Annotated in this window: 48 protein-coding genes and 1 pseudogene; 18 read left to right on the plus strand and 31 right to left on the minus strand. The window is 40.3% G+C overall.

All coding sequences use genetic code 11. The features are described 5' to 3' along the window. Positions 1 to 1034, minus strand: a 1034-nt coding sequence (locus tag DOT_RS12845; RefSeq protein ID WP_009619264.1) for an aldehyde ferredoxin oxidoreductase N-terminal domain-containing protein, incomplete at its 3' end; no start/stop codon positions are given. A 408-nt stretch (positions 1035 to 1442) separates the two neighbouring features. On the opposite strand from DOT_RS12845, the gene DOT_RS12850 reads away from it, so the two are divergent. Continuing rightward, on the plus strand, positions 1443 to 3314 hold the full coding sequence (locus tag DOT_RS12850; protein ID WP_009619266.1) for a sigma-54-dependent Fis family transcriptional regulator: 1872 nt from the start codon (positions 1443 to 1445) through the stop codon (positions 3312 to 3314). Positions 3315 to 3557: 243 nt separating this feature from the next. Here DOT_RS12850 and nuoB read toward each other — a convergent pair whose 3' ends face one another. The 8 genes and pseudogenes from nuoB to DOT_RS32700 form a co-directional block, all read right to left on the minus strand. After that, positions 3558 to 4058: an NADH-quinone oxidoreductase subunit NuoB gene (gene nuoB, locus DOT_RS12860; protein ID WP_009619270.1), complete on the minus strand. Its 501-nt coding sequence runs from the start codon at positions 4056 to 4058 to the stop codon at positions 3558 to 3560. Between the two features lie 20 nt (positions 4059 to 4078). Next, positions 4079 to 5665 carry an NADH-quinone oxidoreductase subunit C gene (locus DOT_RS12865; RefSeq protein ID WP_009619272.1) on the minus strand — a complete coding sequence of 529 codons (1587 nt, stop codon included), beginning with the start codon at positions 5663 to 5665 and terminating at the stop codon, positions 4079 to 4081. 1 nt (position 5666) lies between these two features. Beyond that, positions 5667 to 7121: a proton-conducting transporter membrane subunit gene (locus DOT_RS12870; protein WP_009619274.1), complete on the minus strand. Its 1455-nt coding sequence runs from the start codon at positions 7119 to 7121 to the stop codon at positions 5667 to 5669. A gap of 6 nt (positions 7122 to 7127) precedes the next feature. Then, positions 7128 to 7784 carry a hydrogenase gene (locus DOT_RS12875; RefSeq protein ID WP_009619275.1) on the minus strand — a complete coding sequence of 219 codons (657 nt, stop codon included), beginning with the start codon at positions 7782 to 7784 and terminating at the stop codon, positions 7128 to 7130. Further along, a complete protein-coding gene (locus DOT_RS12880) occupies positions 7785 to 8753 on the minus strand; it encodes an NADH-quinone oxidoreductase subunit H (protein ID WP_009619286.1) in 969 nt (322 codons plus the stop codon). A gap of 11 nt (positions 8754 to 8764) precedes the next feature. Next, the gene (locus DOT_RS12885) at positions 8765 to 10699 is read right to left on the minus strand and encodes a proton-conducting transporter membrane subunit (RefSeq protein ID WP_009619291.1); all 1935 of its coding nucleotides are present in this window, start codon (positions 10697 to 10699) and stop codon (positions 8765 to 8767) included. A gap of 1438 nt (positions 10700 to 12137) precedes the next feature. Next, complete coding sequence (locus DOT_RS12895; RefSeq protein WP_009619295.1) at positions 12138 to 12338, minus strand: hypothetical protein; 201 nt, start codon at positions 12336 to 12338, stop codon at positions 12138 to 12140. Positions 12339 to 12589: 251 nt separating this feature from the next. Next, positions 12590 to 12781: pseudogene (locus tag DOT_RS32700) on the minus strand (DUF2935 domain-containing protein); the annotation flags it as partial. A gap of 230 nt (positions 12782 to 13011) precedes the next feature. Here DOT_RS32700 and DOT_RS12900 point away from each other — a divergent pair. The 3 genes from DOT_RS12900 (at position 13012) to DOT_RS12910 (ending at position 15156) form a co-directional block, all read left to right on the plus strand. Beyond that, positions 13012 to 14007, plus strand: a complete 996-nt coding sequence (locus DOT_RS12900; RefSeq protein ID WP_139024204.1) for a plastocyanin/azurin family copper-binding protein — start codon at positions 13012 to 13014, stop codon at positions 14005 to 14007. A 128-nt stretch (positions 14008 to 14135) separates the two neighbouring features. Continuing rightward, on the plus strand, positions 14136 to 14528 hold the full coding sequence (locus DOT_RS12905; RefSeq protein ID WP_009619302.1) for a hypothetical protein: 393 nt from the start codon (positions 14136 to 14138) through the stop codon (positions 14526 to 14528). Between the two features lie 19 nt (positions 14529 to 14547). Further along, on the plus strand, positions 14548 to 15156 hold the full coding sequence (locus DOT_RS12910; RefSeq protein WP_009619304.1) for a hypothetical protein: 609 nt from the start codon (positions 14548 to 14550) through the stop codon (positions 15154 to 15156). Between the two features lie 285 nt (positions 15157 to 15441). On the opposite strand, the gene DOT_RS12915 is transcribed toward DOT_RS12910, so the two are convergent. Both DOT_RS12915 and DOT_RS12920 read right to left on the minus strand, forming a co-directional pair. After that, complete coding sequence (locus DOT_RS12915) at positions 15442 to 15834, minus strand: hypothetical protein (RefSeq protein WP_009619306.1); 393 nt, start codon at positions 15832 to 15834, stop codon at positions 15442 to 15444. Positions 15835 to 15930: 96 nt separating this feature from the next. Continuing rightward, positions 15931 to 16887, minus strand: coding sequence for a HAMP domain-containing sensor histidine kinase (locus tag DOT_RS12920; protein WP_157998452.1), 957 nt, complete (start codon positions 16885 to 16887; stop codon positions 15931 to 15933). Between DOT_RS12920 and DOT_RS30460 the strand changes: the two genes are divergently transcribed. Then, positions 16888 to 17265 carry a hypothetical protein gene (locus DOT_RS30460; protein WP_157998453.1) on the plus strand — a complete coding sequence of 126 codons (378 nt, stop codon included), beginning with the start codon at positions 16888 to 16890 and terminating at the stop codon, positions 17263 to 17265. 194 nt (positions 17266 to 17459) lie between these two features. On the opposite strand, the gene DOT_RS12925 is transcribed toward DOT_RS30460, so the two are convergent. From DOT_RS12925 to DOT_RS12935, 3 genes are all read right to left on the minus strand, one after another. Then, complete coding sequence (locus DOT_RS12925; RefSeq protein WP_009619310.1) at positions 17460 to 17708, minus strand: hypothetical protein; 249 nt, start codon at positions 17706 to 17708, stop codon at positions 17460 to 17462. Positions 17709 to 17848: 140 nt separating this feature from the next. Continuing rightward, complete coding sequence (locus DOT_RS12930; protein WP_009619312.1) at positions 17849 to 18145, minus strand: hypothetical protein; 297 nt, start codon at positions 18143 to 18145, stop codon at positions 17849 to 17851. 100 nt (positions 18146 to 18245) lie between these two features. Beyond that, entirely contained in the window at positions 18246 to 18434 is a 189-nt protein-coding gene (locus DOT_RS12935; RefSeq protein ID WP_009619314.1) for a helix-turn-helix transcriptional regulator, read from the minus strand. A 466-nt stretch (positions 18435 to 18900) separates the two neighbouring features. Here DOT_RS12935 and DOT_RS12945 point away from each other — a divergent pair, with 466 nt between their 5' ends. The 12 genes from DOT_RS12945 (at position 18901) to DOT_RS13000 (ending at position 27157) form a co-directional block, all read left to right on the plus strand. Further along, complete coding sequence (locus DOT_RS12945; RefSeq protein WP_009619316.1) at positions 18901 to 19092, plus strand: helix-turn-helix transcriptional regulator; 192 nt, start codon at positions 18901 to 18903, stop codon at positions 19090 to 19092. Between the two features lie 133 nt (positions 19093 to 19225). Further along, entirely contained in the window at positions 19226 to 19459 is a 234-nt protein-coding gene (locus DOT_RS12950) for a hypothetical protein (RefSeq protein ID WP_009619317.1), read from the plus strand. Further along, positions 19450 to 20601, plus strand: coding sequence for an FtsK/SpoIIIE domain-containing protein (locus tag DOT_RS12955; RefSeq protein WP_009619319.1), 1152 nt, complete (start codon positions 19450 to 19452; stop codon positions 20599 to 20601). The genes DOT_RS12950 and DOT_RS12955 overlap by 10 nt, the downstream gene beginning before the upstream one ends. A gap of 13 nt (positions 20602 to 20614) precedes the next feature. Beyond that, positions 20615 to 21241, plus strand: a complete 627-nt coding sequence (locus tag DOT_RS12960) for a replication-relaxation family protein (RefSeq protein ID WP_242833830.1) — start codon at positions 20615 to 20617, stop codon at positions 21239 to 21241. Further along, positions 21207 to 21443: a hypothetical protein gene (locus DOT_RS12965; RefSeq protein WP_009619323.1), complete on the plus strand. Its 237-nt coding sequence runs from the start codon at positions 21207 to 21209 to the stop codon at positions 21441 to 21443. Before DOT_RS12960 ends, DOT_RS12965 begins: the two co-directional genes overlap by 35 nt. Before the next feature lie 2 nt (positions 21444 to 21445). Continuing rightward, on the plus strand, positions 21446 to 21739 hold the full coding sequence (locus DOT_RS12970) for a hypothetical protein (protein WP_009619325.1): 294 nt from the start codon (positions 21446 to 21448) through the stop codon (positions 21737 to 21739). Between the two features lie 278 nt (positions 21740 to 22017). Beyond that, positions 22018 to 22545, plus strand: a complete 528-nt coding sequence (locus tag DOT_RS12975; RefSeq protein ID WP_009619328.1) for a hypothetical protein — start codon at positions 22018 to 22020, stop codon at positions 22543 to 22545. A gap of 178 nt (positions 22546 to 22723) precedes the next feature. Next, complete coding sequence (locus DOT_RS12980; RefSeq protein ID WP_009619329.1) at positions 22724 to 23923, plus strand: MBL fold metallo-hydrolase; 1200 nt, start codon at positions 22724 to 22726, stop codon at positions 23921 to 23923. Between the two features lie 54 nt (positions 23924 to 23977). Beyond that, positions 23978 to 24190 carry a DUF3006 domain-containing protein gene (locus DOT_RS12985; RefSeq protein ID WP_009619330.1) on the plus strand — a complete coding sequence of 71 codons (213 nt, stop codon included), beginning with the start codon at positions 23978 to 23980 and terminating at the stop codon, positions 24188 to 24190. Between the two features lie 51 nt (positions 24191 to 24241). Then, entirely contained in the window at positions 24242 to 24430 is a 189-nt protein-coding gene (locus DOT_RS12990; protein WP_009619331.1) for a hypothetical protein, read from the plus strand. A 138-nt stretch (positions 24431 to 24568) separates the two neighbouring features. Further along, positions 24569 to 25348 carry a hypothetical protein gene (locus DOT_RS12995; RefSeq protein ID WP_009619333.1) on the plus strand — a complete coding sequence of 260 codons (780 nt, stop codon included), beginning with the start codon at positions 24569 to 24571 and terminating at the stop codon, positions 25346 to 25348. Between the two features lie 162 nt (positions 25349 to 25510). Then, complete coding sequence (locus DOT_RS13000) at positions 25511 to 27157, plus strand: hypothetical protein (RefSeq protein ID WP_009619335.1); 1647 nt, start codon at positions 25511 to 25513, stop codon at positions 27155 to 27157. A gap of 290 nt (positions 27158 to 27447) precedes the next feature. On the opposite strand, the gene DOT_RS32380 is transcribed toward DOT_RS13000, so the two are convergent. From DOT_RS32380 to DOT_RS13040, 12 genes are all read right to left on the minus strand, one after another. Further along, positions 27448 to 27813 (minus strand): DNA adenine methylase, encoded by a 366-nt coding sequence (locus DOT_RS32380; protein WP_282433463.1) that lies wholly within the window; start codon positions 27811 to 27813, stop codon positions 27448 to 27450. Further along, positions 27810 to 28250 carry a DNA adenine methylase gene (locus tag DOT_RS32385; protein ID WP_009619339.1) on the minus strand — a complete coding sequence of 147 codons (441 nt, stop codon included), beginning with the start codon at positions 28248 to 28250 and terminating at the stop codon, positions 27810 to 27812. The genes DOT_RS32380 and DOT_RS32385 overlap by 4 nt, the downstream gene beginning before the upstream one ends. A gap of 102 nt (positions 28251 to 28352) precedes the next feature. Beyond that, positions 28353 to 29045, minus strand: coding sequence for a hypothetical protein (locus DOT_RS13010; protein WP_009619341.1), 693 nt, complete (start codon positions 29043 to 29045; stop codon positions 28353 to 28355). Positions 29046 to 29186: 141 nt separating this feature from the next. After that, positions 29187 to 29351 carry a helix-turn-helix transcriptional regulator gene (locus tag DOT_RS28660; RefSeq protein ID WP_009619343.1) on the minus strand — a complete coding sequence of 55 codons (165 nt, stop codon included), beginning with the start codon at positions 29349 to 29351 and terminating at the stop codon, positions 29187 to 29189. 468 nt (positions 29352 to 29819) lie between these two features. After that, on the minus strand, positions 29820 to 30581 hold the full coding sequence (locus DOT_RS13015) for a hypothetical protein (protein WP_009619345.1): 762 nt from the start codon (positions 30579 to 30581) through the stop codon (positions 29820 to 29822). A 134-nt stretch (positions 30582 to 30715) separates the two neighbouring features. Continuing rightward, positions 30716 to 31393 (minus strand): hypothetical protein, encoded by a 678-nt coding sequence (locus DOT_RS13020; protein WP_009619346.1) that lies wholly within the window; start codon positions 31391 to 31393, stop codon positions 30716 to 30718. A 15-nt stretch (positions 31394 to 31408) separates the two neighbouring features. Further along, positions 31409 to 31747 (minus strand): response regulator, encoded by a 339-nt coding sequence (locus DOT_RS13025; protein ID WP_157998454.1) that lies wholly within the window; start codon positions 31745 to 31747, stop codon positions 31409 to 31411. After that, positions 31716 to 32804, minus strand: coding sequence for a hypothetical protein (locus tag DOT_RS13030; RefSeq protein WP_040412128.1), 1089 nt, complete (start codon positions 32802 to 32804; stop codon positions 31716 to 31718). The genes DOT_RS13025 and DOT_RS13030 overlap by 32 nt, the downstream gene beginning before the upstream one ends. 259 nt (positions 32805 to 33063) lie before the next feature. Next, a complete protein-coding gene (locus DOT_RS13035) occupies positions 33064 to 33726 on the minus strand; it encodes a hypothetical protein (RefSeq protein WP_009619352.1) in 663 nt (220 codons plus the stop codon). Positions 33727 to 33754: 28 nt separating this feature from the next. Next, positions 33755 to 33904 (minus strand): hypothetical protein, encoded by a 150-nt coding sequence (locus tag DOT_RS30465; RefSeq protein ID WP_157998455.1) that lies wholly within the window; start codon positions 33902 to 33904, stop codon positions 33755 to 33757. Further along, entirely contained in the window at positions 33882 to 34010 is a 129-nt protein-coding gene (locus tag DOT_RS28670) for a helix-turn-helix transcriptional regulator (RefSeq protein WP_083824096.1), read from the minus strand. The genes DOT_RS30465 and DOT_RS28670 overlap by 23 nt, the downstream gene beginning before the upstream one ends. Positions 34011 to 34291: 281 nt before the next feature. Then, positions 34292 to 35320, minus strand: coding sequence for a hypothetical protein (locus DOT_RS13040; RefSeq protein WP_009619356.1), 1029 nt, complete (start codon positions 35318 to 35320; stop codon positions 34292 to 34294). 417 nt (positions 35321 to 35737) lie between these two features. Between DOT_RS13040 and DOT_RS13045 the strand changes: the two genes are divergently transcribed. Continuing rightward, the gene (locus DOT_RS13045; protein ID WP_040412130.1) at positions 35738 to 37090 is read left to right on the plus strand and encodes a transposase; all 1353 of its coding nucleotides are present in this window, start codon (positions 35738 to 35740) and stop codon (positions 37088 to 37090) included. A gap of 70 nt (positions 37091 to 37160) precedes the next feature. Here DOT_RS13045 and DOT_RS13050 read toward each other — a convergent pair whose 3' ends face one another. The 5 genes from DOT_RS13050 to DOT_RS13070 form a co-directional block, all read right to left on the minus strand. Beyond that, complete coding sequence (locus DOT_RS13050; protein WP_083824094.1) at positions 37161 to 37736, minus strand: phage holin, LLH family; 576 nt, start codon at positions 37734 to 37736, stop codon at positions 37161 to 37163. Between the two features lie 109 nt (positions 37737 to 37845). Beyond that, a complete protein-coding gene (locus DOT_RS13055) occupies positions 37846 to 39378 on the minus strand; it encodes a S8 family serine peptidase (RefSeq protein WP_009619362.1) in 1533 nt (510 codons plus the stop codon). Between the two features lie 16 nt (positions 39379 to 39394). Then, positions 39395 to 39802, minus strand: coding sequence for a phage holin family protein (locus DOT_RS13060; protein ID WP_040412132.1), 408 nt, complete (start codon positions 39800 to 39802; stop codon positions 39395 to 39397). A 333-nt stretch (positions 39803 to 40135) separates the two neighbouring features. Further along, entirely contained in the window at positions 40136 to 40393 is a 258-nt protein-coding gene (locus tag DOT_RS13065) for a hypothetical protein (RefSeq protein ID WP_009619367.1), read from the minus strand. A gap of 3 nt (positions 40394 to 40396) precedes the next feature. Beyond that, the gene (locus DOT_RS13070; protein ID WP_009619368.1) at positions 40397 to 41044 is read right to left on the minus strand and encodes a hypothetical protein; all 648 of its coding nucleotides are present in this window, start codon (positions 41042 to 41044) and stop codon (positions 40397 to 40399) included. Positions 41045 to 41222: the final 178 nt, after the last annotated feature.

The following is a 41222-nucleotide window of genomic DNA, read 5'->3' on the forward strand; positions in this document are numbered from 1 at the left end:
GAAATTGAATCCATCCCTAATTTATTGCATAAATCATTGGCAGCATGAATTGCGTCATAATCATGGATACCACAGTCGGAACCAAAGCACCATACTGCTTCATACTCAGGACCAGCGCCTTCGCCGCCTTCCCATTTGTTATGGCGACCACAAGCGATTGGACAGCGATAGCAGGCATCTTTCTTGATCAAATGGTTTGCGGTCATAGTTTCACCGCTGATCTCATCTGCATCAGGATCATATGCTTCCTGGAAGTTCTTGACCGGATATATGCCGCTTTCATTAATAATATTAACCAGAATTGCTGTACCGTAACCTGGAAGTCCTTGACCTGTTACACCATTTTCCTTGATTTTACCTAAAGCAGCGCTTAAGACCTTTTTCATTTCATCCGGATTGGCGTTTTCGACTTTTCCTGTGCCACGAACAATGATCGCTTTTAGATTCTTTGATCCCATAACGGCACCAACTCCACTACGCCCAGCAGCTCGATAAAGGTCATTCATGACAGCTGCCATCAGTGAGAGATTTTCACCTGCCGGACCAATGGTTAAGACTTTAGCTTTATCATCCCCAAACTCAAGTTTTAAGGCCTCAGTAGTAGCATAAACATCCTTACCCCAAACGTTGGCCGCGTCTTTAATTTCGACCTGGTCGTCATTAATAGCAATATACACAGGTTTAGCTGCTTTGCCTTCTAAGATGACCATATCATAACCTGCAAACTTAAGCTGTGCTCCCCAATATCCCCCGGAATTTGAGGAAGAGGTAGCTCCATTTAGAGGTGATTTTGTCACAACCATAAATCGACCTGACGTTGGAGCATTTGTTCCCGTAAGCGCTCCTGTAGCAATATACATTTTGTTTTCTGGAGAAAGTGCATCGACATCTGCTGCTACCTCATCAAAAAACATTTTACCCGCAAGCCCACGCCCGCTTAAATATTTCTTTGCAAGCTCCATGTTTAAAGGCTCAGTACTTATTTTACCTTCTGTAAGATTGATACGTAATACTTTTCCGGTATATCCGCCCATGAATCTTCCTCCTAGTTTCTATTTTATTCCGATCAAAGCCTTCCGGGACTTAAACTCAGTCCCGCTCTCCCTAAAGCGGTCTTGTTTAGTTAAATAGCAATTATCGTGCCAATTATTTAAAATCTAAAACAAAATTGAATTGCTCAATTTGTCTGAAATTACCAAATTAAAACAAATTAAAACAAATTAAAACAAACAACACAATGGACTTTAGATCGAACAGTTTAACTATTCAACTTGACTTCTGTTCCACATTTGAGCGTTTTGTCTTTTAAATATGTCCCATTATGAAACACTTTCCAACCAATTAATTTTTGCCGACGGTTGTTTGATTGAAACAGGTATGATATTCTTGTCAATAATAGGACAATTATTTTCTATGCTTAGAGAGGAGAGGAGAAGAGTTATATGAGCAACCATTGGAAGCGTTTTATAAATGGAGAAAGCGTCGAATCAGAAGTAACTCCTACTATCTATCGCTCCTGGCAAAGAAGTCTTGAGTATCAAGTAGACCATACGCTAGTTTCTAATCGGGACATTCTGTCAACTCCTCTTCTCAGCGAGCGCCGAGATGCTCAAGAATCCCTGATCCGAGCGGGTGAACCTGTTTTGCCTTACATTTTCAGCTTGCTGGGAAGCACCAATTATACCATTTTGTTAGGTGACAATGATGGTTACATCATCGAAGCCATTGGGGATGCCCCCTTTATGAGCAAAGCTCAAAAAGTACATTTAAGCGCTGGTGCCGATTGGCGGGAAGAAGTTCGTGGAACCAATGCCATCGGAACAGCCCTGCGTGACAATGCCCCCATTTCTGTCTTCGGTTGGGAGCACTTTGTCCAAGATAATCACTTTTTAGCATGCTGGGCTGCTCCAATTCAAAACAGCCAGGGTGCTCCGATTGGCGTTTTGGATATTAGCGGCGAAGCCAGTCCAGACCGTCAAAAAATCTTATCTATCGCTATGATGGGCGCAAATATGATTGAGAAAAATTTGCGTCTTTTCGAGTTAGAAAGTCAGTTAAAGTTTTACAAAGAAGGATTTGAGTTAGCCTCTAGACTTTTACGCCAAGGCTTTCTCGCCATTGATCGTGACGGTATCATAACCAACATTAACCCTCTGGGAGCTGCACTGCTTGGACGTAGTCCAGAAAGCATCATTGGTCATCTTGCCACGGACATCTTTAGTTCGCCAAAAGGGTGGATGTTAAGTGGTCAATCTCTCGATCTCCGTATTAAAGATCCGGCAGGAAAAGCAATTTCCTCTCATTTGACACGCGTAGTTAATGATGCCGGCCAGTCACTCGGTGCTGTAGGAACGGTTCAAGTTACTGAGGAAACCCCCTTGACCAGTACCCTCTGGATCGGACACAGCGCGCCCACGCAACGAACTCTTGAACGAGCTTCGAAAGTTGCTGCAACTCACTCTTCAGTACTCATTCACGGTGAGAGTGGAACCGGTAAGGAAATCATTGCTCGAACTATCCATCAACTTAGTCCTCGGTGCAAAGGGCCATTTGTGGCGTTGAACTGTGCTTCATTGTCTTCTACTCTGGTTGAAAGTGAGCTATTTGGTTATGTAGAGGGAGCTTTCACTGGAGCACGCCGTGGTGGCAAACCAGGGAAATTCGAATTAGCCGATAAAGGAACTATTTTTCTAGACGAAATTGGTGACATGCCTTTAAATGTTCAAATTGCGCTCCTGCGAGTAATCCAGGAAAAGGAGGTTTCGCGCGTAGGTGATACCAAGGCCATTAAAGTTGACGTTCGGGTCCTTGCAGCCTCGCACAAAGATCTCTCGGTTCTTGTTGCTTCGGAGAAATTCCGTTTAGATTTATTTTATCGCCTGAAAGTTGTCACCTTGGAATTACCTCCACTGCGTGAACGTACTGAAGATATTCAAGATTTAGTTCCCTATTTTATCCGCAAAGCATGTGCATCTATTGGCATTCCGACATTAGGTATTCAACCAGAGGTTTATGCTCATTTACTAGCCCATCCCTGGCCCGGAAATGTACGAGAACTTGAAAACTGTATTGAAAGCATGGTGGCGTTATCAGATGGCCCCGTTATAACTGTAGCTGACTTGCCTGATGAATTTAGGCAACCCGACACAAAAACCGAACTTGAACCTCAACCCTTACTAGACCAACAGACCAAACATGCAATCCTCTATGCACTCACCCAAACTAAAGGAAAAATTGCACCAGCTGCCAAGCTTCTGGGTATTGGCCGAAACACCCTCTACCGCAAGATTAAAGAACTAGATATAAAGCTATAGCTAGGTAGCTTGGTTACTCATGCCTGGTTTCTTCTCCTGATAATATAAATAAGGTCTAAACGTTAAAAAAGAGCCCTTAGGCTCTTTTTCATATTTATACCCAAAATCTTTCATCAACCATAGTTCATACATGCGACGGAACAGAATGTTCCTAGTGTCGAATGCCCCAACGATGCTTAGCATCAGGCCAGCGCAACCCGAAGGTTTTCGTGTCAAGAGAATAGCAAAGACAAGTGTGTATGGCTAAGACACCGACTTCCTCCCCATAAACTCCAGTAAAGCTTTGATCATATCATCGGGTTTTGGTGGGCAACCCGGGACCTTAATATCTACAGGTAATACTTTTCCTATACCGCCTGCACTAGCATACGCACCTTTAAATACCCCACCATCGATTGCACAATCTCCTACTGCCATGACCCACTTTGGCTTGGCCATCGCTTCATAGGTTTCATGGGCAGCATTCACCAACTGGGTGGAGCCCGGCCCAGTACACATTAATAGATCCGCATGACGAGGGGAAGCCACAAAGTCAATACCGAAATGCTGATGGTCATAAAGGGAATTGCCTAAAGCAGTCATTTCCCAATCACATCCATTGCAGGAACCACAATCAAGGTGCCGAATCTGCAGGGACTTTCTAAAATTCGATGGTAAATCGGACGACTTGTGAGGTATTAGAGAATCTTCATGTTTCTCCGTGAGACTTCCCATTTTCAACTTCCGGAGCAGAATACTCCACATGTGTTATCTCCCCTTTTCGGCTAGCGGTCGCAACAACTATAGCATAATTCAAAACTCTTATTGATTAAAGGAAAATCTGGTACAATATTGCCCGGTACGGTAAGAGGTACGGCAGGCCAGTTAGCATAACTTGCAGATCGAATGCGGCAACGGTAGATTTTACCCTTGTCATCCAACATAAGCCAAATAACATCCGTTCCACGCGGGGACTCAACGCAACCCCAAGCTCCCTGCCATGGTATCAGTTTATTGGAAAAAGTGTTCATTATATAGCTTGAGCGCCCTGCTTCCTGCATCCCTTTACGCAGTAACGTCTCCAGGAACCTGAAACTCTCTCTTGTTTCCTTAACCCGTACCATTAATCTAGCCCAAACATCTCCATTATGTTCGACAACTGATTTCACCATAAGTTCGGGATACAGAAGGTGACTATGAAGTTCGCGCCAATCATAAGCCACACCTGAAGCTCGAGCGGCTGGCCCCGTAACTCCTAGATCAATAGCGCTTTCCGTCTTTAAAACTCCGGTTGTCACAGCCCTCTGCCTGAAGCCGTCATGTTCCAGTAACAGAGGTATCCAATCTTCAAAATCGTTTGCTAGTTCCATCAGGCGGTTCAAAATTTCTTGACTATCCTTTGGCCCTGGAACAGACTTAATTCCCCCCGGAACAACCATCCCCCGTAAAAAGCGATGACCGAAAAATTCTAAATTTAGACGTTGAAGGTTTTCCTTTGATTGTGAGCCGTTGGCATTACCTAAGGCAAAACCAACTCCGGCACACATATTACCTATATCTCCAATATGGTTATATACTCGTTCTAATTCTGCCAGAATCGTTCGCCATAACAAGACCTGGCGAGGAAGTTCGATGTTCGCAAGTTTTTCAATAGCTTCACAATAGGCAAGGCCATGGCTCACGGCACATACTCCACAAACCCGTTCAATTATGAGCAACCCTTCTTCTAAGCTTTTTCCTTCAAGGAGCTTCTCAATTCCTTTATGAGTATAGAAGAGTTGGGCCTCAAGATGCAAAACAGGTTCTCCAATAACATAAAAACGGAAATGCCCAGGCTCAATTATTCCCGCATGAATCGGACCAACTGGAACCTGAAAGATTCCCTCCCCATGCATTTCTGGGAACACTAAAGGACCTCGTTTAAAGGATTTGTATTCTTTTCCTGTTTTGTAATCCTTGCGCAGGGGATGAAAGTTTTTAGGCCACCCCGGGTGCAAAACTAAAGTCCGTGGATCAGGATGTCCAACAGCTCGCAGACCAAAAAGATCTTGGGCTTCTCGTTCTGACCAATTCAGTGCTGGCAAGATTAAGGACAACGAAGGAAACTCATCTTTAATTCCCTTCGCAACTAAAGTGAGTGTAAAATCCTTGTCTGGAAAATGGAGAATCAAGTAAAGACAGAAGTCATTTCCTAATTGGCGTTCATCATTGACAACATGGGTTAACCAAATCGGACGCGGCTTCATTTCTAAACAGTAAGCCAAAATATCGGGAAGATCTTGAGAATCCATTGCCACGATACCCTCTTGATTATCCCATTTAATAATCTCTATACCGGTATAAATCTGTAAGTAATCCCGTAAGCCTAGCATCCTATACTCCTCCCAATATCACTTTGACGACTTGATTTAGGGCCTGATTAAGGCTTTGGGGAATGAACAAGCCTAAGAAGAGAACTACCAAAAGAGGAATCGCTAGGGCCAGTGTACTAACACTCTCTCCCGCTTGATAACGTCCACTTGGTTTACCATAAAACATCTGGAGAAAATGAAATAGAAACCCTGCAAAGATCAGTGTCAGAAATAGAATGGTTAGAAAGCCGAGTATTGGATGATCGGTTTTATACAGACCTGATAAGATGCTTAACTCTGAACGGAACGTTCCAAACGGAGGGGTTCCTGTGATTCCTAATAGTCCTAAAACCATTACAATCCCCGTGAAAGGCCATACTTTAAAGATTCCACGAATCCTAGGAATTTGTCTTGTGCCCGTTTTTTGTACCAAACTTCCAATAATGACAAATAGGTTTGCCTTTGTTAGGGCATGAAGCAGGAGATGTAACGATGCCCCCCAGACTGCTTCCTGAGTTCCGAGACCAAAACCTAAAGCTAAGATTCCCATGTGTTCTACACTTGAATAGGCCAATAATCGTTTTACATCTTTCTGCATTAAGATAAATCCTACCATCAGTGCCAACGATAAAAGACCAAAACCTATCAGTATTTTACCTATGAAATCGGGACCCAACTCCGTGAGACGAGCTATAGTGTACCAACGCAAAATAGCATAAAGCGCACAATTGAGCAAAACTGCGGATAACAGGGCACTAACTGGAGAAGGCGCCTGACTATGAGCATCAGGAAGCCAAGAATGCATGGGGGCGAAACCGACTTTAGTCCCATAACCAACGACCGTAAACAGGACACCTAGGCGGAATAAATTAGGGTCTAACTGTGATGCTATTTTGGGGAGCATACGCCAATCCAAAGCTGTCAAACTTTGACCTAAATGAGGTGCGGCCGCCGCAAAAAGCAACATTGTTCCCAACAAAGCAAAACTAATGCCTACTGTGCATAAAATCACATATTTCCAAGCTGCTTCAACTGCCTTCTTGTTGCGATAGAACCCAACCAAGAGAGTCGTGGCTAAGGTTGTCCCCTCAATCCCTACCCAAAGAACGCCCAGATTAGGTGTGCTAACAACTAGAAGCATCGTTGCGATAAAGATCCATATCCAGAAATAATACCACTTCAAACTGGTTCTGGGAAGTTTCTTCTCATGGACTTCTTTCTCCATATACCCTAGAGAAAAGAGGATTACATAAACAGCAATAATAATAATTACGCTAAGAAGTAAGGCACTCAAGGCATCCCAATATAAAATGCCCGACCCGTACCCATAGGACCCCTGCAATAACGTTTGTCTAATGGTCCAGCCACCACTCAACGTTAACAAAACAAGGGCTAAGCTGTTTAAAAGTTTCAAATAAGTAACCTTTGCCGAAATCAGCATTCCAACCGCCGCGATTACAGCTACTCCAATAAACATCGCATACTATCCTTTCAATGACCTCATGTGATCAACATTCAGCGAATCATAATTTTCCAGCATTTGTTTAGATAAAATCACTATAATAACAATCCCGACAAGGATATCGAACATGCTCCCCATTTCCACTAACAAAGGCATCCCTTGGGTCAGAAAAAATCCAGCGAGGAATATTCCATTGTCAATAAGCAAAATTCCCACTACTTGTACTATAGCGACCTTACGAATCATCATCAGTAGAAGGCCAAAGAAGATTAATGCTATGGCAACGGCTAAGCCGTTACGAAAACCTGCTTGGGGAAGTGCCATTAAGGGTTTCGTCACATCATAGGCGATAATCGTTAAAGCTCCGGCGACAACTAACGATGTAGCGCGCTTTAAATATATTTCACCCACCCATGCGGTCTTTGACTCTCTCAATACACGTCGTAAAAGTATAGGGATGATCCCGGCCTTACCAATTAACAATAACACACCAACGAAGATGACCTCAGGTTCATCGTGGTATACCCCTTGAGCTAAAATAAGGAGCGAAACAGCAATAGTTTGCACTGTCCACCAATTCAAGGCCTTCTGGACCCGGTTACTGTACACAATACTCAATCCACTAGTTAAAAGCACAAGGAGTACTAAGTTGAGCCAATTTTCAGAAATTCCCGCCACTTAAATCTGCCCCCTTATAATCCAGAGTGATACTAAGGCCAATATGGCAGAAGCTGTGCTCGTTGCCAAAAAATGTGGAGCTCGGAAAAGCCGCCTTTTAACAAAAAGACTCTCCGCAGTGGCAAAGAAGAATCCTAAAACAGCAACTTTGACTCCCGCGAAACCCAAAGCCCAGAGTATTCCTAAAAAACCATCACCACCTGTGATCAACCCGCTAGGCCATATAATCTGAGTCAATAAAATAAGCAGCAAGAGTTGTTTGACCTGCTCAGAAAAATTCAACAGCGCCAGTGAAGGTCCAGTGTATTCCAGCAACATGCCTTCATGAATCATGGTTAATTCCAAATGAGTATCTGGATTGTCCATTGGGATTCGTCCCATCTCCGCAACGCTAACCATTCCCAAGGTTATTAAGGCTAATATGCGTGGGATGAAAATGGGTGATACGTTCAGCAAGCTGGCCGCCATCCCTTGTAGGGATGTTGTCTCAGTTATAAACGCTAAGACGATTAGCCCTAAAAGCAAAGCAGGCTCAGTCATTAATCCCACAAAAAGCTCTCTACTCGATCCCATCCCCCCGAACGTTCCTGCTCCTTCTAACCCCGCAAGTGTCAAAAACAAGCGTACAAGACCAAGACTTGCCCCGAATAAAAACAGATCCCCCCATCCGCTTAATGGCGCCCAGCCCCAAGCATTGGGAATAACGAGTGCGGCCATTAATGTGGCAGCAAAAGCAACTCGAGGCGTCAAAAGAAAGATCCAGGAGGCATGTTCCGAGATTAATTCCTCCTTCTTCATCATTTTCCTTAAGTCACGGTATGGTTGAAGGATTGAAGGACCCTGTCGCATTTGCCAAAACGCTTTACTTTTTTTAATAAAACCTTGAAGAAGTGGTGCGACAACTAAAATCAAGGCTAAATGTCCAAGTCCCATCAACAGACGGGTTAAAACAGCATATAGTTCGTCCATCTCTTCTCCTCCTAACGTCCTATAATTAAAACGACGATGACCGTGATCAATAGGTAGCCTAAATAAAGATGAATGCTCCCCTCTTGCAGTTTACGGATTTGGGTTGCCAACCAAACTAGTCCACGTATTAAAGGTCGATATAAGAAATCCTCAAAAACTTCCTTAATTCTCCCTTCGTACCTCAAAGAACGCAGACTGTAACGGGTTCCACCGAAATCACCCTCCACATGCCGTCGCGAACCTAACACTTTAGCAAAAAGGACTCGAATGGGATTTGTTAATCCTCCAGCAGTATATTGCATACTTGGAGTCAATGGAGCACCACAATTCCAAGTTGCCGTAACTCTACGAAGGCCTCGTTTACTAAGGAGAACTACGATCACCGTCAGAAAAATTAGCAGGACTAGATAGCTTGAGGACAGGTTAAGCGGTGTCCCAAGGGCTAACCGTATGCGTTCAACATCACTGGTTCTCAAAACCGAAAGCGGCAAGTTCAACAAGGCTAAGGTAGCTGAAGGCCAAAGCACACTTAAAACCGCTAACCCGCAAATTAATAATGGAGCAAGGACCTGAACAAAGTGTGCTTCTGTAGCCCTTTCTGTCACTGAGGAACGGGCTTGTCCAAGGAAAGAGACTCCAAACCATTTCACAAACGTGGCAATAGATAATCCTCCAACCAAGGCCAGAACACCAATAGCTAATGGCAAGACAACTTTACTCCAGCCATTTGTAAGGTTCAGGGTATTCGTCCACAAGGATTGGAAAAGGATCAATTCTCCCCAGAACCCACCGAGCGGGGGTAACGCTGTGATACCTAATATTCCTATAAGGGCTCCAAGAGCTGTTTTGGGCATCCGCTTGAGCAACCCACCTAAACGCTCCAAGTTCCGAGTATGCGTTGCCTGAATGATATTTCCGGCTTCCATAAAAAGTAACGACTTTAAAAGCATATGTTGCAAAGTATGCCAAAAGAAAGCGACAAGGGCTAAATCCATGGCCCAATCATTATTCCAGGATCTTGCCAGAAAAGCGCTTCCTAATGCAATTCCCAGAATACCTACATTTTCTATCGTGGAAAAAGCAAGTAATTTCTTAAGATCTGACTGAACTGAGGCAGAGAGTATCCCTACGAAGGCAGATAGTGCTCCGACCAGCAAAAATAGCCATCCCCACCAGACAGGTCCAGGTCCTAGCGTTAACCAGACTAATCTTAAAAAGAGATAGAGAGCAACTTTAACCATGACTCCTGACATTAGTGAAGATACAGGACTTGGTGCAGCCGAATGGGCATGAGGTAACCAAATATGAAAGGGAACAAAACCTGCTTTTGTACCTAAACCAATGAAGAACGCAAGAAAAACTAAATTAAGTTGGATTGTGGTAAGTGTGGGAGCCCCACTCGCCCATACCTCAAAAGCAAAACTGCCAGTCTTCGTATATAAAAACAAGGTCGCGGCAGTAAGGAAGACCGTTGCAACATGAGTCATTACCAGATATATGTAAGCAGACCTTCGGTTTTGATGATCTTCGTTTTCATACAGAACTAAAAAGAATGAGAAAAGGGACATCATTTCCCATGTCAGCAAAAAGGAAAAGCCGTCATCCGCAAGCAATACGCCAAACATGCTACCAAGAAACAAAAACCAATTTACATAAAAAGGCCAAAGACTTTTCTTCTTTTCTTCATATTCCTTTAAGTATCCTAGTGCGTATAGGGATGAGAAACCTTGACCCAAGAGCAGAATGAAAAGGAAGAACATCGTCAGTCCATCTACTTTCCAAGAGAGCCAACGCTCCGCTCCTTCTCCTGTAAAGAACTTCAATCCTGTTTGAACCCAATCCCCACTTCGGGACGTCACAAAACCCCAGACCAGTCCTGCTCCAGCCAATACGATACATAAGCTCATTAATAATTGACGAACGGATTGGCTCTCCTTATTTGCCATTAATGCTTACCCCCTGATTACCTATTATGAATTAATGTCATCTAGTCCTTCCATCCACTCAAATAAACGAACGGATGGCCATTTAATCATAAGCAATAACACCCTAAATATCAAATAGCAAGAAGCCTCTTTTTGTTCACTAATCAGCAAATATCGCCATAATTCAGAGTATTTCTACCAGAAATCCATGTCGTTGCAATTTCTATATAAAATACAATATACATTTTTGTTACCATAAAAAAATGATATTACTAAATAATTAACGTATATATCACCAAGGTTATCACCTGTAAGTATTACAGAACCGCCTCTGCGGACAAGATATTGTAATAAACACAGTCTTCAATACCATGTATCCACTCATAAATTCCCTCTTCTATAAAAATTATTGATAAAAACTTTGATAATATGTTTCTTTACTTTAACTTTATTTGATTTGTTTTTCCTAATTGAACACGAAGTCAGTGACTAGTTTCCTTCAGATTTAAGTAAGTACTTTCCTGACAATCACTCAGGTAATAAGCACTATTTCCAAGAACATCCAACAGACATGCTGAATAGAATACATTAAGAACCCGCCCAATCTTATAATTATCAAAAGCGAAGGGGTGAAGTAAATGATTATAGCATCATTGGTAGTTATTATTATTTTATTGTTAATCATCGTTTGGGAACTATGGGAATTACTCCAGAAACCCGTTCACCCACCTATCCCACCACCAAAGCCACCAAGACCATGCCTGTAGTAGCCTTTGACGGTTTTAGCCTAGGTAATTTACCTAGGCTAAAATAATTCCTGAACAAAATATTTTAAGAATATGATAGTTATACTTATTCACTGCACCTAATGCAAGATGGAACAACTTTCATTAGGCGTTATCATACCATATATTGGTATAGGAGATCAAAGTACTAACGAAAGGAGTGAAGGTGCAATGCATCTTTTTGATCATATACGCTGCTACCCTTATCCGATATATGTTTACTATTATCCTATCTCTCCATGTTATTGTCTCTACTATCGCCAACAGAAAGAGGTAATCCACGAACAGCAACAGGTTCCAATGTACAATGGTCACGAACACGGAAAAGGCTAAACTACTCGACGTCTCTGAAAAAGAGGCGTCTTTATTTTTCAAGGATAGCGAAAAAGCCCCCCTCTCAGAATGCTCTTAAAAACACTGAACTAAGTTTGATTTCTAGGCCACTGCAGAACTATCATTACAATTTTACCCAGCACTATGAAACTATACCTTTATCCCCTGCAGCCTGTAACACTGGTCTATTATCACTCATAATCTAACCCCAAGGAAGTGAATGAAATTGTTATTACGTTGTCCCAACTGCCAAAATAAATCGCCTAGAACAAGTATTCCACGCATTAACGATTAGAGTTTTGGCATGATATTTTGTTCAATGAAAAAGAGCCTTTCGGCTCTTAATCTACATATTGTTTCAATAGACATTTTTCACTGCCCATTTTATCACAGTATTTGAAAATTTTTCTGCCAACAATAACTTCGACGTAACATTCACTACACTTATATACAGTTTTTAAAATAATATCCTTATCCTTTTCGTCTCTGATCTCTTTCCAAACTTCAATTAGGACGTCTTTATCTAATAGTTCGCAATGCATCTTTATCCCTCCCTTCTACCTCATCACTTCGGTAAAAGGAAAGACTTTCCTGCATTTTAAATTGTGTCATCCTGGCATATCCTGTCGAATCATCTAATCTTCTATTGCAATCGAGCTAAATTATAACACACTAATTCGGTCCCTCATGAGATTTGTATCTATGTAATGTTTCTCATCCTTATTTATCTTGGATTCTTGGACGCAATATTCTGAGCTACTTTTGCAATGCTTTCAAAAGCAATTCGAATTCTTTAACAACAACCAGAAATTCTTTCGGCAATTTCCTTTGATAGGCTATCATCTATAAAGGTGGTAGCGGGGTCACAGGAAGGGCTTTCAACATCGGAAACAGTGGAAAGTTTTATTAAATAATAGCACTCTTCCCGTAACATATGATCTGGTATTAATGGGTCAATGATTAGACGGTTTTGTTCACGTAGTCCACTAGAAGACCAAAGTTCTGTAAGACAACTATAAGAAGAAAAAAACCTTCCTTGACAGAGAACAGTTCATCGCTGTCATGGAGTTTTTCGTGTGTGAAGATTTCTTTAAGAAATTCATAAGAAATTCACAACTCATTCACAGCAAAATCGTATTGATTTTTTATAATTTGAGACATAAAACAAGGTTGGAGTTAAACATATTCTAAAGTTAATCTTAGGGAGGAATCATGATGAACAAGAAAAATTGGATTGTAGGGCTCTCTATAGCTAGCGTGATTGCGCTTTCAGGTACAGTAATCGCCATGAACACTGGGGCAGTTGTCACCCAATCAGTCGGACAAACTCCTGGTATATCACTCGCCGTTTATAAAACTTCCAATCCAGAAACAACAGCTACTACGAACGGAAATAGCACAGCTAATAATAGTCCGACAACGAATATACAATCTGCAAATACATCCCCGTCTTCAGCCGACAATAATTCAAGTGACGTCACTACTCCAGGTTCTTATGGATATGGTGGAGGCTATGGCATGATGGGCGGCTATGGTGCTAATGGATACGGCGGAGGTTACGGTATGATGGGCAGTTACGGTGCTAACGGATACAGCGGAGGCTACGGTATGATGGGTGGCTATGGTGCTAATGGATACAGCGGAGGTTACGGTATGATGGGCGGCTATGGTGCTAATGGATACAGCGGAGGTTACGGTATGATGGGCGGCTATGGCTACGGCAATAGCAGTAGTTATAACCAAAATATTAAAGATGATAATAGTGCGGCAAAGGATATGGAGGCCTCCTTAACCAACGCCACAATCGACAAAAGTGCGAATACGATAACCTACACCGGCACAGATGTAAACATTGTTATGTATGGCGGGCCAGAAGAAGCTGATGGTAAATTCGTTATCGGCGGCTTAATAAACCCAACCTTAAAAATCCCTCAAGGAGCTAAAGTAACTATGGAGCTAATCAATGAGGATACCGGAATGCCTCATGGAGTCGAGTTAACAACCGCTCCCCCTCCATATTATTATATGGCGATGATGCAGGGAGGGGTTTACCCGGGCAGCTTTCTCCCAACAATTCCTGAAGCTTCAACTAATCAATATCCGTCTGCCCAGGTTTCGTTTACGACAAGTGATAGTGGTCAATTTTACTATATATGCCAATACCCAGGTCATGCTGCAAAAGGTATGTACGGGAAAATTATTATCGGTTAAAGAAAACTTTCTCTATCCCTTTTACTTTTAACACTTATGTTTGCTACAAATACTCTGGCAGCCTCAAGTGGACTATAACAAGACGCTGGACCTTACCATGTGATTATGCAGACCAGCCAGTAAACCTTATGGCCAATCAAGCAGCAACTTTCACTGTTATCATTAAAGACAAAGCTACCGGTAAACCGGTTACTGGGGCGGAAGTAATGATGAGCCCGGCAACGATGAGCAATAGAGGCAACATGGATAGCTCTGATAATAGCAACAGTATGGTCGGCATGGATATGTCCTCCAGCATAGATAAACAAGGTGCATCAGCTATGCTGGAACAATCTTCAATGGGTTCAATGGCTATGGATCCTGGCACATATATGATGGAAGGTATGTTTAACCAACCTGGACAATGGAATTATAGACTTAAGCGCGCTCGCGAAATCGAGTGCGCAAATCGGTTACAGATCATCATGTCAAATAATTTAAATAAAATTGCTGTTTTAGGGGATTATATGTATATCTCCTAATTTTTCAGGAGGACGTGCCATGCATGACACAAAGAAAAGCCAAATATTAAAAACCGTTATTATTGTAGCCTTGCTCGCCGCATGTTTAATTGGGGCCGGGGCCTATGGATTCTTTTACAATAATAATGGTGGTTCAACACCCCTTTCATCGACATCCAGCAACAGTGACTATACCAATGCTAAGAACCGTGTTGATACTCTTACGCAACAACTGAAATCAAGCCCCAATGATATCGGTTTGCAGCAGGATTTGGGAGATGCTTATTATGATTTAGGAACCGCAGCCCGAAAAAATGCTCCGAACGAAGCTAAAGAGGATTATAGTCAGGCAGTAAAAAATTATCAAGTTGTTCTCAAGAATAAACAAGACCTCAATGTCATAACGGATATGGCAACAGCTGCCTATTATAGCGACCAATTTGATATAGCGGAACAAAGTTACCAAAAGGCCTTAAGTATAAATCCAAATTTCACCCCCGCTTTGAATAATTATGGCGTATTTCTGTATGAGTATAAAAAGGACAACGCTTTAGCCATCCGGATGTGGCAAACTGCCCTGAACCAAGATCCCAATGGACCCAACTCTGCTCAACTTAAGGACCTGATTAAACAAGCTCAGAATCAATAAAATCTATTTGTAAGTCATCAACATTGAGAACCGAAGGCTTAAACCTATAATTTCTAAAAAACATAAAAAAGGGAACTAAGTGCAATACTTCAGTTCCCTTTTGCGTATTCTGTGATCTTATTTACCTTCCCATTCTTCCCTTAGAACCCATCATTGTTCTGACTCTAATCGCATGTTTCTGTTTATAAGTAATTATATATTAGGCCTTTTGGGTAATATTGATGAAAACATAGATATTGAATTGTAAAGGGTAGGAATATCTTGAAATGGAAAATGGTTTAAAGATTAATGATCAAAACAAAATGGGCTACCTTCAAATGAAGACAACCTCGCTCGCCCATTGTCGGATTTCATGATGATGGTTATACCTCCATCTGTTTCATTTATAGTCTCCTGGTTAGGTGCATTGGAATTAACATTGTCAGATTTCGTAATAATGGATATACCTTCATCTGTTTCATTCGCTTGCAGCTCACCTACGGCAGGTGTCGTCGAACCTTCAGAAGTATTTGTTTGCTCAGTTAAAATTTCTCCCGATGCCTTCTTGGTTTCAGCGCTCTTCCTCTGGTCTTCTGATATTACTTTAGATACGGGAATCGTTGTATTTTTAGCGCAAGCCACAGAGCCGAAAATGCTTAACGCCAAGGTAACACTAATTAGGAAAATCCATTTCTTCATAGTCCACCCCCTCTTCTAAAACTATAGCATTATCTTCAAGTTGGTTAGCTGGTTGGTTGATCCGGTAAATATAATATAATCTTAAGTTTTAAATTTCTAATGGATCAAATGTAAACGATTTGTAAAAGTTTCATTTTTTCGTTCCCTGTAATCTGAAACAGGAAGAGTGAATATAACCGAAGTACCCTTTCCTTCTGTACTTTCAGCCCATATGCTACCTCCATTCAATTCAACCAAATTCTTTGCAATCGATAATCCCAGCCCCGTACTTTTACCTTCGTTGTTCCGAGCTCTGTCTGAGCGATAAAACTTTTCAAAAATGTGAGGCAAATCTTCCTCAGCTATACCAATACCGTTATCACAAACAACTAATCGAACATTATAGATATCGTGTTCCGATTCAACAGAAATTTGACCCTCTTCCGTTGAATATTTGATAGCATTGCTAATGATATTAATCAACACTTGTTTTAAAGCAGATGGATCAGCTGTAACATAAAGCTGTGAGGTGACTTGATTTATCATTGATAGTTGCTTGTTTATAGCTAGATTGCTAAACTCAATCAAAACACCTTCAACCAGAGTGAATAAATGTAATCGTTCCTTATGCAGTTCTATTCCGCCGGACTGAAGCTTTGCCAAATCTAGAAAATCAGAAGTTAAACAAATCAGACGATTTGTTTCTTCCTGAATCAGAAGCATATACTCACGATGATTTTCAGGTTCAATTATTCCGTCGATAATTCCCTGAACAAATCCATTAATCGAGGTCAATGGCGTTCTGAGTTCATGGGAAACATCGGCAATTAACTCTCGTCTCATTTCTTCTGTTTTTTCTATCTTATCTTTCATATCCTTAAATGACTTGGAAAGCCTTCCAATTTCATCTTTGGATTCAGTTACCATGTGATCGACCATTTCGCCGGCTGCAATTTTTCGAGCTGTCGCATCCATTTCTTTGATTGGATTAGAGATTCTCCTGGAGTTTAAATAGATAAAAGGTATACTAACGATGATCATGGCAACGGCAACGCTCCAGATAATCAGATTCATATGGGCAATATTGTGATTGATGTTGCTGATGGGGCAGAGAAGGAGGATCGCCCCTTCTATTTTTTTGTTGATAGAAGGAATAAAATCGTTGCGCATCGTCCGAACTCTAGGCAGGGATTTGGAGAGGTCTTCCTTTGTAAATCCCTGCTGAATATCGCTACTACAGGTAATACCTACGCTCATGTCATGCCGGAAGTAAAGGTAGCAGCGGGCATAAACATAAACGGTCTACTAAAAAAGAATAAAAAAGTATCCTCCCAAAAAGAGAGGATACTAAGCGAAAAGCTAACTACAAAACGGTTGCATTATTTCACGGTTTTGCCTTATTTCAGTAAGGCTGAAACCCGCATGAATACTGGTCGGAGCGACACGATTTGAACGTGCGACCTCTACCACCCCAAGGTAGCGTGTTTCTCTTTTCGCAACTTTTATGAACCTCTATAAAACACCAATTTTTAATACCCTTAATCCAATGGAAATTTGTTTCGATAATTCAACTTTTAAAGTATATTTTAAAAGCTTAAAATATAGGAAAAACAAGTGGTAGGTATTTTGGTAGGTATCGATCAGAACTAATCCTCGTGATTTTTGCCTTCCTCTAGACCGATATTATAAGCACTTTCTAAACCGAAGCCTTCGATTAAATATATTAGTTTCTCGTAATTTAAAAATAATGCGCAATCAAGACCAAGGTGTTCCATTATTTTGCGCCCTAATTTTCTGATCTCTAATTCATACTCTTTTTGCTTCGGGCTATTATTGATATCATCGTAAACTCGATTAAAAATTCTTTCTGCTTCATTTTCAGACCTATCGTTCATTAAATCTTCCCTTTCCCACTTGCCGAAGAAGGGTAAAATTGGATATAATCAAGGTGCAAAATCATTCTTCTGTGGAAGTGTGTTTTTTTGTGAAGGAAGTTCGCGAACTCTGGGCAGGGTCGAGCGGGCTTCCTTATTTCTTATCCTCTTCGTTTTACTGGTTTCTTTTCAATGGCTGACTTTTGCCGCTCGGGCTTTTTGATTTGCTCAACCGCCATCCCATCTTCCCCGGCCAAAACTAAAAACTTTTCGCCATTGAGTTGAAATATCTCCCCTGGATTTAACCCCGACTCATCCAGGCCGGCCACCATACTGATCTTTCTTCGTTGCCACGTTTGGCCCTCATCATCACTGACCTTAACCTCGGTTTTGGCATCTTCGGGATTAGAGAATTCATTATCGAACGTTTCTTCCTTTGGTTTTAGATTTGTTCCCATTATTACCCCTCCAGCAGAACATTTGTTTGCCCATCCATAATAGCTATGATAGGACTCTATTCAGATTTTGGCAAGGAGTAATTTGTCGATAACTAATTAATTATTTCAATAGATCTTTCACGCCGACACCTAACGCATTCGCAATCATGGCCACTGTTTTTACCTTAGGTCGCTGATCTCCCTCCTCAATAGCCGAGATATATCCCTTACTTAACCTGGCCGCTTTGGCTAGGTCATTTTGTGTCCATCCCCTCTCCTTGCGAAGCTGCACAATCCTTTTGCCTATCATTCTGTCATTCCCTTGATGCTACCTATAAGTCTATACTTAAAGCCATGTCGAATTCAGTCATAAAAACTCCCGTAAAAAGTACATAGTTTACGATAAATATATTAATAAATCGACAAACAATTGATATGTTATCGCATATATTAGTGGTTACCGTCTACTTTTCAGAGGAAATGTTCCCTGATTGCCGAAAGTAGACTTCGGTGATGAGAGTGTATCAGAGCAAAAATAGACTTGAAGACGTAATGCACAAAAGAGGCATGACACAAAGGGAACTGTCTCAATTAACTGGCATCCCTCAATGCGACATAAGCAAAATAATTAATGATAGAAAAGCCATCTATCTTACTACCGCTCAAAAGATCGCAAAAGCCCTTGGAAGTAAGGTAGATTACATATGGCCTTATTATTGAGATAAAAGAAGGGTTTTTTAAATGCTATATGGAATAAATTGCCTTGTGGTGATAATATGAATCGTTTACGCGAAGCAATGAAAGAGAGAGGAATAACCCAGAAAGAGCTTCAAGAACTGACTGGTATCCGTCAAAATGTAATAAGCCGAATCATAAATGAAAAAGTGAAAACAAGTATTTCCCTTGAAACAGCTAGGAAGTTCTCAAAAGCCTTAAATAAGCCCATCGAATATCTCTTCCCTGAATAATCAGGGAATTTTTTTATATGGAAATAGTCCTTGTGAGTAATATTATACCTTGCAAGGCATATATCTTTAACAGGTAATTTGTGACACAAGCAAACCACATACAGACCCCACTTGAGACACAGGAGGTGCACAAATGAGTGACATATTAGTCCTAAGGGCAAGGCTCCGCAAGCGTGACAAAGATATCCAGCAAGCCGTAAGCAATCTCAAGCTAGAAGAAGGTGAAATGGCTGACATGGTTAGGGATGGATTCAGGAAGGTTTTAATTGAAATGGGTGCATTGGGAAAGCCGGTAGCTCCCATCACCCCCAATGCAGCAAGGCTTGTTGCTCGAGAGCTGATGCTCAATCTTAGGGAATGGCGCTGATAACTGTGGCAAAGCAACAAAACGTCATCGAAGAAGTCCGTGACCAACTCAAATACCTATTCCTCCATCGAAAAGGAAACGATGTCCACGCAGCCATCCAAGACGTGATAAATGCCCTCTATAGCAAAGACGAAATGAAACCGCTCATCAAGCAAAAGTCAAAGCAAGGTGATGTCTGGAAATTCTTATTAACCCTTCCTCCTGGTACTGGATTCTCAGAGTTCAAAAAGAAAACCCCCTTGTTCGCTGATGCTACCGGCGGATCCGTCGTTATCGAAAAGCGCGGAAAAATTGTTAGCATGGAGGTCATGGCTGAAGAACTAAAGAAAAACTACCCATTCAGCTTATTTGATCCAGAGAAATACGACGATATGTATCTGCCCCTGCCGTTGGGGATGTCGGCAAAGGGTTTAATCGTCAGAGATTTAACGGAATATCCTCACTTCTTCACGGGTGGAGAAACAAACTTCGGCAAGTCCAACGAGCTTCATGTATTCGCGAATTCCATCCTACTTTATCGCCCTGACACTTTTATGATCATAATAGATCCAAAGAGTACGGAGTTTGCTTACCTCGAAGGAAGGGCCCTAGTAGTGGATGAAATGAAAGATGTCGGGCAACTCCTAGAGAAGCTCAACGAAGAGCTAGATAAGCGTAAAAAGATGCTTAAAGCCGCCAATTGTGTGAAGATCCAGAAGTATTTAGCGAAGGGTTACGAGATGGAGTTTATCGTACTGATCGTTGATGAGTGGGCAGATCTCCCGGAGGATGTACAAGATGACTTATGGAGATTGTTGCGTATGGGTAGATTCATTGGGATCCATGTCATAGCAGCCACCCAAAGACCATCAAGCAAGACGTTTGAGAAGTTCGGGGACATGAAGGCTATGTTTTATGGCCGGTTAAGCTTCGTTGTTGCCGATGTGATTAATAGTCGCATGATAATTGACTCTGATGAAGCTGCCTATCTCCCTGCCATTAAAGGCAGGGCAATCTATAAGTGTGGCCTCGAGACTATTGAAATGCAAACCTTATTCCTAGATCCTGAAGATGCGGTAAAGCTGTATAAAGGAAAAGCGTCATGTAAGGTGGTGAATCCCATTGCAATTAACGAACCACGCAAAATGCTCCCACCGAGATAAAGAGCTGTTTAGATTGTTGGAATCACAAGGGGCCCTTGATACAGATCAGATCCAGCTCTTACTCTTTAAGGATAACGTCCTCCACACTACCAGGAGAAGGCTCAAAAAGCTTGTTGATGTCAAAAAGATAAAGCGTGATCGCATTTCTATTAACGAGCCATACTTCTACTACCTCGACAAAAAGCCTGGGCAAATAGAGCATGTTTTAGGAGTTTCGTGGATTTACACGTGGGTATGCACATCACTATCAAATACAATGCAGCTACACAGTTTTGAACGTGAAGTGGTCCACAAAACTCTTCGCCCAGATGCACTTATATGCGTTAAAAGTCTATGGTCAAACTCATTTTCCTTTTTCTATGGAGAATTTAATATTGTAGAGAGTGGCCACGACTTTGCCGAGAAAGTAAAACGATATAATGATTTCTACAGTTCGGGTGAATACTTGAAAATGTGGTGGGTACCACTAGCTCAGAGATTCCCTATTATCAGGGTTGTTACTACCGGAAGGATTGACTCTCTCTTAAAAAAGATTACAAAAGAAAATGTTAATAACCTTGAATTCCAAGTATTTAGCCTAGAACAAGTTAAGGAGGAATGCTTACATGGGAGCAGCAGCAGTTGCGGCCTTCGGGCCTAGTTCCCCCGGGTTTGTGATCATTGTTCTGGTGATGTTAGGCGTCGGATCATGGTTGGCTGAAATGATTACAAGTTCTGTAGGTAAGGGACAGATTTCAGCTATGATCAGAACCGGTTCACTCATTGCGGCTATAATCTCTGTAGTCACTGTGGCGTGGAAGCTCTTAAGCCTATTTTTTAACTTTACCCAAGGAAAGCTATAACCATGGGCAAATGGGTAGCAGATCTAATGCTTATCGGCATTGTTGGTTTTGTAGGTTATGTACTATGTATAGCAGTCGAGAGGAAGACGATTGGGCAGTTGATAATCCTTGTATGTATTCTTTTGGCGGCCAATAAGACTATTGTTGATTTAAAGCCTGTTATCGATAAGCTGTATGAAGCAAAGCAAGAATTTGATGATATTCAAGAGTTTAAAGATCAGATTGGTAATTCACCTATTTTAAATTGGGCACCAGGGACAGGATTAATTAAGGATCAACAGGAGTGGGCTAAGTGAAAATTTTAATAATCTCTCCCATCCCCACTCCTTGTCCCTCGGACTCCCTTAATCCTCTCCCCCTTACCCTCTCTTTCCGAAAATTTTTCCTTGATTTTAGCTAGATTTAGCTTGTACATTGGTCCATCTACAGACCAAGTTACGGACCATACAAAGGACCAAGTGAGGGACCATTGCAAAACTTATCGCAAAACCATTAATCCTGTCGAAATGCAGGAAAACTCACGAAAACCCTTGAACTAAGCGAAGTAAAGTAAAATGAAAAAGGAGTTGTTCGTATGTTTAAAAAATTATTAATCGCAGTTGTGATACTCGCGGTAATTGGGGTTATCGCTTCTGGCAATAAAGGAACTGCGCCTGCATCATCTAACGTTCCTCCTGTTGCCCCAAAAATACTTACCATTCAAGATGTCGCAAGTCAGAATAATCTATCCATCGGGCAGCTCGATAAGGTTTATCGTCTCGATTTAAAGTACAAAAACAGCGATGGAAGCTATATGGTAATAAACTTTCAAAGCGTAAAAGCTATGAAGCAATTTAAAGATTTTAATAATATTATTTATATTGACAACGTTCTTCCCTTAAAAGAGACACGCGAAATGTTCGATAAAACAGGATTCTTTGTCGTTTATGATGAAAATGGTAAGGATAGTTCTGACGTTAATGTTACTACAGGTAGATCTGATAGTGGGGGAACCGGTATAGTTCTATATAATGATAAAGTTGATTTAACAAAATGCAAGTATCTATCCTTTGGTCCTGTAGATGGAGCAAGCAGTCAACAAATACTCTTTCAAATACAATAGAGCCAAGAAGTCGAAAGCCCTCGTCCTTAACGGTCTGGGCTTTCGCTTTGTCCCCCTTTCGCTATGAAACGAGTCGCAAAACCGTTAATAATGTCACATGGCAGGGATGTCTCTGATAATATCGAATTTATTAAAGTCTTTATTCTAAAGGAAAATCAAGGGAAAAGGAGTGAACTTTATGAGGTCTTTCTGGAAAATGAAACTCACCGGCATATTCATTGCACTATTACTTGCGATAAGTGGATGCTCAAGCAATGCCGTACCAACAACTAGCACCGCATCGGCAGCAGAACAACACCAGACTCAAACGCAGGATCAACAAACCGCGACATCGAATGACACTGCCCCGACTACAGTGGTTCCTGGCCAAAAACTTAAAGTATCCTATATTGACGTTGGCCAAGCTGATTCTATCCTAATCCAGATCCCCAACGGGAAAAATGTCCTAATTGATGCGGGCAACAACGGAGATGCTAACGCAATTACTTCCTACCTCAAAAAACAGGACGTAAGCAAGCTAGACATAGTCATCGCCACGCATCCGCATGAGGACCACATTGGATCAATGGATACACAAATTAAAACCTTTGATATTGGCCAAGTAATTATGCCTAAAAAGGATTCCACCACACAGACTTATAAGGACCTAATCACTGCGATCCAGAACAAAGGCTTAAAGATCACTGAAGCGAAAGCAGGGTTGGAACTTGACCTTGGATCCGAGGTTAACGCGCTTTTATTAGCCCCGAATTCAGCAAACTATGAGGATGTTAATAATTACAGTGCAGTTTTAAAGCTTTCTTATGGCACTAATACCTTCCTTTTCGAAGGCGATGCTCAAGAACAATCCGAAAACGAGATGATTAATGCCGGATATAATCTTAAATCTGATGTCCTAAAAGTTGGACATCATGGTAGCAATACCTCAAGTACAACTGCTTTCTTGACCAAGGTTCAACCTAAGTATGCTGTTATCTCCGTCGGCAAGGGTAATAGCTATGGCCACCCGGCAAACGTTACCATGGATAGTCTTACGAACATCGGTGCTAAAGTTTATCGGGCAGATCTTTCTGGCACCATTGTTGCGGAATCCGATGGAACTAATATTACGATTAATACTATCGCTACAGAAGTTCAGCCCCGGGCACCAACTCCAACTGTAAGTCAATCAGTTGCACCAGTATCAGTTGCCCCCGCTCCTGCTCAAGCAACAGCTTCTACCAACTCAACAGTAAAGTCGACGCCCACCCCAACCTCTTCAACAGGACTTGTGTGCATTATGTATATAATACAAAAACCAAGAAATTCCATCTTCCTTCATGTTCACATCTGCCAACTACAAATAAGGCCGATACGAAGTCTACTAGAGAAGCTATGATTAATGAAGGTTATTCACCTTGTAAATTTTGCAATCCATAAGGGGGTACCAGTAATGAATGGAATAATTGATCGTTTCGAAGGAGATTATGCAGTTGTCGAATTCGATGGGAGGCAAATGAAGGATATTCCTAAGAGTAAAATTGCAATTGGAGCCAAAGCGGGTGATGTCATTGTTTTGGTTGATGGTAAATACCAGGTTGATCAGGTGGAAACTCAGCGAAGAAAGGCCGAAATCACTAAGTTAACGGAAAATATGTGGGAATAATGAGCAGCCCCCAGCAAGGCTGGGGGCTTTTTCGTATGAAAGGATGATTTTATGCACGATTCATTCGAATTCACGAACCTCCTCCTCTTATTCGTTTTCTGGGTCCTTGGTCTTACCATCGTTTACTTTGTGATAAAAACCGCTGTCCGGAATGGTGTGCGCGAGGCGAATGTGGGATTGTTCGAGTCGGTAAGAGCGATTGAGGATTCAGTTTATGAGTTGAAGAAAGCAAGTGAATAGATAGGAAACTCCCAACCTCTGGCTGGGACCACCGCGTCTGCACCGATAAATTTATAAATGTTGTCGGATAACATTATGTAAGTTTTTTTGAATATCATTGTATTTCGGAAATATCACTTTGTATTAGGAGTATAGGAAATGCAAATAAACAAAATAGGTAATAAGAAAGAATTATTGATTTTGGCAGGAGTTGCATCGGGAATTATTTTCATTTTTATACCTTTAATTATTAACGAAACGTATAAAGTTAATAGAGGATATGTAACAATCTGGGATGCTTCAGACGTACTAATTTTTTATGGTTCTTTATTAACTTTTTTTGGAACAGTTGCATTAGGGATATCATCTATTGTTCAATCTAATCGAGCCAATGAAATTAACAGCAGGCTTAGTCAACTTGAGCAAGAAAGGTTTAAAAATGATTTACAGCCCTTCGTTATTGTAAGTGATTGGAAATTAGAGGCAACGAGACTATTAGAAATAATACAAGCACCTCAAAAGTTATATATTCAAGTTGGTATAATAAAACTCGAACACAACGAAGTAAGTCTATGTTTATCTTTATTTTTCACCAATACAAGTAATTCTTTTGCTACAGTGTATTATTCGAATGCTAAGGTTTATAAAAAAGACACATATATTCAGGATTGGTACAATTCCACTTCAAATCAGCCAAATCCTAATTTATATCTCAAAAGTGGAGAAACCGGAGAAATTGTTTTTTATTGTACAGAGGAAGAAATGGTTACTTTCAGAGGGACAAATATCAAATTTGGGTTAATATTATCCAATAGATTTAGTGAGAATTATAAAGAAACTTTAGACATTATTATTCCTCATCTAGGGAAAACTCATGACGCCTGGTATGTGACCCTAAATCCGCAAAATTATCTAATTCAGAAATGCAATGAATTTTGAATGTATTCAAGGAGCCGACGTCCTGTTGGCCTCTTTTTAATTGGGTCGCGCGATCTTACGCAATAGCGTATTCTCAAAATCCGAGAGAATATGAATGTAGTAACCAGACCTTTGGAATTTTAGTGAAGTGATGGTGAAATTGCCAATTTGGAGGAATTAAGTGTGCATGATGATTTGTTACGTGAGTCACTTGAACTATTGAAGTTAGAACTTGAACGTGGAAGAATTCACATACCAAACGATATGGAATTAATTAACTCTCTAACAAGGGTAAGGTATGGATCTGATGGTAAGGTAGATCCGTCAACTGTTGACAGTCGAGTACGCGCTATAGCTATAGGAGTAATGGGTTTGAAACAGCAAGATGCTTTATTATCTATACCTTTAAAAGAATCACAAGAGCAATACTTTGCTCTATTAGATAGGTTTTTCGGGATACCATATGAGCAAATGAAGAAAAACAGACTTGATCCCTACAGGGTCGCTTCGCATATGGCGTCTATACAGAAGTATGTAAGAGCATTTACTTTAGATCTTGAGGAATTTGAAGATGGAATTAAAGAATTTTGGAATTATTACTCTCCGGTAGTCAATGCACACATTAGACAGTTAAGTGGAATTAAATCTGTATTTGGAGGAGACATTTTTCCGTCATACCTACAGAACATTGGTTGTTCCACAGGCTTATATGTCGACACCATAATTTTACCAGACCCAATATTGAGAACTCTTAGTTTCTTTAATACAATGACCCCAGAGAAAGCAGTTTTTTATTTAGTTAAGCACGCATTAAATGCGATGAATTATAAGAGTTTGGCTCTGGCAGATGTTGAAAAACCTATAATTGTGGTAAATGCCGATAACTCACTTATTGACCCCGAAGAGTTTGATCTACTAAACAGAGTATCAACAGACAATGTTCTCTCCCACTTGAACAAAATTTTTGGAACTTCTTTTTGTTCCGAAGATATGGATAGTTTCCTAACGGGAGTCGTTACGATTGAGGATTTAAAGACATTAGTAAAGGAGCCAGGAAGAATCCTCTTCGATGTAGAGTGGAGGAACCTTAGTTTAGAAGAAAGAATCCTTAAATGGCAAATTCAGGCTGAGCCTTTTTTAGCATTAAATGATTTAGCGACAATGCCATTGGGCCTTCAGTTAAAGTTCAATGCTATAGGTCGTATGAGACAAATGAATGATGTAGTATTAAGGGCTGGAGGCCTAAACTCATCACCTTTGATTGATGCCCCTACTTCCTGGGAGTATCTGGTTTGGAAGTATGAGTATGATTCTAAGCAAGCTAGGGATCAACAAGCTGATGTTAAAGGCTTTATGATATCACAAGTGCTTACATCTACTAATTTTCCTTTGATAGGTAAGGTAAGTGACGAGGCAATTATCAAGTTACGGAAAGAAAATGCCCTCTCTGAACTTCGTGATACTATTTCTAAAGGTATTGAAGAGATTAGTATATCAGATGAAGATGTTTTTAAAGAAGTCACTGAACACGTGGTTCATAACATTAAAGATGCCTTAGATAATCACAAAAAACAAGTTAAAGATCTAACAGCCCGGAAGAAGAAGTTCTTTGGATTAGATATCATACCATTAATTGTTTCAGGTGGATTATCACTGGCTGCGACCTCAACTTCTAATCCAATAATAACTACAGCATCCTCTATATCCGCTTTAGTACTTGGAGCACCCTCTGTTAAAGAAGTGATAACCAACGGAAGAACGATCATCAAAGATAACAGTAAGTTGAAGAAATCTCCTGTCGGAATTTTAGTAAGACACTTTGATGAATAGGGGGCGCAACTTCGTCTATCTAATTAGAAATTTATGATGTGATAATTAATCGTCCCCTCTTTTAAACGGTACGCGAAAACTTGACGTAATCTCTATTATTTTCTTCTCTCTAGAATTAGGCAATTTAACTTCGCTAAAGACCCCCTTACCAAACTTTAAAAGAGCGGTAGCATATCATTCGTGAGTTACTTGGTAAAAGAAAGCACGAATAAGTATATGCTTTTAGCCCAAAAACTAAGACTGAGTTTTAGTTCCAAAATAAAAGCTCCACCGTTACCGATGAGAGAGATTCAAGCAGCATTATCCATAACTGTTTCAGTTGGAGTATCATAATTACTTATTAAAAGCTCCTTGTAAGTTGTACCCTTATCGGATTTACAAATAGAGTATCTTACCTTTACCTCTTCAATGTTAAACCCGGCATATAATCTTCTCGTTTCCGGATGATCATTAATACTAAGTAGAAATTTGCCTTTAATTCCAGAGAGACAATCTCTTAATCTGATGTGATCTTCATCTCCAAACGGCCTGCTCCCCTGGCTACGGTAATCGGTAAGATTATAGTATGGGGGATCACAATAGAAAAACGTTGAACTCCGATCATAACTTTTTATGACTTCTCCGTAATCTCTGTTTTCAATGACTGTGTTAATCAATCTTTCTCTCTAACCAAATTAGCTTCTTCATTCACTCTCTCTAATACCCTGGGTGGCCTCTTTAATGGCGTAATCATAAAGGTCTTCATTCGAGCCCCGAAGCTGAAATGCAATAAGTAATAGAATCGGACGGCCCTATCCACTTCGGTCATCATCAATGGATTCGTTTTCCTAAAGCCTTGAAATAGTTCTCTTGATATCAAGAGGCAATTTGTTCTTTCAATGAATTCAACAGAATTGTTCTTTATGATTTTAAAGAAGTTGACCAGCTCCTGGTTTATGTCATTATATACTTCAACCGCAGAAGGAGCCTTTTCAAATAGAACCCAGCCAGCGCCGCCAAAAGGTTCACAATAACATATATGCTTTGGAATCATGCTTACTATTGTTTTTCTTAATCTAAATTTCCCGCCCATCCATTTGATTGGACTATTCAAGTTATCCACCCCTATCTCGCCAATAGGCAGAACACACGTTCTGTTATAGGGTAATTTAGGGGAAAAGAAAAGGCCTCCTCAGTTGTTGGTGAAAGTCGTTGTCTAGTCATCAATTTTTAATAATATTATCTCCAATAATTTAATTATTTGCATTATCCTCTGAGGCTCCGTATTTAACAACAATTTACGCAAATCTACAAGCAATTCCTTTACTGCTCCAGCAATTATTACAATAGTAAACGTTACACCCATTAATTCAATTGTTGTTGCTAATGCCTCTTTCACAGTAGTTATTAGTTTGAATTCTACGGATGTAAACTGTACCCACACGGGGACAGACACGGCCAAGAAAATACTGGAGGAAAAGAATGACGGAAGTTTTCTCTGGTCTGATTCCTTTTTAAGAATTTCAATCAAGCTTTTAACTTTTTCTTTGGAAATCAACTTGTTTTCTTTCAGCCAGTTCTTTAACAAGTTTATTTGATGCTTCTCAATTTCACTTGTTTTCCATACGAATCCTTTTGGCCGAATATTATAACGTTTTTCAATTACTAGTTTTGATCTGGAATTCAACCACAGAGTCGCTCCTGCAAATATAGCAATTGAGATAGCAATGGGAAGCATGTTATACAAGCTAGGCTGATAAATAGTAAGTCTAAATAAAAAAAGAAATACACAAATCGCAAAGATGATAAATGAAATGCGAAATAAATAAAACTGTATTTTTACGTGAGTAAAAATGAGACTAAATGCACTTATTTTAGTTTTATAATACTCAATTAAATCTTCAATCAAATAGACTTCCTCCTACAACCTATGATCTCAAATTTCCTTACGAATTAAGATGAAACTTGTCTACAAAGTTAAAAGCCACCACCACAACGGAGACTCAGCGTTCTTTAACCAGCTCTAGGATCGAGACTCCAAGGGCAGCCACTAATCGTACAAGTATAAATATTTGAGATTTTTCAGACCAGCTTCAATCCGATACAGATGGGTAGCCTCCATGCCAACAATAGCGGCTAACTTCGCCCTAGATAGTTTACGTTCTTTTCGATAGTTGGTTATGTTTTTTCCGAGGTTTTGGTTGGGCAAGAGCATTGGGATCACTCCCCTTAAGTCCAATTATTGCACATGGCTTGAGTAAAGCATGTCATATTTAGTCGATGAGTACATAAAAAGGCCCCCATCGTCGATGAGGGATATTGGGTGATACTGTCCATGAACAGCTTAATTAAGCGTGATATAAATTGTGCTCGTATTATTCCAGAGGTTACATCTTACAAAGAAACCACTTGCAGGTCCCGATTTCATACTTGATCTCAAAAGGTCGCAGCTCTCCCTTGATCTCACTCTGGCATCAGAAGATAAGCATACGATTGCCGGCGAGTTTCTCTTCGGTGACTGATACTACCTGCTCGATCTTGAGTTCTTTGTCGTTGAGTTTGAGGCGGATTGGATGGGGTGTGCCGTCTAGTTCGAAGTGGGCTAGGACGGAGATAGGGGGGCATTAGCAGTTTCATTTGGGGTCGTTAATTATTTCTCACGTTGATATCTAGGCTTATAAGATTAAAAAATAGGGTCAAATCTTAGATCTGATTTCCTTACTCTTGAGAACAAACTAGTGTTATAAATTAGATCATATCTAATTAAAACTGCTTTTACTAAGTCAATGAACCATCCTGGCGCATTTGGAGCAATAAAGATATTTTCTACTAAAATATCAAGGTCAACGTCAATCGCAAGACCACCTTGAACAATTATATTTTTAGGATCATTCAAAATATCATTGGCTTCCGAATATTGAAGAAGTGTTCGGATCAATCTTATTTCCCTTTCATGTTCAAAGCTTTTTCTTTTATGACAAAACGCTTCCATAACATTATTATCATTAAATCCATCTTTTGAATAATCAATATATTTTATTTCATGTATATGAAGAATATAGTCCCTGTCATTCTTTATAGATCTTGCCAATCTACCTAATGACGTTTGAACTGTTAAGCCTTCGTTTGATTTCAGATATAAATTCCACATAGCAGCGGATTCATAATCATTAGCATGCCAGCAATTTATGTATACATATTCTTTAAATTTCTTATTTACTCTTTCCAGTTCAATCAATAAATCACTTGTTATGCCAGGAATTGACTTTCTACTTTCAATGTTCTTTATGGGGTAAGATCCTTCAAAGGGGTCGTCTGTGAATGAGTCTGCACGTGCCAAAAACAACTTCTCAGAATCCATCAAGGAAATAAACTTTGTGAAGTCCAGATATCTCCAAACTTTTTGATTGTTGTCATATTTCCCTATATTAAAATTAATGGTCATTACTTTTTCCTCTCCGAACTAATAAAGTATTTACATACTCAAAACTCATTATATCAATCATCTCACAACTCTCTTGCGAAGTAAGGGGAATCTTGTCTCGCGAAAATAAAAAGGCCCCTACATCATTGAGGGCCTTAGTGCATTTGCTGAGCTGGATGATCAGAAATATGCTTTAAAAATCCGGTATCGGTTCTGAGACCACTAATTTTAGCTTGCATTATATTTAGAAAAGATTGTCCTTGGTTAATAAGCTTAAAATCTATAATATTAAAATTAATAATATAAATTCTGCGGGAGAAGTCTTCTTTGGAAATGTGTAGTTTCTTTACAAGCCCTGATCCAGCATTCCAGCCTTTACCTGATAATCCGAAATAAGAAAAAATAACTCCTAGCTTACATGTAGTCTGTAATAAAGAATAAAATTTACCAACCCAGGTAACACCTATTGTCTTGTTGTAATTTTTACATTCACCCAAAAAGACATCTCCTAGAATATCAATGTAATTTTTAAATTCTTTACCCCTAAAGCTAAGTTCAATAATTTGATCGATTTCATTTGTACTTGTACGGAGATTTCTTTGAACCTTGAATATACTAGACGTTTCTAGTAAAAATGAAACAATATCCTCTAGTGCCTTGCCTTTTACCCTCTGTCCAACCTCTTTTTTACTATTCACTGCAATAAGATTCTCAAGCAACGTGTTGTATTGCTTCTTCTCATCTTGAGAAAGCCTTGTGATTTCATTAAACATTTTCTCTTTGTCTTCAAGGTATTCGAGTAAATATTGCTTTGAATTCATTTCGCCGGCCATAAATCTTATCACCTATCAATCAGCAATCATCTTATAGATTACTATAGAATTATTCAATGGATCTAATTTAACTCCGCAACATTCGCAGTCCAATTCTTCTGGTATTTTCCCAAAAGTTTCATAAATTGGTCCTTTGAATTGGCTGCATTCATGACAATATACCTCATAATTTATTTCTAGTATTCCTTGCTCTTTTAGCATGTCAAGGACTTTATATGCCTGTGTTTGCGATATTCCCAATTTTCTAATAAGCACTCCCGGATACACTAATTCCCCCTTGTTATACCTTTGAATAAGCTCTATAAATTTAGCTGAATTTCCTTTAGATAATATCTGGCTGCTTGTCAAGCTCATCTTTAAGCTGAATAAGGTATTTTGTAACATTATCCATCCTCTCCAATTCTTTAAGAACTCCCGTATACTGAAGCAAGGTATATTCCTCCTTATAATAATTATGCTGAAATTTAACTACTATCTCCCTAGTCTTTACCTTATTCTTCCAGCATAACGAAATCCACGGTAAATCGGATGTTTCCTCTGTATTTGTAATGAAGTCAATTAAGAGCTGTTTAATCACAGGGTTTTTTTGAAATTCGTCTTCGTGCTCTTTCATGAGTTCTTTTATTTCTCCAAGTAGCGGCAAAACATAATCCTTGCTACTTTCTAGTGTTACCATACCGCCATTCTTTAAATTCATGCGCTTTGCACTCACTGTTAAATCAGGTAATTTAGATTTATCTACATACTCTAGTATCGGCTGCAAATTAAAGTTTTGAAGATTCATCCCTAAATTAACCTCTACCCAGGTTGTAGCTAGTTTTATCTTGTCTTGATAAAATGTTTTTCCGTTATTATAATATGTGTTAATTCGATCAAATCGAACCTCTAGCACAGGTAAATCTTTATGTATGACAACTAAAACAGGATATTTAAGTTTAGTTTGCGTTCCGGTACCAGGAAGATATCCCTTATATTTTAAGTTAAATTTCAGACAAATTTTCACATCATCTTCATAAAGGGTAGGAGTCTCAAACTTAGGTAGCGCTACGCTATCTGGATCGATCGATTGAAGAATGTCAAATACATCAATATCTTTCACATAAGAAATTATTGCTCCGTTTGCTATTAACTTTTCTAAGTTTTCACGGTTAAATCCAGAATGGTTAAATAAAACAGCAAGCTTGTATGGGCGAATGAACTCCCATTCTTCAATGAACTTTACTGCCTCCTTGTGTTCTTCCATACTCTTAGAGAGTCGTGTTTCAATTGTCGTACTTTCCTCTTTTTGCTCTGGCTCACTAATAATTATGCCCTTTTCTTCCAGTTTCTTCGCTATTATCTCTCTTATATATTTTGGGTAAGAATTGGTCACAGTTTGTGCAACATAATCTTTGTACAACTCATACTCCACCTAAATAACCCCCAACCCATTAATGCTTTTTGTAAAATTAGCTAACTAACTTCTACAAGAGCAATGCAAAACCCTGCGTAATATAGAATTTTCTTTTATTTGTCAAGTTCTTTTGAATTTTTCATACATTACGACATATAATTACATAAATCTCAATCTTTTTCAATATATACAATAGGGCATAACACAAAAAAGACCCCCTCACTAGGAGGGGGATTCAGTGTGAGGCGCGCCATCGACAAGTATCAATCTTAATTTTTCACTTGTCATTTAATTCGTAATCATTTATTAGAAGTTCATCTATTAGTCTATTAATGGCCATTAATGAAAGATACTTTTCTTTTTTAAAACTTATTATCATTGCATTACCAAACCATAAGATTATACAAATAGCAAATAAAGAACAAAAAAGTTTACTGAAAGATTTAATAGCAGTTTCAAGAGTCATAAATGAAAAATACCTAACTAGAAAGGCATTCCATAATGGTAAAATAATTAAAGCCACACCAGGTAATGCAAGTAAAAACGTTGGTTTTGAGTTAACTTCTTCCCTTAGTAAGATCTTTTGTATATGCTCAAGATCGTTACGTGTTATGTTGCACGATACTAGATAAGTTTTTAGTCCTACTAATCTCAGTTGAGAAAGAGTAACACCTTTTGGGAGTTTGTTTATCATTCTTCTTTTAATAAAAAATACACTTAAGAAAAGTATTAAAGAAAACCCAATATAACCAAAATAGTGCCAATACAAATTGGGGTAGTAATACATTATCTCTAGAGCTTTCAATGAAAATACTATTGTAAGGCCTAATAAAAAACGAACTAATATCTTTATTTTACGACTAAATACTAAGGACGCTATAGACAATTTGTTGTTACAAAATTCAATCAACTCATCGACCGTGAATACCGACTTATTCAAATTTCTCCCCCTATATAGTTTCCTCGACTTATTGATGATCTGTCAGGTAACTGCCATTGGTACAAGATAACTTAATCATCTCACAGCTTTCTTGCGAAATAAGGGGAAACTTGTCCGCAATATAAAAAAAGACCCATACCGCAATAGTAAGCGCCTCAGCGTATTCCAACCAACTCATCTATCGTAACCCCAAGTCCCGCAGCTAACCTTGCAATTGTATTGATCTGGGGAACTTTTCGTCCAGTTTCTATGTCACTTAGGTACCTAGGAGGAATTCCAGAGATGACGGCTAACTCTACTTGAGTAAGCTGACACTAGAGCATTGGGATTGCTCCTCTTTTGTCCTTAATTATGGCATATGTTTGACAAAATGTATCGTAAGGGGTCGAGGTAAATTAAAAGACTCTCATCGTTTCCTGTGAGAGTCGTAAATGAGCTAGGACGGAGATGGGGTTGAGAGGATTTTCATGGTGATGCTCCCTTATTAAATTTCTAGCTTATTAATAACCGTCGTTTGTCTATCTACTATTTGATCCTTTCTTGTCAGTTTCTGTACGTTTTCCGGCTACTTCGGAACTACTGAACCGATGTATGAAATAACTCTTTCGCTGAACAGACCACAGATTGCCCCAATAATAAATCCACCCGTAAAGTCCTCCACTGTGAACGATTTCTTTGTCTGAGGAGACCTTGCTGTAATAAAAGCAAAAATAATTGCGAGTAACATACTACCAAAAAGATTAGTCCAGAATTCTTTGGAAAGCCATGCAACTGGTGAAATAAACGTATTTTTTACACCAAACCCGACCAAGGCCCCGAGCGCTGATCCTAAAGGTACTGAAAATGGAGAAGAATAAAATGTTAATGTATCTCCAACCGAATGATTTCCCATTACCTGTATCTCTTCATCAAGGTACGAAACATTAAATTGACAATCATAGCTTCTTTGTCGATAAATATGAGGAGCTCTGTATCTAAAAGTAAACGATATAGTTTCACCAGGTTGCAACGTAATTGAATTTAATTTAAGCTTGTTCTCAGGTACAACAACTTTATCCGATATTTTTGTTAAGACTCGCTTTAATTTATCCTTATTAACTAAAAATGACTTAAGCAAAAATGATTCTTCGGTTTCGTTTGCCATTACGACAAGCTCAAGTCTTTCAACATCATCCCATTCATTAATTCTTGTAGCTTCTATTGCCCAATAGGGTATAGGATCATCCTTACTGATCTTAACTTTAAAAGGTAATATCGGTACAAAAATAGAAATTTCCTGAAACATCTTAAATAGGTCTCTAATAAGGACTTCAGTACGTCCCATTTTTTTCTTGGACTCTCTTTCAAGCGCCTCAGCAATCTGCTCTTCCATCTCTTTTAGTAGCTTCATCTTCTGATTCTGTAATTTATCAAATTCAGTACTACTAGGAAGCTCTTTTCTATTAAGTGGAATCCCAGGAATCAACAGGGGTTTAACTGCAATCTCAGAAAGTGCTTTATTTCCGATATTTGTTACTTCAAATACCACCGAATATTGTTCACTCCCAAAAAGAGTTCTCGGAAACCTTAAAGATACCTTTATCTTATCATTCATGCCTTTTCCCCCGTATGGATTGCAAAATTTAACGTAATACGAACTTATTCCGCTCAATGTGAGAATGTGAGAGTGTCTTAATTATCTCACAACTCCCTCGCGAAGTATGGGGAAACCTGTCCGAAAAACAAAAAGGACCTCACAATAAATAGTAAGGACCTCATCGCATTCCAACTAACATTCCTGCCAAAACACTGATTCTGCTGCCAACTATGCAAGCCATCTTAAGCACGTTAAAGTCTCGATGTGTATTATAATATAACTCAACTTTCGCATAGCGAAAGTTACCTCTAACCCGGTATGTATCTAGGTTAGGACAAAATATTCTTGTCTATTGACAGAAAAACACCTTTCCAATTGGTAAAATGGAAGTGACCAAACAACCATTAAATCCAAACCAGAAAGGTGCGTATCTAAATGTTACAACACAACTCTCTGTCTGAACAGCGTCCAAATCAACTTTCTTTAATTTTTTCTTCTCTTAAGTTAAGTCAACTTCTTCGAACAACAGGAATTCGCAAATCCTATGGTATCTCAAGCTTCGCTGTCTTCCAAATCATATTTCAGCTAGTTTTCCAAGGCCGTAATTTGTACCGCTTATTGGAAGGCGCCCGAGCAGAGTCTCTTCCAGGTAAAGACGTCGTTTATCGGTTTCTTAATGAATCCCGTTATAACTGGAGACGTTTCTATCAGTTACTCAGTCTCAAGGTTGTTGGGCGGTTTGAAAAACTCACCTCCGCACAGCGTATCCGTGTTTTTATCGTCGATGATTCAGTCATGGGACGAGAAAGGAGTAAGAAGGTTGAACTCTTAGCCCGGATCTTTGACCATGTTTCTGGTCGCTTTATCCGCGGCTATAGCTTACTCACGTTGGGTTGGTCTGATGGCTACAGCTTTGCACCCATAGATTTCACGTTGATGAGTTCGGCTAAGGTTAAAAACCGTCTTTGTGAAATGCGTGAGGACTTGGACAAACGATCCATTGGTTATAAGCGTCGCATGGAAGCGATGAATCCTAAACCGGATGCCGTCGTCCAAATGCTAGAACGAGCTCTCAATGCGGGATTCTCGGCGGATTACGTTCTGATGGATAGTTGGTTTACCCATGCCCCACTTCTACAAAAACTGATGGATAAGGGACTTCACACCATTGGGATGGTAAAAGAGCTTAAACAACGTTATTGTTTTGAGGGGAATGCATTAAGTCTAAGTGAGCTTTATGCTAAAATCCCTAAAAACCCTAAAGCAGAAATTATGGGCTCAGTTCGTGTTCAAACCTTAACAGGGTTATTTCTTAAGATTGTCTTTGTCCAGAATCGGAACAACCGCAGAGATTGGTTGGCGATTCTAACGACAGATATTGCCTTAGATAATGCTGAGATTATTAGGATTTATGGGATGCGTTGGAGTATCGAGACCTTTTTCAAAGTGGCTAAATCACGCTTAAAACTGGGCACTGAATTCCAAGGACGGTCATTTGATATGATGATTAGCCATACGACAATCGTCTTTACGCGTTATCTTATCCTTGAATGGGAACGTAGACAAAACAACGATGAACGCTCACTGGGAGGATTGTTTTACCTTTTTGCAGATGAAGTAAACGATTTAGACTTAAAAACAACGTTACGCCAATTGATGGCATTTGTACTCGATCTACTACCTAACAAACCTAAGAACAGAGAATCGCTTAGTCAACTACTCAACTGGATTAGTGATTTGCCCAGTTATATCAAGGCTTTATTCGCACAACTGGGGTGCGAAAGTTGAGAAAATAATAAATAGCAAACGTAAAAAAGCCCCGAACCATTACGGCTCGGGGCTTTCGCTATGCTCATATTTAGCTTACTGGCAGAGTAACGACCGGCTGCACAGCCTCCTGCACAACAGCTGTGATCTTTGCTGTGAGATCGTTCACGGCCTGGGTCTTGGCTTGCTCACCTACTTGATTTAAGGTGTCGCTTACAACATCGACAATAGACTTAGGTTCAGACGTGGCCGCCACTGCGGCGTCAAGAGCAACAACAGGAGCATCTTGTACATTTTCGACTACAGGCACATCTTCGGATTTCCCCTTAGCCAACTCCCACTCTGTCCGGGCTTGTTTCAGGGCTGAATTAGTGAATGTTTCCCATTGCTCATCAGTAAGATCAATGTTGAGGTTAGACGCTAAATCCTTCGCGGCCTCAATGGCCTTTGCAAACTTAGCTTTCCCTTTGATTGCGAGTCCTGGAGCTATCTCCTCGATGTGGTTGACGGCGTCGAGGGCAAATTCTTTTGCAGACTCGACCTGATTAGCCGTGAATTTTTGATTGATGTATTTGATTAGGTAGCCCCCTACCCCCGTTACAACAGCAGTTAAGATACCGGAGAAGACTGTAATTAATTGAGCTTCCATATTTATCATTCCTTTCATCTAAGTTAATGAGCGCCTAACCCCGTCCGTCAGCACTCTGCCCTATCACACCCTATATACGCGCGATCAGGTTCCTCTTATTGTAAACCAGTCCGGGACAGTCAAGGGTTTACAGTGTAGCTGCAACTTTTTTGAGCGTATCCTTTGCTTTGTCACCGGAAAGCCATACTTCGCCCGGCAGCTTTAACTCTGGACCACCAATGTTAATAATCTTCTTAGCCTTCTTCACGTCAACATGAACGCTCGGCCCTCCATTTCGGCAAAACATTGCGCATCCTCCATTTTCATTAGCTACGACGAGGGCCCCCGAAAAGTCTGCGGGCGTATAATACACTACACATACATCAAACACATCGCTTACCTCCTGTTGTTCATTTCTTAATATGGCTTGCTCAAAATTATCATAGGACCATTTCCCTTCCATCAATGCGGGCACCTTACTGTAGGTGCATCCAGGACAATCCGTATAAGTCACCTGTCCGTGCGGATAGACGTTATCGAGTGTTAGTCCATGCTCGCTCATTAGACTATTCACAAGGCTAACTAGCGCGTAAAACTGTGCAAGTGGCATAGGGTATTTTGTGAAATCCCCAGCTAAACCAATCCCGATAGAGTTCCTATTCCACCACTGATATCCTTTCTGTGAGTATGGAGGCCTATCACTTAAGGTATGAGCCCCTTGAATATTAAGAGGTCTTCCGACCCGGACTGTTCCGTCTGCTTCAATCCCATAATCGTATTCCGGATAGTCAAGGCCTTCGGGGTTCCATCTCTGCAGAATAGAGACTTCAGGTGGAAGGCCATCGCCCATGTGATGGATTACAATGGATTGGATTGTTCGATTATATGGAGTGGACATAAGTACCTCCTTAGGTAAAGTTTCAGGCAAACAAAAAAGGCCATAACCACTTGCCTTGTCAAAGCCTTTGTCCTCAATGTCTTTGCAGTTTTCGCGGATAAATGTTCGCGCTTCTTCGGGTGGTAATCTCGCCAATCCATGCTCTTTTCGCCACTGAATATAACAGGCAAGCATTCCACAAGCTGTTGGTGCCGCAAAACTGGTTCCATCGACCGACCATGTATACCCATCATCCCTTTGGACGTAGATCCCTGATGGGGCTACAGCATCCAGCATGGCGCCCTCATTACTGTATCCCGCGACGCTGTCGCCTTTCCTGGTGGCTGCACCTATAGCAATGGTAAATGGATAGGCTGCAGGATAACTAATCTTGTCCTCGTAATCATCATTACCCGATGCGCATATGAGAGGGATGCCTAACTCTTCATACCGCAGATAATCGGGAGTTTCCTTTCCATATAACCCTGCTAGGCTAACATTGATGAGGTCAATCTCGTCTTTATGAGCTTTTATCCACTCAAATACGTTGTCTTTGTTACGTGTGTTGTCAAGCATTAATACCTTGGCATCCGGTGCAAACTCATGGGCTACCTGTCCAACGTTTGAAGCATGGCCAATCTCGGTCTGATCGCCTAAGACATCGGTGTAATATGCTTTCATGTTGTTCCTGGCCATACCTTCGTTGTCTAATAGGACGATGGTCACACCCTTGCCTGTATAACCTTTGTTATGCCAAACATCAACGCCAGTGAGCTTGCGAACTTCGTTGTTTTCTTTAAGCATTCACAGATCCACCTCCTCATTTTCCGTCTCCTTTATCCTGGAGTTGTGTCAATATTTTCTTTAGAGACCCCGGTAAGGGGACACCAAGTATCCCCAGGTTCTCCGCTATGGACCACCCTTCCCGGCCTACGTAGAAATAAACAGCCATCGTACGAAAAATTGGCTCGTTATTACCTACTAAGCGATCTAATACGACGGCTAAGGATACAACCGCAAGTATAATCCCTTTTCGGATGCCTCCCCAAAACATGGTTTCACTGTTTACCTTTTTGTTTTTGATGGCACCCAATAACCCAAATACGTAATCTAAGATCATGCAATATACGAGCGCCTGTAATCCCCTATCCCACCCACCCAGACATGCGCTCACGATCGTTCCAGCTGCAGCTATTACGGTGCTAAAACTAAACTCTCTCGTATTCACGCTTTCGCCATCCTTTCGTGCTACCTATATTTAATCTAAGTGGAGTACCTTCATTGCTTGTCCTGTCCTTCTAGGCTATGCGGTTACAGTCCGTAGCGTTCTAAGCTTTTTCGGCATTGATATCGGTGCATAAAAATAACGCCCTCATCTAAGGCGTTTCATTTTGAAAATCGCAAGCGCTTGCCAATTTGAAATCGTGCACTAGAGAAACTTCACTCACATCTTGCGTCGGTCTATTGCGTAATACCTAATTCTAATTTAATTTGTGCTAAATACCTTTCAGGCACTTCTTCAATCGTACTCAATCCTTTACTGACCCTCAATGCCCATAATTTAACCATTCTTTAACGCCTCCAATTCTGTACTTAGTCGTTCAACCTCTCCCATCAAGTAAACAACAGTGTCCGCTACAGTTTCGACATCTTCCTTTGTGGGACCAACTTCGTTTTTTGCAATTTGCTTATTTTCATAGAACCACTTAGGAGTTACAGAGTACCCTGTTTCAGTGATTTTTATGTTGAAATCATTGGGATCTGCTCCTTGTTGTATTAGTTCTTGCTCTACCTGCTCAAGTGTAATTACTTCTTCCATCGATTACTCCCCCCATATTTTATTGATATCAGCATGTAGCCATGAAGAATCCGAAGCACATTTGGCATGGATTCGAACATAGTATTCTCCTGTCAACGCGGAAACATCTAAAGCCAAAATTCCAGTAAGGCCCAACGAACTTTGCATTGCATCATATACAGACGCTGAACCAGCGGGATTAGAACTTACAATAAGATAAAATGTGGGATTTCCTACCGCCGAGTATCTTGTAACGGCTACGTCAGCTTTCAATGTTGTTATGTTGGATAGATCAACCTTTACAGGAGTAACATATGCCCGTTCCCCATTTACAGCTTCTAAATGTAAGTGGTCAGTCTCTTTCGACTGCACGCCTGTGCCAGTACTATAGCCTGTACCCCAGACTAAATTTTCGATACCATGATTATATAGTATTGGGTTATTTGGGTTTATCAAAGTAAGCTCCCCGTTGTTTACAAAGATGGTTTGCCCATCTACAGTTACATGCCCTGCGATTGATTCTGTGGCTTTCGTTGCCAAATGCTCGACCACTTTAGCTTCTACCGTAGTACCGTCATTCATATTTACATTCGCTGCCTTAGTTACAGGAAAATAATTATCAAAACTCCCATCGGCCTTTTTACGCCTCATTTGAAAATTTTTATCAGCCATGATTCCCCTCCTCTAAATTTCTTGGTACCACCAATCACCGGCATTTAACGTAGGCTCCGTAGAGCTTGGAATAATATTTAACCCTGCCCCGGCTCCGATGTCATTCTCAAACGCAGAAAGTTTTGTTGGCATGTCCGTGATCTGAGATTTAGTGTGAGTGTGAGTACTTGCCGCCTTA

This window comes from Desulfosporosinus sp. OT (genome assembly GCF_000224515.1).
Taxonomy (GTDB): domain Bacteria; phylum Bacillota; class Desulfitobacteriia; order Desulfitobacteriales; family Desulfitobacteriaceae; genus Desulfosporosinus.

Bases quoted from the DNA above. Each gene is read 5' to 3' on its own strand.
- DOT_RS12850 (WP_009619266.1), top strand. From the start codon at position 1,443: ATGAGCAACCATTGGAAGCGTTTTATAAATGGAGAAAGCGTCGAATCA.
- nuoB (WP_009619270.1), bottom strand. From the start codon at position 4,058: ATGTGGAGTATTCTGCTCCGGAAGTTGAAAATGGGAAGTCTCACGGAG.
- DOT_RS12865 (WP_009619272.1), bottom strand. From the start codon at position 5,665: ATGCTAGGCTTACGGGATTACTTACAGATTTATACCGGTATAGAGATT.
- DOT_RS12870 (WP_009619274.1), bottom strand. From the start codon at position 7,121: ATGTTTATTGGAGTAGCTGTAATCGCGGCGGTTGGAATGCTGATTTCG.
- DOT_RS12880 (WP_009619286.1), bottom strand. From the start codon at position 8,753: ATGGACGAACTATATGCTGTTTTAACCCGTCTGTTGATGGGACTTGGA.
- DOT_RS12885 (WP_009619291.1), bottom strand. From the start codon at position 10,699: ATGGCAAATAAGGAGAGCCAATCCGTTCGTCAATTATTAATGAGCTTA.
- DOT_RS12895 (WP_009619295.1), bottom strand. From the start codon at position 12,338: ATGCATTGCGAACTATTAGATAAAGACGTCCTAATTGAAGTTTGGAAA.
- DOT_RS12900 (WP_139024204.1), top strand. From the start codon at position 13,012: ATGAACAAGAAAAATTGGATTGTAGGGCTCTCTATAGCTAGCGTGATT.
- DOT_RS12905 (WP_009619302.1), top strand. From the start codon at position 14,136: ATGGCCAATCAAGCAGCAACTTTCACTGTTATCATTAAAGACAAAGCT.
- DOT_RS12910 (WP_009619304.1), top strand. From the start codon at position 14,548: ATGCATGACACAAAGAAAAGCCAAATATTAAAAACCGTTATTATTGTA.
- DOT_RS12915 (WP_009619306.1), bottom strand. From the start codon at position 15,834: ATGAAGAAATGGATTTTCCTAATTAGTGTTACCTTGGCGTTAAGCATT.
- DOT_RS12920 (WP_157998452.1), bottom strand. From the start codon at position 16,887: ATGAATCTGATTATCTGGAGCGTTGCCGTTGCCATGATCATCGTTAGT.
- DOT_RS30460 (WP_157998453.1), top strand. From the start codon at position 16,888: ATGGGCAATATTGTGATTGATGTTGCTGATGGGGCAGAGAAGGAGGAT.
- DOT_RS12925 (WP_009619310.1), bottom strand. From the start codon at position 17,708: ATGAACGATAGGTCTGAAAATGAAGCAGAAAGAATTTTTAATCGAGTT.
- DOT_RS12930 (WP_009619312.1), bottom strand. From the start codon at position 18,145: ATGGGAACAAATCTAAAACCAAAGGAAGAAACGTTCGATAATGAATTC.
- DOT_RS12935 (WP_009619314.1), bottom strand. From the start codon at position 18,434: ATGATAGGCAAAAGGATTGTGCAGCTTCGCAAGGAGAGGGGATGGACA.
- DOT_RS12945 (WP_009619316.1), top strand. From the start codon at position 18,901: ATGAATCGTTTACGCGAAGCAATGAAAGAGAGAGGAATAACCCAGAAA.
- DOT_RS12950 (WP_009619317.1), top strand. From the start codon at position 19,226: ATGAGTGACATATTAGTCCTAAGGGCAAGGCTCCGCAAGCGTGACAAA.
- DOT_RS12955 (WP_009619319.1), top strand. From the start codon at position 19,450: ATGGCGCTGATAACTGTGGCAAAGCAACAAAACGTCATCGAAGAAGTC.
- DOT_RS12965 (WP_009619323.1), top strand. From the start codon at position 21,207: ATGGGAGCAGCAGCAGTTGCGGCCTTCGGGCCTAGTTCCCCCGGGTTT.
- DOT_RS12970 (WP_009619325.1), top strand. From the start codon at position 21,446: ATGGGCAAATGGGTAGCAGATCTAATGCTTATCGGCATTGTTGGTTTT.
- DOT_RS12975 (WP_009619328.1), top strand. From the start codon at position 22,018: ATGTTTAAAAAATTATTAATCGCAGTTGTGATACTCGCGGTAATTGGG.
- DOT_RS12980 (WP_009619329.1), top strand. From the start codon at position 22,724: ATGAGGTCTTTCTGGAAAATGAAACTCACCGGCATATTCATTGCACTA.
- DOT_RS12985 (WP_009619330.1), top strand. From the start codon at position 23,978: ATGAATGGAATAATTGATCGTTTCGAAGGAGATTATGCAGTTGTCGAA.
- DOT_RS12990 (WP_009619331.1), top strand. From the start codon at position 24,242: ATGCACGATTCATTCGAATTCACGAACCTCCTCCTCTTATTCGTTTTC.
- DOT_RS12995 (WP_009619333.1), top strand. From the start codon at position 24,569: ATGCAAATAAACAAAATAGGTAATAAGAAAGAATTATTGATTTTGGCA.
- DOT_RS28660 (WP_009619343.1), bottom strand. From the start codon at position 29,351: ATGCTCTTGCCCAACCAAAACCTCGGAAAAAACATAACCAACTATCGA.
- DOT_RS13015 (WP_009619345.1), bottom strand. From the start codon at position 30,581: ATGACCATTAATTTTAATATAGGGAAATATGACAACAATCAAAAAGTT.
- DOT_RS13020 (WP_009619346.1), bottom strand. From the start codon at position 31,393: ATGGCCGGCGAAATGAATTCAAAGCAATATTTACTCGAATACCTTGAA.
- DOT_RS13025 (WP_157998454.1), bottom strand. From the start codon at position 31,747: ATGAGCTTGACAAGCAGCCAGATATTATCTAAAGGAAATTCAGCTAAA.
- DOT_RS30465 (WP_157998455.1), bottom strand. From the start codon at position 33,904: ATGAGTTGGTTGGAATACGCTGAGGCGCTTACTATTGCGGTATGGGTC.
- DOT_RS13040 (WP_009619356.1), bottom strand. From the start codon at position 35,320: ATGAATGATAAGATAAAGGTATCTTTAAGGTTTCCGAGAACTCTTTTT.
- DOT_RS13045 (WP_040412130.1), top strand. From the start codon at position 35,738: ATGTTACAACACAACTCTCTGTCTGAACAGCGTCCAAATCAACTTTCT.
- DOT_RS13050 (WP_083824094.1), bottom strand. From the start codon at position 37,736: ATGAAAGGAATGATAAATATGGAAGCTCAATTAATTACAGTCTTCTCC.
- DOT_RS13055 (WP_009619362.1), bottom strand. From the start codon at position 39,378: ATGCTTAAAGAAAACAACGAAGTTCGCAAGCTCACTGGCGTTGATGTT.
- DOT_RS13065 (WP_009619367.1), bottom strand. From the start codon at position 40,393: ATGGAAGAAGTAATTACACTTGAGCAGGTAGAGCAAGAACTAATACAA.
- DOT_RS13070 (WP_009619368.1), bottom strand. From the start codon at position 41,044: ATGGCTGATAAAAATTTTCAAATGAGGCGTAAAAAGGCCGATGGGAGT.